Annotated in this window: 47 protein-coding genes (1 of these 47 running past the window's edge); 29 read left to right on the top strand and 18 right to left on the bottom strand. The window is 61.1% G+C overall.

All coding sequences use genetic code 11. The features are described 5' to 3' along the window. Both GX444_18355 and trxB read left to right on the top strand, forming a co-directional pair. Positions 1 to 364 (top strand): hypothetical protein (locus tag GX444_18355; GenBank protein NLH50541.1); only part of this gene is annotated, 364 nt, incomplete at its 5' end. Positions 365 to 374: 10 nt separating this feature from the next. Next, entirely contained in the window at positions 375 to 1,295 is a 921-nt protein-coding gene (gene trxB / locus GX444_18360; GenBank protein NLH50542.1) for a thioredoxin-disulfide reductase, read from the top strand. Between the two features lie 22 nt (positions 1,296 to 1,317). Here trxB and GX444_18365 read toward each other — a convergent pair whose 3' ends face one another. The 5 genes from GX444_18365 to GX444_18385 are packed head-to-tail and all read right to left on the bottom strand — an operon-like array spanning position 1,318 to position 5,994. Then, positions 1,318 to 3,183, bottom strand: a complete 1,866-nt coding sequence (locus GX444_18365) for a hypothetical protein (GenBank protein ID NLH50543.1) — start codon at positions 3,181 to 3,183, stop codon at positions 1,318 to 1,320. 18 nt (positions 3,184 to 3,201) lie between these two features. Further along, the gene (locus tag GX444_18370; protein NLH50544.1) at positions 3,202 to 3,771 is read right to left on the bottom strand and encodes a 2-oxoacid:ferredoxin oxidoreductase subunit gamma; all 570 of its coding nucleotides are present in this window, start codon (positions 3,769 to 3,771) and stop codon (positions 3,202 to 3,204) included. 3 nt (positions 3,772 to 3,774) lie between these two features. Beyond that, positions 3,775 to 4,590 carry a 2-oxoacid:ferredoxin oxidoreductase subunit beta gene (locus GX444_18375; protein NLH50545.1) on the bottom strand — a complete coding sequence of 272 codons (816 nt, stop codon included), beginning with the start codon at positions 4,588 to 4,590 and terminating at the stop codon, positions 3,775 to 3,777. Beyond that, positions 4,580 to 5,743: a 2-oxoacid:acceptor oxidoreductase subunit alpha gene (locus GX444_18380; GenBank protein NLH50546.1), complete on the bottom strand. Its 1,164-nt coding sequence runs from the start codon at positions 5,741 to 5,743 to the stop codon at positions 4,580 to 4,582. Before GX444_18380 ends, GX444_18375 begins: the two co-directional genes overlap by 11 nt. Before the next feature lie 2 nt (positions 5,744 to 5,745). Beyond that, positions 5,746 to 5,994: a 4Fe-4S dicluster domain-containing protein gene (locus GX444_18385; protein NLH50547.1), complete on the bottom strand. Its 249-nt coding sequence runs from the start codon at positions 5,992 to 5,994 to the stop codon at positions 5,746 to 5,748. 393 nt (positions 5,995 to 6,387) lie between these two features. On the opposite strand from GX444_18385, the gene GX444_18390 reads away from it, so the two are divergent. Both GX444_18390 and GX444_18395 read left to right on the top strand, forming a co-directional pair. Then, positions 6,388 to 6,861, top strand: coding sequence for a hypothetical protein (locus GX444_18390; protein NLH50548.1), 474 nt, complete (start codon positions 6,388 to 6,390; stop codon positions 6,859 to 6,861). A gap of 73 nt (positions 6,862 to 6,934) precedes the next feature. After that, a complete protein-coding gene (locus GX444_18395; GenBank protein ID NLH50549.1) occupies positions 6,935 to 8,602 on the top strand; it encodes a tetratricopeptide repeat protein in 1,668 nt (555 codons plus the stop codon). Between the two features lie 209 nt (positions 8,603 to 8,811). Here GX444_18395 and GX444_18400 read toward each other — a convergent pair whose 3' ends face one another. Beyond that, positions 8,812 to 9,345, bottom strand: a complete 534-nt coding sequence (locus GX444_18400) for a hypothetical protein (protein NLH50550.1) — start codon at positions 9,343 to 9,345, stop codon at positions 8,812 to 8,814. Positions 9,346 to 9,706: 361 nt separating this feature from the next. Further along, a complete protein-coding gene (locus tag GX444_18405) occupies positions 9,707 to 12,073 on the bottom strand; it encodes a tetratricopeptide repeat protein (GenBank protein ID NLH50551.1) in 2,367 nt (788 codons plus the stop codon). Between the two features lie 144 nt (positions 12,074 to 12,217). Here GX444_18405 and GX444_18410 point away from each other — a divergent pair, with 144 nt between their 5' ends. The 3 genes from GX444_18410 to GX444_18420 are packed head-to-tail and all read left to right on the top strand — an operon-like array spanning position 12,218 to position 16,066. Continuing rightward, positions 12,218 to 12,880 (top strand): hypothetical protein, encoded by a 663-nt coding sequence (locus tag GX444_18410; protein ID NLH50552.1) that lies wholly within the window; start codon positions 12,218 to 12,220, stop codon positions 12,878 to 12,880. A 21-nt stretch (positions 12,881 to 12,901) separates the two neighbouring features. Next, the gene (locus tag GX444_18415; protein NLH50553.1) at positions 12,902 to 13,657 is read left to right on the top strand and encodes a hypothetical protein; all 756 of its coding nucleotides are present in this window, start codon (positions 12,902 to 12,904) and stop codon (positions 13,655 to 13,657) included. 24 nt (positions 13,658 to 13,681) lie between these two features. Next, the gene (locus GX444_18420; protein ID NLH50554.1) at positions 13,682 to 16,066 is read left to right on the top strand and encodes an endonuclease MutS2; all 2,385 of its coding nucleotides are present in this window, start codon (positions 13,682 to 13,684) and stop codon (positions 16,064 to 16,066) included. Here the strand turns inward: GX444_18420 and GX444_18425 are convergent, their stop codons facing one another. Beyond that, on the bottom strand, positions 16,067 to 17,953 hold the full coding sequence (locus GX444_18425; GenBank protein ID NLH50555.1) for a motility associated factor glycosyltransferase family protein: 1,887 nt from the start codon (positions 17,951 to 17,953) through the stop codon (positions 16,067 to 16,069). It lies immediately after the preceding gene. Further along, positions 17,950 to 19,227 (bottom strand): methionyl-tRNA formyltransferase, encoded by a 1,278-nt coding sequence (locus GX444_18430; GenBank protein NLH50556.1) that lies wholly within the window; start codon positions 19,225 to 19,227, stop codon positions 17,950 to 17,952. Before GX444_18430 ends, GX444_18425 begins: the two co-directional genes overlap by 4 nt. Before the next feature lie 122 nt (positions 19,228 to 19,349). On the opposite strand from GX444_18430, the gene GX444_18435 reads away from it, so the two are divergent. After that, positions 19,350 to 20,483, top strand: coding sequence for an NTP transferase domain-containing protein (locus GX444_18435; GenBank protein ID NLH50557.1), 1,134 nt, complete (start codon positions 19,350 to 19,352; stop codon positions 20,481 to 20,483). Here the strand turns inward: GX444_18435 and GX444_18440 are convergent. The 4 genes from GX444_18440 to GX444_18455 form a co-directional block, all read right to left on the bottom strand. Further along, complete coding sequence (locus GX444_18440) at positions 20,474 to 21,232, bottom strand: hypothetical protein (GenBank protein NLH50558.1); 759 nt, start codon at positions 21,230 to 21,232, stop codon at positions 20,474 to 20,476. The two genes, GX444_18435 and GX444_18440, sit on opposite strands and share 10 nt — an antisense overlap. A 47-nt stretch (positions 21,233 to 21,279) precedes the next feature. Then, positions 21,280 to 22,329, bottom strand: a complete 1,050-nt coding sequence (locus tag GX444_18445) for a radical SAM protein (GenBank protein ID NLH50559.1) — start codon at positions 22,327 to 22,329, stop codon at positions 21,280 to 21,282. A 176-nt stretch (positions 22,330 to 22,505) separates the two neighbouring features. Then, positions 22,506 to 23,096 carry a hypothetical protein gene (locus tag GX444_18450; protein NLH50560.1) on the bottom strand — a complete coding sequence of 197 codons (591 nt, stop codon included), beginning with the start codon at positions 23,094 to 23,096 and terminating at the stop codon, positions 22,506 to 22,508. 40 nt (positions 23,097 to 23,136) lie between these two features. Then, complete coding sequence (locus GX444_18455; protein ID NLH50561.1) at positions 23,137 to 24,300, bottom strand: recombination-associated protein RdgC; 1,164 nt, start codon at positions 24,298 to 24,300, stop codon at positions 23,137 to 23,139. A 117-nt stretch (positions 24,301 to 24,417) separates the two neighbouring features. Between GX444_18455 and GX444_18460 the strand changes: the two genes are divergently transcribed. The 4 genes from GX444_18460 to GX444_18475 are packed head-to-tail and all read left to right on the top strand — an operon-like array spanning position 24,418 to position 25,637. Then, positions 24,418 to 24,723, top strand: coding sequence for a DUF134 domain-containing protein (locus GX444_18460; protein NLH50562.1), 306 nt, complete (start codon positions 24,418 to 24,420; stop codon positions 24,721 to 24,723). After that, complete coding sequence (locus GX444_18465) at positions 24,720 to 25,100, top strand: diguanylate cyclase (GenBank protein NLH50563.1); 381 nt, start codon at positions 24,720 to 24,722, stop codon at positions 25,098 to 25,100. Before GX444_18460 ends, GX444_18465 begins: the two co-directional genes overlap by 4 nt. Before the next feature lie 46 nt (positions 25,101 to 25,146). Beyond that, entirely contained in the window at positions 25,147 to 25,377 is a 231-nt protein-coding gene (locus GX444_18470) for a zinc ribbon domain-containing protein (protein NLH50564.1), read from the top strand. After that, positions 25,374 to 25,637 carry a 4Fe-4S binding protein gene (locus GX444_18475; GenBank protein ID NLH50565.1) on the top strand — a complete coding sequence of 88 codons (264 nt, stop codon included), beginning with the start codon at positions 25,374 to 25,376 and terminating at the stop codon, positions 25,635 to 25,637. Before GX444_18470 ends, GX444_18475 begins: the two co-directional genes overlap by 4 nt. 13 nt (positions 25,638 to 25,650) lie before the next feature. Here GX444_18475 and GX444_18480 read toward each other — a convergent pair whose 3' ends face one another. Beyond that, a complete protein-coding gene (locus GX444_18480; GenBank protein ID NLH50566.1) occupies positions 25,651 to 26,640 on the bottom strand; it encodes an MBL fold metallo-hydrolase in 990 nt (329 codons plus the stop codon). A gap of 446 nt (positions 26,641 to 27,086) precedes the next feature. On the opposite strand from GX444_18480, the gene GX444_18485 reads away from it, so the two are divergent. Further along, entirely contained in the window at positions 27,087 to 28,397 is a 1,311-nt protein-coding gene (locus GX444_18485; protein ID NLH50567.1) for a hypothetical protein, read from the top strand. Positions 28,398 to 28,738: 341 nt separating this feature from the next. Further along, a complete protein-coding gene (glnA, locus tag GX444_18490; protein NLH50568.1) occupies positions 28,739 to 30,172 on the top strand; it encodes a type I glutamate--ammonia ligase in 1,434 nt (477 codons plus the stop codon). A 6-nt stretch (positions 30,173 to 30,178) separates the two neighbouring features. Here the strand turns inward: glnA and GX444_18495 are convergent, their stop codons facing one another. After that, positions 30,179 to 31,744, bottom strand: coding sequence for a hypothetical protein (locus GX444_18495; GenBank protein ID NLH50569.1), 1,566 nt, complete (start codon positions 31,742 to 31,744; stop codon positions 30,179 to 30,181). A 31-nt stretch (positions 31,745 to 31,775) separates the two neighbouring features. Next, positions 31,776 to 33,602, bottom strand: a complete 1,827-nt coding sequence (locus GX444_18500) for a hypothetical protein (GenBank protein NLH50570.1) — start codon at positions 33,600 to 33,602, stop codon at positions 31,776 to 31,778. 176 nt (positions 33,603 to 33,778) lie between these two features. Here GX444_18500 and GX444_18505 point away from each other — a divergent pair, with 176 nt between their 5' ends. The 4 genes from GX444_18505 to GX444_18520 all read left to right on the top strand — a co-directional run bounded on the left by GX444_18505 (position 33,779) and on the right by GX444_18520 (position 39,527). Then, positions 33,779 to 34,276, top strand: a complete 498-nt coding sequence (locus GX444_18505; protein NLH50571.1) for a nucleoside deaminase — start codon at positions 33,779 to 33,781, stop codon at positions 34,274 to 34,276. Between the two features lie 420 nt (positions 34,277 to 34,696). Next, the gene (locus GX444_18510; GenBank protein NLH50572.1) at positions 34,697 to 36,295 is read left to right on the top strand and encodes a hypothetical protein; all 1,599 of its coding nucleotides are present in this window, start codon (positions 34,697 to 34,699) and stop codon (positions 36,293 to 36,295) included. A gap of 11 nt (positions 36,296 to 36,306) precedes the next feature. Then, complete coding sequence (locus tag GX444_18515; GenBank protein NLH50573.1) at positions 36,307 to 37,767, top strand: hypothetical protein; 1,461 nt, start codon at positions 36,307 to 36,309, stop codon at positions 37,765 to 37,767. A gap of 125 nt (positions 37,768 to 37,892) precedes the next feature. Further along, on the top strand, positions 37,893 to 39,527 hold the full coding sequence (locus tag GX444_18520) for a hypothetical protein (GenBank protein ID NLH50574.1): 1,635 nt from the start codon (positions 37,893 to 37,895) through the stop codon (positions 39,525 to 39,527). 155 nt (positions 39,528 to 39,682) lie between these two features. Here GX444_18520 and GX444_18525 read toward each other — a convergent pair whose 3' ends face one another. Further along, entirely contained in the window at positions 39,683 to 41,254 is a 1,572-nt protein-coding gene (locus GX444_18525; protein NLH50575.1) for a hypothetical protein, read from the bottom strand. A 556-nt stretch (positions 41,255 to 41,810) separates the two neighbouring features. Here GX444_18525 and GX444_18530 point away from each other — a divergent pair. The 8 genes from GX444_18530 to GX444_18565 all read left to right on the top strand — a co-directional run bounded on the left by GX444_18530 (position 41,811) and on the right by GX444_18565 (position 53,451). Continuing rightward, entirely contained in the window at positions 41,811 to 43,364 is a 1,554-nt protein-coding gene (locus GX444_18530; protein ID NLH50576.1) for a hypothetical protein, read from the top strand. Positions 43,365 to 43,412: 48 nt separating this feature from the next. Further along, positions 43,413 to 44,552, top strand: a complete 1,140-nt coding sequence (locus tag GX444_18535) for an isocitrate lyase/PEP mutase family protein (protein ID NLH50577.1) — start codon at positions 43,413 to 43,415, stop codon at positions 44,550 to 44,552. Between the two features lie 66 nt (positions 44,553 to 44,618). Then, on the top strand, positions 44,619 to 45,569 hold the full coding sequence (locus tag GX444_18540) for an aldo/keto reductase (GenBank protein NLH50578.1): 951 nt from the start codon (positions 44,619 to 44,621) through the stop codon (positions 45,567 to 45,569). 303 nt (positions 45,570 to 45,872) lie between these two features. Then, positions 45,873 to 47,246, top strand: a complete 1,374-nt coding sequence (locus tag GX444_18545) for a MotA/TolQ/ExbB proton channel family protein (protein ID NLH50579.1) — start codon at positions 45,873 to 45,875, stop codon at positions 47,244 to 47,246. Beyond that, on the top strand, positions 47,243 to 47,746 hold the full coding sequence (locus tag GX444_18550) for a hypothetical protein (GenBank protein ID NLH50580.1): 504 nt from the start codon (positions 47,243 to 47,245) through the stop codon (positions 47,744 to 47,746). Before GX444_18545 ends, GX444_18550 begins: the two co-directional genes overlap by 4 nt. 1,479 nt (positions 47,747 to 49,225) lie before the next feature. Beyond that, positions 49,226 to 51,205, top strand: coding sequence for a hypothetical protein (locus tag GX444_18555; protein ID NLH50581.1), 1,980 nt, complete (start codon positions 49,226 to 49,228; stop codon positions 51,203 to 51,205). Beyond that, positions 51,202 to 52,014 carry a hypothetical protein gene (locus tag GX444_18560; protein ID NLH50582.1) on the top strand — a complete coding sequence of 271 codons (813 nt, stop codon included), beginning with the start codon at positions 51,202 to 51,204 and terminating at the stop codon, positions 52,012 to 52,014. The genes GX444_18555 and GX444_18560 overlap by 4 nt, the downstream gene beginning before the upstream one ends. A 126-nt stretch (positions 52,015 to 52,140) precedes the next feature. After that, entirely contained in the window at positions 52,141 to 53,451 is a 1,311-nt protein-coding gene (locus GX444_18565; protein ID NLH50583.1) for a DUF4185 domain-containing protein, read from the top strand. A 147-nt stretch (positions 53,452 to 53,598) separates the two neighbouring features. On the opposite strand, the gene GX444_18570 is transcribed toward GX444_18565, so the two are convergent. Next, on the bottom strand, positions 53,599 to 54,579 hold the full coding sequence (locus tag GX444_18570) for a hypothetical protein (protein ID NLH50584.1): 981 nt from the start codon (positions 54,577 to 54,579) through the stop codon (positions 53,599 to 53,601). 143 nt (positions 54,580 to 54,722) lie between these two features. Between GX444_18570 and GX444_18575 the strand changes: the two genes are divergently transcribed. From GX444_18575 to GX444_18585, 3 genes are all read left to right on the top strand, one after another. Next, entirely contained in the window at positions 54,723 to 56,078 is a 1,356-nt protein-coding gene (locus GX444_18575) for a radical SAM protein (GenBank protein ID NLH50585.1), read from the top strand. 108 nt (positions 56,079 to 56,186) lie between these two features. Then, entirely contained in the window at positions 56,187 to 57,446 is a 1,260-nt protein-coding gene (locus tag GX444_18580; GenBank protein NLH50586.1) for an NAD(P)/FAD-dependent oxidoreductase, read from the top strand. Between the two features lie 169 nt (positions 57,447 to 57,615). Next, positions 57,616 to 57,671, top strand: the beginning of a protein-coding gene (locus GX444_18585; GenBank protein ID NLH50587.1) for a glycoside hydrolase family 5 protein. Its footprint extends 2,065 nt past the window's final position; only the first 56 of its 2,121 coding nucleotides appear in the window; the start codon lies at positions 57,616 to 57,618; its stop codon lies off the right edge, out of view.

A 57,671-nucleotide genomic window follows, 5' to 3' on the forward strand; every position in this document is an offset into this window, starting at 1 on the left:
GCTGTCGCGCATGGGTCGCGCCGTGCTGATTCTCGTTTCCGTGCTGGTCAGCCTGTCGCTGGAATACGTGTTGCGGACGCGGTTTCGCGCGCCGACGGAATTGACCTGGGAACTGCTGTCGAGCAAGGGCAGCAAGATCAAGGCCAGCGACGGGTCGTGGAAATTGACGCCGTTGGACGGCGGCAAACGTACGGCCGCGTTCTACTCGCTGTACACCGACCTGTCCGACGCGGTCTGGGGCCTCGATCGCTTGCTGAAAAACGATCCGAGCATGGAAGTCGCCATCAACGCCAGTACCTGCCTGCTGGTGCTCAAGGCGGTGAAGAACCGCGGCGAGCACCCGGGTTGGACGCGAACGAACTGAGGGGAGAAGGATGCGACAGGAAAAAATCGTCATCGTTGGTGCCGGTCCTTCCGGTTTGACCGCCGCCATTTACGCGGCCCGTTCCGGCCTGGATCCGCTGGTCATCGAAAAGCTGCAACCCGGCGGCATGATGGCTTCGACCGACCTCATCGAAAACTTTCCCGGTTTCGAGAACGGCATCAGCGGTCCGGATCTGTCGATGAAAATGCACCAACAGGCCGAACGCTTCGGGGCGCGGTTCGAATTCGGCGAGGTGCAGGCGCTCGAATTGACGGACGGGCGGAAGATTCTGCACACGGACTTGGGCGACATCGAGGCCGACGCCCTCATCGCCGCGACCGGCACCGATCACCGGATGCTCGGCATTCCGGGCGAACGGGAATTGTTCGGCCGGGGCGTCTCGATCTGCGGCACCTGCGACGGGCCGTTCTACAAGGGCCGGGAAGTGGGCGTGGTCGGCGGCGGCAACAGCGCCATCCAGGAGTCGCTGTTCGTCGCGCGCTTCGCCAAGATGGTGCACATCATCCACCGCCGCGACAAGCTGCGTGCCGACCAGGTGCTGGCCGAACGGGCTTTCGCGACGCCGAACATCCGGTTCGTCTGGGATTCGGTGGTGACGCGGGTGCTCGGCGAGCACAACGTCAAGGGCTTGCAGTTGCAGAACAAGAAAACCGGCGAGACGAGCGATTTGCCCGTGGACGGCTTCTTCGTTTTCATCGGCCTGATCCCCAACAACCATTGGCTCAAAGGTCTGGTGCCGCTGAACGAGGAAGGATTCGTGGTGGCCGACGAATACGGCCGCACACAGGTGCCCGGGCTGTTCGTGTCCGGCGATTTGCGCAACAAGGAAATGCGGCAGATCGCCACGGCGGTCGGCGACGGCGCCCTGGTGGCACGTTCGGTGGAAGCCTACTTCGAAAGCAAGCGCTAGGCGAAGCAGCGGCTCACGGCCGTCATTTCAATTCGTACAGCCGGTATTTCCGGTCCGCGCACACCAGCCGGGCTTGCGCCGGATCGGCCAGCATTTTCTCGAAATCGCGCGGGTACTTGAGCTTCCAGGCGCGGTTACCCTTCAGCAGGTGCGTGACTCGCATTTCCCGCAAGCGCTTTCTCATGTCCTTGAACGAGCCGGGCTGGGTGACGAACTCGTTGATCTGCGACGCCGCGTAAAAACTGTCGGCGGCGCACTTGCGGTCGATGAAGAAGCAGCGGTTGTGCTGCAAGATCAGAACCCGCGCCTTGGGCGGTAATTTTTCGTTCAGGCAGCGAATCGCCTTCTCGCGCGGATCGCGGCGCAGGGCTTCGCCGTATTTCCCGGCGGCCAGATCGGCGACGATGGGCGAGTCGGCGACGCCGTAGAGCAGCCAGAGGCCGGCGGCGATCGCCAGAATGACGGCCAGCGGCTGTTTCAGGGAAGCCCACGGCAGTCGGGCGATCGCCTCGTGCAAAGACAACGCCGCCGCCAGCGCCAGCAAGGGAAGCAGGGGAATCAGAAACCGGGTCTGCTGCGAGGCCAGGCTCCAGGAAACGAAATAAAACAACGCCGTCAGCAGGCTCCAGCGCACGACCGGCAAGCGCCGGCCGAACCAGCAAAGCGGCAGCAGCGCGAACCAGAGGAGGTTCAGGGTGCCGCCGAATTTGGAAAGGCTCGGCGCGCCGGCGACAAGCAGCCGATACGGCAGCAGGAGGTAATCCCACCCGGTCCGGCCCATCCCGATCGCGTTGTGGTGCCATTGGTAAAACAGGTCGCTCAGTTGTTGGTTCCATTCGCGGCCGCCCAGGGCGGAATAGAAAAACGGATACACCGGGTTGCCGGTCTCGATCGCGCTTTTGATCAGCCAGGGCAACAGCAGCAGAAATCCCGGCCCGGCCAGGTAAAGCGCCACTTCTTTTACCCGTTGGGCGGGCCGACCTTCGCGCCGCGAGGCGATCAGATAAAGCAGTCCCAGGCAGACGCCTCCGATGAAGCCGTTGAATTTCGACCCCGCCATCAAGCCGATGAACATTCCTGCGATCCACAGCGGGCGCGGCCCGTTTTCCGGGTGTTGCAAACGCTCGACGATGAACCAGAAAGCCAGGAAAAAGAAGAAGGCGCTGCCGATGTCGATGTAGGCGATCGGAAATTCCAACCGCACCACGCCGTTCATCAGGAAAAATATGACGGCCAGCGGGCCCGCCGCCGGGCGCTCCTGTCGCCGGCAGAAACCGTGCAGCGCCAGCAAGGTGAACACCCCCAGCGCGAAATGAACCGTGGTCGCCAGCCGGTAGTCCTTCCAGGCCATGGCCAGGGTGAAGAGCTGTTCGACGTTCATCGGCCAGTGCGAATAGACGTTGAACAACAGGTGGCGAAAACCGTGGGCTTGCAGCGTCGTCTTGGGAACCTGCAGGTGGTAAACCTGGGCATCGTGCGAAACGAAGGGCAGGATGGCGTGCAAAAACAGCACGGCAAGGACGGCCGTCACCGGCAGCCAGGGCAGCCATTCCGCGAGGGACGGCCATCGGAGCAGCGGTTGCCAGGGCCGCTCACCGTGCCGGATGTCGCGGGCGACGACGAGGGCCCAGCCGGCCAGCGCAACGACCGCCGTGGCCGTCAGCGGCGCGGGGTACAACAGACGCGTTCCGGCGAGGGCGAAAACGAGCGCGATCCAGAACAGCAGGCCCAGCGAAAGCGCCAGCAGGCGGCGGGCCGGCAGGCCGGGCGCGCGATAAACGAACGCGGCCGGCACCCGGCCGGCCGCGTAGATCGGCAACCAAAAAACGACCGCCCAGGCCGCGTATTCCATTACGGTCTTTAACGTGTCGAGCGATCCGCTGCCCATTTTCACCGCATTGGTTAATTACCCCGCGGTCGATGGTTGATGGACGCGCAATGCCGCCGCTTCTCGGAATCCGATCGCCAGGGCTTTCAGGTTGAGATCCTCGGTGCCCTTGGGAACGCGGGCCAGCACCGCCCGTTCGAGCGCGTTGCGGCTGACGCAATCGGTCAGGCCGGCGATCGCGCCGAGCGAAACGATGTTGGCGACGAACACCTTGCCCGCTTCCTCGCGCGCCAGCTTGGTGAACGCGATGCGGTTGATCTGGTATTCGCCGGCCGGCGGCTCCGGGCACAAATCCGTATCGATGATCATCACGCCGTTTTTTTTCAGATCGTCGCTGTACTGGCCCAGACTCTTCTGGTTCAGGCACAGCAAAATGTCGAGTTGCTCGCACTTGGGAAAGTCGATTTCCTCGTCGCTGATGATGACTTCGCTCTTCGAGGCGCCGCCGCGCGCTTCCGGCCCGTAGCTTTGCGTGTTCACGGCGTTCTTGTTGTCGAACAGAATGGCGGCTTCGGCCAGGATGATGCCCGCCAGTACGAGGCCCTGGCCGCCGCTGCCCGCCAGCCGGATTTCCAGTCGCTTGCTCATCGGTTAGTCCTCCATCGCCAGCCGCGCCGTGCGGTGCAGTTCCTCGACGAACTCGTGGCGCTGGGTGTTCAGGAAAATGCCGAGTGGAATCTTGTCCTTCACGTCGTCCAGGCTGAGGTTGTCGACGGCGTCGATCATCACGCAGTGGTCTTTCCAGAATTTCATCATTTCGACGGGACCGCGGAATTTGTTGCGCCGGCCGTACGCCGTCGGGCAGTCCTCGAGCACCTCGATGACCGAAAAGCCCTTGTGGCGGATGCCTTCGGTGATGGCCTTTTCCAGCAGCTTGACGTGGTAGGTCGTCGCCCGCGCGACGAACGTGGCGCCGGCCGCCTCGGCCAGCTTCACGAAGTCGAAGTTGTGGCTCAGGTTGCCGTAGGGCGCGGTGCTCGCGTTGGCGCCGAAGGGCGTCGTCGGGCTCACCTGGCCGCCGGTCATGCCGTAGATCGAGTTGTTGAAGATGATCAGCGTCATGTCGATGTTGCGGCGGCAGGTATGGATGAAGTGGTTGCCGCCGATCGCCACCGCGTCGCCGTCGCCGGCGGTGATGATGACGTTGAGCTGCGGTTTGACGACCTTCATGCCGATGGCGAAGGGCAGGGCGCGGCCGTGTGTCGTGTGCAGGGTGTTGAAGTCGGCATAACCGGGCAGCCGGCTCGCGCAACCGATGCCCGACACCAGAGCGACGTCGTCCTTGGGCAGTTTCAGGGTATCGATCGACCGCAACAAGGCTTTGAAAATAATGCCGTGGCCGCAGCCCGGGCACCAGATATGCGGCAGGTTTTCGACCCGCAGGTACTGTTCGTAATCAAACGCCATTTCCCGTCTCCCGCAGCGCGCGCATGATCTGGCGCGGATTGATGATTTCGGTATCGAGCCGCTGCAACCCTTCGACGGCGCAGTGTTTGCCGGCGATGCGCTCCACCTCGAGCACCAACTGGCCCGCGTTCATTTCCGGCACCAGAATCCGTTTCATGCCGGGCCGCCTGGCCAGCTTTTCGACCGCCTGGGCCGGAAACGGCCAGATCGTCTTCGGGCGGAACAAGCCGACCTTCCGGTCGCGCTTGCGCAACCGCTTGACCGCTTCCATCGCGCTACGCGCCACCGCGCCGCAGGCGATGATCACCTCCTCGGCGTCCTCCAGGAAGCGGCCTTCCCATTTGACGATGTCGTTGTAATTGCGGTCGATCTTGCGCAGCAGCCGCCGCGTCTCGCTTTCGATCACCGCCGGGTCGTTGGTCGGGAAACCCGTTCGATCGTGGAACAGGCCGGTGACGTGAAAACGGTAGCCTTCGCCGTAGGGCGCCATGGTCGGCACGTCGGAGCCGCCGCCCTGGTAGGGGTAGTAATCCTTCGGGGCGCGGCGCGGTTTGCGGCGGTTGTAGACGCTGACCGTGCCGGGATTGGGCAGGAACATGCGTTCGCGCATGTGGCCGACGATTTCGTCGGAAAGCAGAATCACCGGGGTGCGGTAACGTTCGGCCAGGTTGAAGGCGCGAATGGTTTCCCAGAAAGATTCCTCGACGCTGTAGGGGTACAACACGACGATCGGGTGGTCGCCGTGGGTGCCCCACCGCGCCTGCATGATATCGCCCTGCATCGGCCTGGTCGGCATGCCGGTGCTGGGTCCGGCGCGCTGGACGTTGACGACGACGCAGGGGATCTCGGCGATGCAGCCGTAACCGATGTTTTCCTGTTTCAGGCTGAAACCCGGGCCGGACGTGGCCGTCATCGCCTTGGCGCCGGTCAGGCTGGCGCCGAGCACCGCCGCCATCGAGGCGATTTCATCTTCCAGTTGCAGGAAAAAGCCGCCGACCTGCGGCAAGCGTTCGGACAGCACCTCCGCGACTTCCGTCGAGGGAGTGATCGGGTAACCGGCGAAGAAGCTGCAACCGGCGTACAGCGCCGCCTCGGCGATGGCCTCGTTGCCGCTCATCAGGCGCAGACCGCTTTTGAATTTGGGACCCGGCATGGCTAATCCTCCTCCGCCGGGAAGACGGCGATGGCGAAATCGGGGCAACGCAATTCGCAAAAGTAGCAGGTCGTGCATTTTTCCAGGTGGACCACGACGGCTTTGCCTTCCTTCATGGCCAGCACCTGGGTCGGGCAGAAAGCCACACAAATGCTGCAGCCTTTGCAAAAAGCGTTTTTAATCTCGATCCGTGGCGGTTTTCTTTTCTTTTTCGGCTTTTCGGTCTTGTTTTCCACCGGGGGTGTAGTCATCGGCATTGTCCTTTGTCCTCGATTTCTCGCTTTCCCGTGACCCCGGTTGGCGGTCAGCCGCTGCGCGCCCTCCGTGGGCCGGAACGGCATCGGCGTAATTCATCGGAGTCGGGAAAGGTTGATTTTGTAGCCAGCTCGCTTGGTGGCGATCCGGTGCTTATCGTTACGAACACGGGCACCCGCCGTGGCCGGGCCACGGAAGGAATACGGATAACCTTGACGACCTTCACTCTTCAAACACACCACAATCGCCGTTTTTTCGAGGCGTCATTCCGGGCGTCATTGTACCCGCCAATCCCCGGTTTGCAACCCCGCGCGGGGACCGGCGGGGTCGTTAAGTTGACAGCGACTCCGATAAGGTTGTAGTTTGCACGGCACACTCGAGGATGAGCCGTGAAACGCGAAACGACGATCTGGTTGCTGTTGACGGTGGCGGCGATGGCCGGCGGCATCGTGCTGGCCTGCGCCGGCGACACGGGAGGCAAGGAAGGGCCGGTCTATTGCCTGCTGCCCCTGCAAGCCTGGATGGACGAATGCGGCTTCTCGGTGAAAATGGACGGCGTCAACGAGATGACCCTCGATGAGGCCTACGATTCCTGCAAACACGGCTACGGCAAGGTCTGGCAATACTTCCTGCACTGCTACCACGAGGTCTTCCTGAAAGAGGGGCGGGATTGCGAAGCGTTCGCCGAATGCGCCCCCGATCACGGGTTGCCGACCGATGACGACACGGCCGACGACGATTCCTCGCCGGTCGACGACGACACCACACCGGTTGACGACGACACCACGCCGGCCGACGACGACACGACGCCGGCCGATGACGACACCACGCCGGCCGACGACGACACTTCTCCGACCGATTGAAGATCAGCCGCCCCGAGCGGTAGACTGCCGGTGATCGTCGAACTGACGGCAACCTCGGCAAGGAGCGGGATTGTTGTACGCGAGCGGGACGGAAACCGACGTTCCACGAAAAGCGATTTACCTCGCGGCGCTGGCGGTTTTCGCCGCCGCGTTCCTGATTTATCTCCCCAAACTGGCTAATCCGTTCACTTTTGACGATCGCTTGTTCATCCAGACCGATCCGAATCTGCGCGACTGGTCGGCCGCGCTGGGCGAGTTCGGGCGCGATCAGGCATCGCTGTACCGGCCCCTCCGATCGTTGGTTCTGGCCGGGCTGATTCGTCTGTCCGGCGTGGAAAACCCGGTTCCGTTCCATTTGACCGGCATGCTGTTGCACGCGGTCGTTTCGGCGTGCGTCGTGTTGATTGTCTGGTTGCTGACCGGGCGGCTCGCGGCCGCGCTGCTGGCCGGTTTGTTGTTCGCCTGGCATCCCGTTCATTCGGACCGCGTCGCCTTCATCACCGCCGGATTCGATCTGCTGGGCCCGGCCTTCGGCTACGCGGCCTGGGCGCTGGCGTTGGCGTACGACCGCGGCGGCCGCCGCATTCACCTGTGGGCGACCGGCCTGCTGCTGGCGATCGGCTGTTTCGGCGGCGAGGAAGCGGTGATGACCTGGCCGCTGGTCGGCGGCAGCCTGTTCTTGTTCCGGGGCGACCGCCGCCGGCGGATCGTCTTGCTCGCGGTGCTTGGCGCGGCCGTGGTTTTTTATCTGGCGGCGCGCACGATGGTGCTGGGCAGCATCGGCCGGACGCCTGATTATGCCGCAGGTAGTCTTGGCAACTCCGTTTTGTCGATGGCGGTGATTTTCTGGCGGTACATCGGGTTGACGTTCTGGCCGATCGGTCTCTCGCCGGCTTACGGGCCGACAGTTTATACGCACCTGAATTTGGCTTCGCTGGCGGGTCTGCTCGGCATCGCCGGTTTGCCGGTCCTGGCGATTGTCGGCCGCAAGCGGTCGCCGGGGCTGGCGCTGGGGATCGGTTGGTTTTTAATCGCGCTGTTTCCGTACAGCAATCTTTTGCCCGCCGATACTTTGATGGACGAGCGATACCTCTATTCGGCGCTGGGCGGTTTCGCCGCGGCTGCCGGTCTGGCGCTGGCCTGGATGGGCGGCCAAAGAAAAGGCGCGTGGCTGGTTGTCGCCTGCCTGCTGGCGGTTTACGGCGCGAATACGGTTGCTCGCTGCCGGGTCTGGGAGCGGCCGTTGACCTTATGGACCCAGGCGGTGACGCGCGAGCCGAACAGCTTTCTGGCGAACCTCAACGCGGCTTATCATCTGCTGGCGGCGGGGGAAACGGCGGCCGGCGAGCGCTACGCCAGGCGCGCCCATGAGTTGAACCCGCGCCGCACCGAGCCGCTGTTGCAATTGGCCGATCCGGCGTTTGCCCGCGGCGACGACGCGGCCGGCGTGAATTTGCTGGAACAAGCCGTCGCCGCCGAGCCGCAATCCGTCGCGGCGCTGAGCGCGCTGGCGCAAGCCTATGTTAAAACCGGACGATTGCCCGAGGCGGCGCGCCTGGCCGAGCAGGCGCTCGCCGGCGACCGCCGCGATACCCGGGCGCATTACGTGTTGGCCTACCTGGCGGTGACGGCCGGGCGGTGCGACCTGGCGGCCCCGCATTGGCAGGCGGTTCTTTCCGCCGTTCCGCAAGCGCGGGAATACGAGGCGGCTCGGCAATTGCAGGAGCATTGTTCGCCGTGAAGTGACCTGACAGTTCTTGGATCGCTCTCGAGTAAAACAGAAGGTGATCTCTCCGCACGAATGCGCTCAGCCGCGATAACGGGGTAAAAACCGGTTTGCCGGCGTTGAAGATTTGATCTTCGCGTTTTCAGAACGGGCTATTTACGCGGGCATTAAAAAGAAAACCCCGTGGTTGCCCACGGGGTTCTCAGCGTCTTTGCTACACGAAACTAGCAGCCGCAGCCGCCGGAATCGTTGTCATCATCATCATCATCGCCAACCGTGTCGTCGTCCGGCGGGGTGACGTCGTCGTCAGTACCACCGAAGTACCAGACACCAGACACAAACGTGGCGCCAGCGTCGTCGCCGGTCAGCAACCAGGCGAAGCCGTCGGTAGCCGCATCGTCAGTCGTCGCCATGAACGAGAAGGTCAGCATGTCGCCTTCCGCGATATCGCCGATTTCAGCCGACGACATGGCGCCCGTACCAGACGATTCCCAACTGATCGTGCCGGTGGTCTCGTCGAACTCGACGGTCCATTCCATATCACTATGAATGGCATCGGGAGCCGCGTAGGTACCCATCACGTAGTTGGTGTTCGGCAGAGTGATGTCCACCTTTTTAATGGCAACATCGCCACCAGAGGTGTTGAAAACGTCGAACGCGAATTCATAGTCGGTGCCCGCAACCAGCGCGACCGAAGATTCGCCGTTCGCCGTACCGGTCAGGCCGAAGACTTCCGTAGCGTCATCATCTTGGGCCATGACCATCCCCGACATAGCAAAGACAGCAGCCATCATCAAAGCGATCAACAGGAACTTCTTGAACACGTTATCCCTCCTTTCCTCCACTTTCCTCGGTTTTATTCTGACTCATTTCATTTCTGACCAAGGTAAGTGCTTGAACTCCGATGACTGTAGTAGTCATCACCTCCTTCTTGTTAAACTTTTCATAGCCTGCAAACGTTACCGCTCTCGCCGATACAATAATATCGACGTGATACCGCTTGATTTGTTATCTAACACGGTTTCCCCATTAAAATCAACTAAAAAAATGAGCCGGTAAGTGCTTGAAATGTGTTTTCAATAGTTAACCGTCTCAGTTGATATTATGACCCTACAGTAATTATTCGTCACCCGCCGCCGGTTGGCCCTTGTCTTCCTCGCTCAACAAACCGAGATTCTTCATCTCATGGAGGGCACCTTGATGGCGAGGGTTGATTTTCAAGGTTTTTTCAAACCATTCGGCCGCGGCGACGTTGTTCTTTTCAGACAAATAGGTGAGCCCCATGGCGAACGTCGCCTCGACATCTTCCGGCACATCTTGCAGTAAACCCTGCAAAATACGGCGGGCATTTTGAGGCTGAGTATCAATATTGACCGTGGCCAGAGTCAGGCGCGCCTGGATATGTTTTGGGTCGATGGCCAGGGCGCGGCGGATGTGTGGGCCCGCTTCGGGCAGCTTGCCGGTCTGGGCCAGGATCAACCCGAGATAAGCATGGGCGTCGGCGTTCTTTTCCTTTTCCGCCAGAATTTCGTTCAGGATGGCGATGGCTTCGTCGGTCTTGCCCTGCCGATAACGGATTTGCGACAGGTTGAGCCGGGCCTTGATGTAGCGCGGTTTTTCCCGCAACGCCTGCGTCAGATAGATTTCGGCTTTCGCCAGATTGCCGAGCCGCAGGTAGTTGTAGCCGAGGTGATTGAGCAGGCTGGCGGAATGCGGGGTCAGGTTGAGCGCCGCGAAATAGGCTTTGTTGGCCAGTTCCCAGGCTTGTTCCTGCTGATAGCACAAACCCATTTTCACGAACGCCGCCCGGTTGTCGCGGTAGATGACCAGGCTGCGTTGATAGTATTCGAGGGCGGATTTGCAATCGCCCATGGCGCGATAGATTTCGCCGTAATTGTACAGCACGGCGCTGTTGTGCAGGCGGGTCCGGCTGGCGAGCTTCATCAATTGCAGGGCTTCGTCGAATCGGCGCTGCTCGGCGTAGATGCCGGCCAGGTCGTTGTAGATCCAGGCCGGTTCCTCGCGGTCGCGCGGGGCGATGTATTCCAAGGCTTTGTTGAGGATCTTTTCCGCCTCGGCGTATTTCTTGTTCATGCGATAGATGTTGCCCAGCACCACGTAAAGCAAGGTAGCGTTGGGGGCGTCGGCGATCATCTGGGTGAAGAGCCGCTCGTTCGAGTACCAATCGACGTTGCGGTCGATCGTCAGCGCGGTGAAGGAGCCGAACATGGCGACGGTCACCACTCCGGCCGCTAGGCGGCGCGCCTTGGAAACGGGCCATTCGCAATCCGCCAGCAGTCCGCCCAACCGCCCGATCAACCGCCCCAACACGATCGCGCCGACCAGGATGAACGGGGCGCTCGGGATATAGAGGAACCGCTCGGCGGTCATGAATCCCATGTCTTTGGGACCGCTGATGCGGATGAAGTTCGAGATCGGCAGCAGGGACGCCAGGTAGAACAGCAGCGAGAAGCTGATCAGCTTGTCGCGGGTGAAGGTCACGATGATCGTGGCGATCAACAGCGCCAGGAAAACGAAGCCGGCCAGAAAAGCCGGGTCGAGTACCGATTCGACCAGCGGATTCTGCAGGTAGGCCGACAGGTGAACCGGCACCAGCATTTTCAGCGAGTAGTAGCCGATCGTTTTGATGAAGCTGAGAATCGCCGTGATCGTGTCGAACGGATCTTTGGCCTGCTTGCTGAACCCGACCTGGAAATAGCGGAACAGGAAATAGCCGACCACCATGCCGATCTGAATGGCGAGGATCGGCAGAAAGCGGACGAGCCGCTTCATTTTTTTAATACCGGTCACGTAAACGAACAGGTAGGCCGCGCTCACCACCGGCAGCGAAACGGCCATTTCTTTCGCCAGCAAGCTGAAGGCGAAAAGCACCAGCGAAACCGCCCCGGGAAGGTAGGGAGACCGCCGGGCGGCGTGCGGCGCCGCGCCGGGCAACGGATCGAGGTTCTGCCCGGCGGCGAGCCGTTCGGTGTAAACCTGAAACGCTAGGAAGCTGGCGAAATAGAAGAGGGCGCAGAGCGGATCGGTCCGGCCGGCGATCCAGGTGACCGATTCGGTATGGATCGGGTGCACCGCGAACAACAAGGCGGCGATGGTCGGCGCCAGCAGGCGGCGATTGGCCAGGCGATAAAAGATCAGAAAGAGGATCACCGTGCTCAGGTAATGGATCAGCAGGTTGGTCCAATGATACCCGGCGGGGTCGGTTTGCCAGAAACGCCAATCGAGGGCGTAGGTGATCGTGACCAACGGCCGGTAATAGCCGTATTTGCGGTTGTCGTCGGAAAAACCGAAGAAATCGCGCGCAAAGATGTCTTTTAAGAAATTCCAGCTTTTGATCTGGTAATCGAGCACGATCAGATTGATGTCGTCCCAGATGAAATCGCCCTTCGGCGCATTCCAATAGGCGGCATAAACGCAACCGGCCAGCACGATTGCGATCAGAAGCAAGGCAATTTTCGTTTTCATGGACTCCTTCCGTCCCGCCGCGACCACAAGTAAGGCATGAAAGTTACCCAAGCGCTCGGGCAGTGTCAAACACGGATTGAATCGCGCGAACCGGCTGTGGCGGAGCGGCTGGCCCGAGGCGCGCTTCTTGGCTAGACTGAAATCATGAAAAATCACCGCTACCCAAGGCTGTTTTATTCGGTTTTATTGTTGCTCCTCGCGCTGGCGAGCCCGCAATGCGGCGATCCGGAACAGACGACCGCGGCTGGCGGCACGACGCAAGCCAGTCTCGACGCCGACGGCGACGGCAAAATCGACGGCGTTCCCGACGGCGTCGCCGATTGGTTCACGGTGCAGGAATTGGTGACGCTCGCCAACGCCGGCCTGCCGATCTACACCGGCGAAAATCCGCCGGCGATCGACGGCGTCTATCTCGCCGACACCTTGCGGATCGTCTTCGACTCCCTCGGCGCGTCCGGCGATCTGGCGGTTTATCGGTTCACCTTCGCCGACCAGCAATCCGACGGGTCACTCGTGTTGTCTTACGAAAGCGAGGGCGTGGATTCCTCCGCCGGCAATCCCGCCTGGATCGCCGGCGAAGGCGACTGTTTTTCGGTGTTCACCAACATCGAAGGCTATCAGGAAGAGGACGATTGCACCTACCAGCGGCCGACGGTCTATTCCGCCTGTCTGAACGGCGAAGGCGACCTGACCGGCTTTTTCTTCGGCTTCATCATGAAAGGGCTGTCGGGCGATTGTTCCGCCACGATGCCGGAGGGCGGCTACCGGGTCATCGGCGAGAACGACGGTCTCGTCGCCCGGCAGTGATTTTTCCGGGCGGGCCGGCGAATGGATGCATCATTGACGGAATGCGGTTTCACCCTGGACGAGCGGTTGGCGGCCGCCTTGCGGGGCAATGACGCGGCGCGCTTCCTGGCGACGCGCGATCGCGACGGCCGGCCTTACCTGGTGCCGGCGCTTTCGGCGCAAAGCGCGGAAGGCGGCCTCATTCGGTTCGCGGCGATTTTTCCGGCGGCGGTGGAGCGCAATTTGGCGCTCGGCGGCTCGCTGGCCTTGCTGGTCGTCGATGAAAAGCTGCGCTGGTGGTCGCTGGCGGGGCGGCTGGAGGGATTCGCGGACGGCGCCGCCGGTGAGGCGGTACGGCGGTGGGGCCGGCTGCGGCCGACGGGGTTGCTGGCCCGCGGCGAGCCTTCGACCTGGGGTCTGGTCGCCGAGTATTCGCTGCTTCGGCTTTTCGGCATTCCCCGCGGCGACGGGTATGCCGACACCCTGCCGCGCGAGGTGGCGCTCCGCCTGCAGACGCTGCAAAACGTCAAGGGCATCGCCTTCGTCGACGCGGAGAACCGATTGATCGCGCTGCCCTGCCAGAGCCTGCGTCCGGCCGGACCCGGGGCGGTGGTCTGCGGTACCTGGCTGGTCCCGGAATTGCGCCGCGTTCCTCCCCTGGCGCGCGTGGCGATTTGTGTCTTGACGTTCGAACCGAATGCCTATCAAATTCACGGCTGTTTCGAGGGGATCGGCGGCGGGCTGTTGCGGACCGCCGCGACGATCCGCGTGAGCGGCTTGCAACCGGCGCTGGCCTGAGGCCCGCGCCGCACGGATCGGAAAATGCCGAGTTACGATATCCAAAAAGCGGCGCGCCTGCTCGAGTGGGATCGCGTCACCGATCGGCTGGCCGAGTTCGCCGACAGCGAGCCGGGCCGCCGCCGGTGCCGGGAACTGCCGTTCCTCGACGATCCCGACCGCATCGACGAGGCGCTGGCCGACGTCGGCGAGGCGCGCGGGCTGCTCGAACGGGGCATCGCGGTCAATTTCGGCGCGGTGGTCGACCTGGGCGCGATGGCCAAGCGGGCGCGCGTCGGCAGCGCGTTGACGGGCAGCGACCTGCTGGTGCTGGCCGAGCTGCTGCGCCTGAGCCGGCGCACCAAAAAGCTGTTCGAAACCGAGGCCATCCGCCTGCCGCGCCTGTCGCAGCGGGCCAACGTGCTGCTCGAACAGGTCGCGCTCGAGAAGGAAATATTCGCGCGGATCGAACGCGACGGCCGCGTCGCCGACAACGCCAGCCCCGAGCTGGCGCAACTGCGCGACCGTTACCGCGCGGTGCACACCCAGATTCACGCGGTGCTGGAAAAAATCATCGCCGCCCCCGAATACGAGGAGTTGCTGCAGGAAAAGCTGTTTTCGCTGCGCAACGGGCGCTTCGTCGTGCCGGTGCGCGTCGAGCGCCGCCACGCGGTGGACGGCATCGTCCACGACATCAGTCAGACCGGTCAGTCGCTGTTCATCGAACCGCGGCCGATCACCGAACTCAACAACCGCCTGCGAACCGCCGAACTGGAAATCGAACGCGAGATTTACCGCATTTTGCTAGAGCTGACCTACAAGGTCGGCGCGGTCATCGACGAGATCGAAACGGCGGTCGAAACGCTGACCGGCCTCGATCTGGTTTTCGCCAAGGCCCGCTATTCCCTGAAAATCGGCGCCCAACCGGTCGAGGTGTCGCGGAGCGGCGAAATCCACCTGCCGCGCCTGCGCCACCCGCTGCTCATCGAACAACTGGCCACCGTGATTCCCAACGACCTGCGCCTGGGCGTCGCCGGCACGCTGGTGCTGTCCGGGCCCAACACCGGCGGCAAAACGGTGCTGCTCAAGACCATCGGCCTGGCGGCGCTGATGCTGCGCGCCGGGCTCCATCTGCCCTGCGGTCCCGACGGCCGCCTGCCGGTTTTCAAGCGGTTGTTCGCGGTCATCGGCGACGAGCAATCGATAGAGCGCAACCTGTCGAGCTTTTCCAGCCACCTGCTCAACCTGAAAAACATCCTCGACGAGCTGGTGCCGCACAGCCTGGTGCTGATCGACGAGATCGGCGAGGGCACCGATCCGACGCAGGGCGTGGCGCTGGCGCGGGCGATTCTGGACGAGTTGCACCAGCACGGCGCGCGGACGATCGTCACCACGCACTTCGCCGAACTGATGGCCGAGGCGCAAGTCCGCGAGGGCTGGACCAACGCCGCCATGGCCTTCGACGAAGTCGCGATGACGCCGACCTACCACCTGCTCACCGGCATGCCCGGCCGCAGCAGCGCCTTCGCCATCGCCGAGCGCCTGGGCCTGCCGCGGGCGGTCGTCGCGCGCGCCCGGTCGCTCGCCGCCGGCACCGACACGCGGCTGGAGCAGGTCATCCGCCAGTTGGAGGAAGACCGGCAAAAATGGCGGACCCTGAGCGAACAGGCGGAAGAGGCCTGGAACAAGGCCGAGGCCGAGAAGAAGCGCCAGCAGGATTTGCTGGCGGAATTGCGGACCAAGAAAGACAAGCTGCTGGCGATCGAGCGCGAATCGCTCAAGGCGCAACTGGACGAGGCGCGCGAGGCGGTGCGGCAGGTCATCAAGGATTTGCAGGCCGGGCCGTCGTTCGCCGAGGCGGAAAGAACCCGCGAGCGGCTCAAGGAAATCGAACGGGAGCAGGAGCGGATTTTCCCCGCCCGGTCCGAGCCGGTGCCCGCCTTCCTGTTGCCGATCGCGGATTGGAGCGCGGTGCCCGCCGGGTCCGAGGTGGTGGTGCACAGCCTGGGCGAATCGGCGACCGTGTTGGAGCCGCCCGATGCCCACGGGCGCGTCCGCCTGCAGGTGCGCGACAAACGCCTGACGCTGCCTGCCGAGCAATGTTACATGAAGCGCGACCTCGTGCCCGAGCCGCCGGAACGCGAACCGGGCGGCGTGTCGGTCGTCGGCGCGGAGCCGGACGAATCGTTGATCCGCCTGGACCTGCGCGGCCAGACCGCCGACGACGCCCTGCTCGAAACCGAATGTTTCCTGGATCAGGCGATGCGGCTGCGGCTGCCGCAGGTCGCCATCATCCACGGCCACGGCACCGGCGTGCTCAAGCGAACCATCCGGGAGTATCTGCGTCGTTGTCCGTACGCCCGTTCCTGGCGCCCCGGCGAACGCGGCGAGGGCAGCGACGGCGTGACGATGGTCGAGTTGGATCTTTAACTACTCGATGTCCGTGGCGACGTAATCGCGGAACCGCCCCGTTTTTTCCAACAACATTTCAGTAATGCGCCGCAGGCCCTCGTACATCGAGGCCGTGTGTTGCATGTTCCGGCGCAGGGATTCCACCACCGAAAGGCCCTGGTAATCGAAGGCGGTATTCACGACGAGCAGTTCCTTGCCGCCGACCGCGGTCAGCAGATCGTCGTGGCGGGCCGCCAGCGTTTTCAGGCGCGCCTCGTCCTTTTCCAGCCGGGCGAGCAACTGGTCGATTTGCGCCGCCGGCCGGTTCGGGCGGTTGAGCAGGCGGAAGATTTCCGCGGTGCGGGCCAGGCCGTTTTTCGCGCAATGCTGCAATTCGCGCAGGTCGGCGGCGGTGCCGTCGAGCCGCTCCCGCAACGCCGCGCGATCGATCGGGGCGGGCCGATAGCAGACGTCCAGCCGCTCCTGGACCGGGAATTCCGCGCCCAGGAATTTTTCCGTGGCGACGGCGAAGGGCAGCGGTTCGGCGTCGCGGATGCGGGCGCCGCCCTCGGTGGCGTTGATGACCCGGACCCCGCGGGCGACGATCGCCGGCAGGTGTTTCTCGTACCACAGCAGGTAGTTGTACAGGTTGATTTTGGTGAGCACCCGGCCGCCGTAGTAGCCTTCGACCTGCAGGTATTCGTCGGCGTCGGGCCCCTGGCCGGCGGCGAGGTTTTGCATGGCGCCGGAATCCAGGCTGAAGTCGCCGATCCGCGAGACGCCGGCGGCGTGGCTCTGGCCCGCTTCGCCGAACGCCAGATCCTGGCCGACGATGACGATCGGGTTGCAGCCCAGGCGCACGGCGAGCGAAAACGCGGCGATCGACACCGAGCCGCTGAAATCGAGCACCGCGTCAGGCTGGCCGATGAGGCCGAGCAGCCAGTTCGCGTCGGGCATGTCGTTGCCGAAATAAAAAATCCCCTTGGCCGGAAGATCCCACAGGCGGCGGTGGCATTTGACGAGCAAAGCCAGATAGGCCCGGGCGGTCTCCGGCGCGTCCGCGAACTGCGGGGTGATGTCGTTGGACTCGACGGCCAGGGTGAGGTCGGGGATCGCGCCGGCCGCCGTGCATTTGCGCAGCGCCGTGCCGACGCTCAGGATGACGCCGCGGTTTTGCCAGCGCGCCAGGCAGGCGGAATTTTTATCGAGGCTCGGCCCGGCCGAGACGACGACCGCCGGCCGGCCCGCCAGGGCGCCGTCGAGCCGGGCGAGCGGCGCGTGCCGCGAATAGGCCGGGAAGTTGTCGATCAGGTTGTCGAACCACTCGATCTGCCGTTTCAGGTTTGTGGCGGTAATGATTTTTTGGTCCTGCTTCATCGTTTCGATGCGGCGCCGCAAGGGTTCCAATTGATCGGCGTAGAGTTGCCGGATGGGCGGCAGCAGGTACAGGCCCAGGTTGGGCTGCAGCTTCACGCCGTATTCGAATTGAAAAAACAGCTTGTCCACCGCGTCGACCACGGTCAGCCGGTGGTCGGCCAGCGCCGCGGCGCAGTCGACGGCGCCCAGGGCGGCGCGCAGCACCGCCGGTCGCGGTTCGATCACGAACACCTTGCCGTTGATTTTTCGCCACAGGCCGAGCGCCAGATAGCCCAGTTCAAAACCCAGCACCAGCACCACGCGGCGGGGCGAGCCGCCGGCCGGCTCCTGTTCCAGCAAAGCCGCGACGTCGCGCGCCGGCTCGTAACGCGAGAGGATCGAGCGGCCGTCGATCGAGAGCGTCGGTTCGCCGTTGCGGGCGAGGGTGACGCTGACCGCCGCGTCGGCGGCCGTCTCGCGCAGGATTTGGGTCAGGCGGCGATCCCGCGTCTCCAAAGCCGCCAGATTTTTTTCCAGCAAGGCCGGGTCGAACCGTTCGGCGGTCGTCACGAAAAGCGAACTCCGTTGCGCAGGACGCCCATGACCCACAGGTGATAGGCGCTGGTTTCTTCCTCGCCTTCCCATTGCACCTGGTGCAGGCCGAGCAGCACGCCGTCGCCGCCGCGCACCAGGACGGAGCTTTCCTCGAAATCGCCCAGCGCGGGCAACGTTTCGACGATCTCCCCCGGTTCGCCGGGCCGCGGCGGCAGGTCGTCGCGCAGGTCGGCTTTCCAGATGGTGAGGCGGCGGTCGCGCCAGAAGGTGTAGGCGCCGGAATAGGGCGCGGTCAAGCCGCGGATCGAATTGTAAATGACCTCGGCCGGCTGCCGCCAATCGAGGCGGTCGTCGGCGTCCTGGCGCAGCGGCCAGCAGGTGGCGCGCGATTCATCCTGCGGCCGGCGCGGCAGCGACCGGTTGATCATCCGGGGCAGGGCTTCCTCCATCTGCTCGATTTCCAATTTGAGGATGCGGTTGTAGAGCGAAGCGGCGTCGTCTTCCCGCGAGACGAAGAAGGACCGCTGGTCGGCCAGGTCGCCGGCATTGGCCTGTTCGGTCAGCCATTGCAGGCTGATGGCGCTTTCGGTCAATCCTTTGATCAGCGTCCAGCGCAACGGCGAATGGCCGCGCCCTTCCGGCAGGCGGGTCGGGTACAGGCCGAGCGCGCCGCTTTTCGGCACGGCCAGCAATTCCGGGCCGAATTCCTGGTTCCAACCCAGGACGCACAGGTAGTCGGGAGCGGCCGCCCGGATCGCTTCGACGACCTTGGCGTCGTTGATGTCGGCGGTGTGCAGGAAAGGGATGTCGTTGGCCAGGCAGAGCTTTTTCAGAGGGTCGGCCTCGCGCGATTTCATCCCGGCGGCTTTCCGGCCGATGACCAGCACCGGCGGCGCCTCGCGTTCGAGCAACTCCGCCAGGAGGCGGCGGGTGTGCTCGAAACCGCCGATGAACACGATGCGCAGGCCGCGCTTGGGCAGTTGCAGGGCGAAGGGCAGTTCGAGCCCGTCGGCGGCGGCGAAAAAGCCGGCCATTTGCAGGGCGGGCATGGTTTCGGGTCTCGGCCGGCGGGCGACGATCCGCTCGAGTTCCCAGTGATGCAGCGCCTGGCGGGCGCCGTGCGCGGCCAGCAAGGCGCCGAGTTCCGGGTTCTTGCCGCTGAGCCGGGCGACGCCGCGCTGGTCGACGACGAAGGCGCCTTCGTCCTCGTTCCACTTGCCGCGCACCGTCAGTCGGTCGTCTTGCCATTCGGTGCAGAGGGTAATATCTGTAAGCAATAAGGGTTTCATCGGATCGCCGTTCCGCGCCCCGCGGCGCTGAATAATAATGCCGTTGTGACCCTGCGTCGCCGGCTCACGGGCGCCGGCCGGAATGCCACGGATTTTAACGGAAATTTGCCTCGGGTGAAACCATGACCAAACCCAAAAAGAAACCGGTGGTGGGCGCGGTGATCCAGGCCCGCCTGGGTTCTTCGCGGCTGCCGGGAAAAGTGCTGCTGCCGCTGGCCGGCAAGCCGGTCCTGGCGCACGTGGTCGAGCGCTTGCGCCGGTGCCGCCGGCTGGATCGCATCGTCGTGGCGACCAGCACCGCGCCGGAAGACGCGCGCTTGTTGAAATTGGCCGACGAGCTGGGCGTCGATTCGTTCGCCGGCAGCGAAAACGACGTGCTGGCGCGCTTTCTCGGCGCCGCCGACCGCTTCGGCCTGGACATCGTCGTGCGCATCTGCAGCGATTCCCCGCTGCTCGACTGGGTGTTCATCGACGAGATGATCGAGCGCCTCGCGGCGGGCCGCGCGGATTACTCGATCTGCGACGAGAGTCTGCGCCACGGTTGCGAGGGCTTCGAGACGGTCACGGCGGCCGCCTTGCGCCGGGTCGCCGCGCTCACCGACGACGCCGTCAACCACGAGCACGTCACCTGGTACATCCGCCGACATCCGGACGAGTTCCGGATCTGGCATCACCCGGTGCCGCGGGAAATGCGGGGCCCGTACCGGATGAGCATGGACGTCGCCGCCGATTACGAATTCATGCGCCGCATCTACGAGGCGCTGTACCGCCCCGGCAACCCCATCGACCTGCGCGCCGCCCTGCGCTGGCTCAAGCGGCATCCGGAGGTGATGGCCCACAACGCCCACGTTCGGCAAAAACCGGCCGAGGACGCGACCCGGCGGATGTTGTTCATTCTCGGCGGCGGCATCGCGACCGGCCGGCGCAAAGCGCGCCTCGCCGCCGTGACCGCGCAGTTGGCCGAAAACCACCACGTCGTGCTGACCCTCGCCGCGCCGGCGCCGCTCGCCGCCCTGGCGGATTTCGGCGCGCGCGGCTACCGGCTGCTGGAACTGCCGGCGAAGTTCCGGCTGACGCGGGCCGTGGTGAGCGAACTGGCGGAGCGCTGCCGGGCGCGCCTGCTGGTGTACGACGAAGCCCTCCCGGTCGGCGAAAATCTGGTCGCCTGGCTGGCCGGCCAGGGGATCACCGCGCTGCCGCTCGCGACGCGGATCGACCGGTTGGCGAAACTGGCACGCGCGGCGGCTCAAAAGTGAAATCCGGCGCTGGAATAATAGTGAACGGTCAGCGCCGTCAGTAACGGCACCGCCCAGCGGTCGTAGGGTTGCGGCGTGTAGAGTTGGGTGACCGTGGCCACGGCGGTCGCCAGGAGGGCGCCGAAGAAGGACCAGGGCCCGAACCAGACGCCGGGTATTTGCGCGAAACCGTAAATCACGGCGAACAGCAGGAGCAGGCTGGCGACGGCCATCCCGGCGATGCCTTCGAAGGTCCGGTTCCGCAACTCGCGGTCGCGAAACCGCTGGTGGCCCCAATAGCGGCCGACGATCGCCGCCGTCCCCCGCGCCGTCGTCTGGACCAGAACCCCCGAAATCAGAATGAATTGGTAGCCCGGCCACCAGAACAGCAGTGCCAGGACCAGGGCGGGCCACAGGGTGCCCAGCGGCGGTTCCTCGTTTTCGCCGTCCGCGAGCAGCGGTTTCATCCAGGGGTGCCGGCGGGCGCGATAATTCACGTACATCAGCAAGAGCGGCGCGAACCACATCGCGGGCCAGAGGGCGATCCAGTAAAAGGCGATGATCACCCAGCCGCCCGCGACCACCTGCAGGATGCGCCGGGCCAGCCAGGGGGAAATTCGCGACGAACGGCGTAGGAGGCGCGCGCCGGCAAGGGCCGCCAGGCCGTAGAAAACGCAGAGCATCACGCCGACGGCGTTCCGGGCCGTTCCCGTGGTGGCGAAGAGAATCGCGGTTTTGAGCAAACCGAGCCAACCGGCGTCGGGCGACACGAGTCTATTACCTCCCGGCTGCGAATCGATTCTTGGTATACCAGAAATTAAAGAAAATTGCCGTGCGGTTTTTCCGGGTTGGCCAGGTAGGCGAACAGGTCGTTGTAATGGTCGTAGCGCATGTACGAAGTGTGCCCGACGCAAATCCGTTTGCAGTGGCCGGCCGTGATCTTGCGCAGGATTTGCCGTCGCTCCTTGCCGTGCCAGAGCTCCGGCAGGCTTTTTTCGTAGATGCTGCCGAAACAATACTGCTTGTTGCCGCGCGTCGAGCAGCAGGCGTACAAGCCGCCGTCCGCGCCGAGGATCCCCACCAGGTGGTGGCCCAAGCACAGCTCGTAGGGCTTGGCGTGGATGCCCTTCGAGAAATTGTAGATGCGGAAGCCCATCACGGTGAAATTCTCATCCTCGTATTGCCGCCGGGCGAACAGGTAGTTGGCGTCGATGCTCATGTAGAGTTCGGTGTCGAACATCTCCTCGGTGGCGACGACCCGTTTGAAGGCGATGTACCGGCAGCCGGCTTCCTTGGCCCGCTTGGCCGCGATGGCCATTTCGTGGAAGGTGGACGGGTGGATGATGTAGATGATGCCGGTGTACAGATCCTTGGCGACCGCGTTGATCCCTTCCTGGATTTTGGCGAAGGCGTTCGGATTGACCGGCCGGTGGGTCATGCGGTGCGTCTCGGCGCTGCCGGCGTCGAGCGAAATCCGCAACCACGAACAGGTTTCCAGGATCACGTCGCGAAAATCGATCACCCGCTCGCCGTTGGTGATGATGCCGACGTCCAGGCCGATTTTTTTCGCGTGGCGCAGCAAATCGGCGATGTACGGATAGACCAGCGGTTCGCCGCCGCCCTTGATCACCAGGCTCCGGACGCCCATCTCCTTGGCGTCGGAGATGATCTTTAACGCGACGTCCCGGGGCAGAAAAACGCCGCGATTTTCCTCGCGGTGGTGGTAGTCGATGCACCAGACGCAATTGTGGTTGCACGAATTGGTCGGGTCCATTTCCAGCGTGACCGGCGGCGGCAGTTCGCCGCGCAGCACCGCCTGGATGCGATCGATGTGATTGATGATCTTGAATTCGGAGAATTCCCGCACCGGTCACTCCTCTTGTTCCGATTGTTTCGGTCGAAAAGGTCCCGGAACATTAGCTCTTTCGATAAGATAGGGTAGAAAAGGCCGCCGATCAATGGGCGGGCGCCGGTTGTTGCGAACCGGTCGGGATAATTGGCTCAGGCAGCGGCCGGCGGATGGCCGCTGAATCGTCGCCGCGGCTACTTCAATTTGTTGAAAATCCGCTGATTTTCCTCGGCGTCGCGGCGCAGTTCCTCGTGCCAGTCGCGCTTGAAGCGGGGAGCGGCGCGAAAATCCTCGTAAAGTTGCCGGCCCAGTTCCGATTTGCTGACGCCCTCGGGCGCGACGCGGATGTCGATCTGCGCCATCGCCAGGTCGAAGTCGGTGGACATCACGGTTTCGGCGTCCAGTTCGTAGGCCTTGAGGGCTTCGTTGATCCGGTCCGGCGAACTGCGGAACCGCCGCGCCAAGTCGTGGATGTTTTGCGGCCGGAACTGGTTGTCGGCGGTGATGCCCAGGTGATAGGCCATGAACAATTGGCACGGGTCGATGCCGTCGATCAGCTTGTAATCGCGGCGCGGCGGATAGTACAGTTCGCGCGGTTTGGCCGGCGCGGCCGATCTGCCGTCCGAAAGGCTCATCGCTTCCTTGTCGTAATACTCGTCGGGCAGTTTGCGACCCGACGGCGTGGGGGCCTGCGGTTGCGGTTCCCGGCGATCGAACGGATCGGCGGCTTTGGGTTCCTGTTTCTTGCGGCGCAGGATGACGTCGGGCTGTTTGTAGGATTTCATCATCGGTTCTCTTTTTTTTCGGGCGATTGGCCGGCCGGGGTCATTCGCCGAGGGTGCGGCGGATCGCGCGCATCGTTTTCTCCCAATCCTCGCCCATTCGCGCAGTGATAAAAACGGCCAACAGACTGTCGAATAATTGAATGCCGGTTTCCAGCAGGTGCAGGCGCTCGAAAAAGACCGCGTCGCGCTCGGCGGCCGGATCGGTGGTTTCGTCCTTTTCGATCCGCACGCCGGGGCACTTGTACGAGGCGAAGGCGAACGACTCGGCCTTGAGGGTCAGTTTCCAGGCCAGCTCGCCCTTTTCGAAGTGCAGCGTGGCCTCGGTCGGCTGCTTGCCGACCTGCGCCGCCTTGCGCGCCTCGGCGAAGTCCTTCAGGTGGCCGGTGAAGGCGCTTTTACGCACGCCGTGCTCGTCCTCGTCCTGAAACACCAGCCGATCGTTCACGTAGGCGATGAACGCGTCGCCGGCCGCGGCCGGGCCGGGCTGGCCGACCTCGTACGCCGAGTCGGAATGGCGGGTGCGGTGCATCAGCCAGAGGAGCAGGTCGTTGCCGATCCAGCGATTGGCTTTGAGCTGGGTGGCCACGTCCTGATCGAACGCCGGATTGGCCTCGTCGAGGGCGCGGTGCAGTTTCTTGTCGGCGACCCGCTTGGCGCGGGCGGCCGGATGCAGCGCGGTCAGCGTCAGGCCGGGAAAGGTCTTGGCGAATTCGTCCTGAATCAGATCCATCGACTTGGCCGCGGTCGTCGTCGCCGTGACGAGGCCGCGCTCCAGATTCCACACCAGGTCGATCGTCGTCGGGGTGGGCAGGGTGCGCGCCCGCAGTTCGAAGGTCACCCGGTCGCGGATTTCCAGGCGCGCCTGTGTCGGCACGCGCTGCTGGCCGGGGTGCGCCTGCAGCCATTGTTCGCATTCGCGGGCGAACAGGCGGCGCAATAAAAAGGCCGGCGGCTTGCGGCGGTCGCGGCGGAGGGTCGCCACGAGGTAGTGGTCGCGCAGAAACGAGTAGTGATTGCCGAAGTCGGCGCTCAGGTTGTCGTCGAGGGTCACCCAGCCCTGCGATTCCTCGTCGGTGGTCTCGTCGATGGCGCGGAAGCAGAACCGCGACAGGCCGTGCTCGGCCCAGACGGCGAAATCCTTTTGCGGCGGTTTGCCGTTGACCGCGAATTGCGCGACGCTGACGGTGTTGGCTAGCAGACCCATGTTTTTCGGCTCCTTCGAACGGGCTTGTTTAGTACACCAATCGCTTTTCGGCGGCAACCAGGTTGACACGAATCCGCTTTTTGAATATTGTGCATATGCACATAATAAGGTGGCGCCATGACCGGCCGCCCGAAAAAACCGCGCTTCTGTCGCTGTCCCTACGGCGGGCGCGCGTTCAAACCGACGCGTATCCCCATGTTCGAACTGGAAAAAATCCGGTTGAGCCGGGACGAGCTGGAGGTTTTGCGGCTTTGCGACCTGCAAGGGATGACGCAGGAGCAGGCCGGGCGGGAGATGGGCGTTTCGCGCGGGACGGTACAGCGGCTGGCGGCCGCCGCCCGGTCCAAGGTGGCGCGGGCGCTGGTCGAGGGATGCGCGCTGCTGCTGGGGGACGAGATCCCCGCAACCGAGGAGCAACCATGAACATCTGCATTCCGATCGAAAACGATCAAGGTCTCGACAGTCACGTCTACGGTCACTTCGGCTCGGCGCCGTTGTTTCTGGTGATCGATACCGAAACGGGCGCTTGCCGGACCATCGCCAACGCCAACCGCGTTCACGGGCACGGCATGTGCCAGCCGGTCGCGGCCCTGGGCGGCGAAAAAGTAGACGGCATCGTCGTGGGCGGCATCGGCCTGGGCGCGCTGACCAAGCTCAACGCGGCCGGCTACCGGGTTTTTCAAGCCAACCATGCCACGGCCAAGGAAACCATTGAGGCGTTTCGCGGCGGCAAGTTGGCGGTCGTTTCCGCCGACCATGCCTGTCAGGGCGGGCATCACGGTCAGGGCGGTTGCCACTGAAACCACGCCGTTCGCCCGCGGGGCGGACAAGCGGAAAGATAAAAACATGCCGTTATACGAATATCATTGCGTAGCCTGCGGCCGGCGGTTCGAGCAGCTGCAACCGGCCGCCGCGAGTCCAGCGCCGGCTTGTCCCGACTGCGGCCGGCCGACCGAAAAACTCCTGTCGGCGCCCGGCGCTCTTCAAATCAAGGAAGGCGGGCATCCCGCCGGCGGGCAACCCTGTTGCGGCGCCGCCGGGCCGTGCGATCACCCGAAGCGCTGTTGCGAGCAATGAAGCAGCGAACCGACAAGCCGCGGCCGGTGATCGACGCGGGCCGTTGCGACAACTGCGGGATCTGTGTCGAGGGCTGCCCCAGCCGGGCGATCCAGGAAACCTTCAACACCACCTGCGCCAAGTGCGTGAAGTATTGCCTGACCTACCAGGTGCCCTGCACGCCGCGGGCGTTGATCGTCAGGCCGGAGTTATGCACCGGCTGCGGGCGGTGCGTCGAGATTTGCCCCCGCGGAGCCATCGCCTGGGAAGAAGAAGGTTGAAGCCGGCCGCGGCCTACAGCGTGTAGGTGACGCCGGCGGTCAGCACCTCGACTTGCGCCTTGACCTCGGCGGCGATGCGCTGCAGGGAATGGTCGCAGGTGTCGTGCGCCGACAGCAAAATCCGTTCAGCGCCGGATTCGTTCAGCGACCGGATCGTGCGGTCCAGGTCGCGGTCGTCGATCCGTTCCCACCACCCCTTGCCGGTGCCGATGATCTGCTGAAATTCGATGCCCAGTTTCGCGCCGCGCGACTGGGTGATCGGGAAATGCAGCCCGCCGATGATCGCGTGAATCGGCTCGGCCGACAAGCGGCGCACCATTTGGATGATGACTTCGATGGTCGGATGGCCGCACCCGGTGACGATGACCAGGCCTTTCCCGGCAAGCCGGGCGATCACCGCCTGTTCCTCGGTGATGCCGGTGAAGCACAGCATCCGGGCCAGCGGGCCGGTCGAGGCGAAGCCCGTGGGGAGCGCGCGCGGCGCGTCGATCACCTCGGCCGTCAGGCCCGGCGTCGCGCAGGGAGCGGGCAGATAGCAGGGGAGATCCTGGGGCGGCGCGAATCCCGGCGGAATGAGCACCGACTTGCGCCGCACGGCCGTCAGTCCGCCCATGTGGTCTGGGTGCAGGTGGGAAATGAAAAGCGCTTGCCAGGCGGCGGGGTCGATCCCCAGGTTGGCGGCATTGTGGGCGAACGCCGGGCGCTCGGGACCGAAACCGACGTCCATGAGCATCACGCCCCGCTCGTGGCGCAACTGGTAGACGACCGCGGCGTCGCCGATAAAGCCGTCGGCGTGGCGATGGTCCACGATGACGGTCAACTCGAAGCGTTGCCGGGCGGGCAGCTCGAGCGGCGCGGCCTTTTCGAGCCGCGCGGCGTTCCTCGCCTCGGCCTCTTTCACCCCGGCGGTGAACTTCCGCGCTTGAATCGCCAGATAAGGAACCAAGGCGGGAGAAGTCGCCGCCAACAACGGCCACCAATAGGGAGCGATGCGGTATTTCATGGCGGCGATCGTAGCGTCCGGCGAGGGCTTTGAACAGGCCGCGGCCTCGCCCTCCTTCAAGTGTAAGAGCGGCTTAGCAGCCGCGATACAAACCCATGCCGTCTTTTCGTGCGCAAGCCGGAATCCACACCGCCGCTCACCAACCCATCACTACCAATGAGCTTTGAAAATTCTCTGATTTACAAGCCTTGACTTTGACAACGCATTGTAGTGTTATTTATCCATGTGCTGAGGAATGATCGAATCCTCGGTTGTGAGAAATTCCGACGGTAGTCGAAGGATGGAGTTAAATAATGCTCCTGAAACTCCAATTTCTATATACTGTCCCCGAAAATCCGGAAATCCATCGGAAATCCGGAAAGCAAAAAGCGGAGGGAGATAAGTAATGTGTCCCCGGAATTCGGAATTCCCAATATTTTATTGCCGAAATTGTTATTAATGTTATCTTGCTATTTGTAATTCGCGAAGGTCAGGCAAAAGTATTTCTCACTAAACTTAACCAGACCGGTTCGGTTGCTTGGGAGTATTTTGAAGAGGCGGAATTCAGTTCCGAGGATTTGTTGTTATGTGGTGATGGCCTATATTTCGTTCGTGAACAAAGTCTATCGCGTCTGACGAAAAATGGCGAATTATCCTGGCAGGACGAATATCCCTATCAATATGGAAACATGCTTTGCGATGAAAATGATCAGGTTTTGTTGTTGGTCACTACAGCGGGCGCACCTGCGACCGCGATACTTTATCGTTATTCGATCGATGGTGAAAGAGAAACCATCGGCGAATATTATCTTGGAGAATTTGAGGCGAATCCGGCCATCCTTTATCCACTATCCGAGGCAAATTATTCAATCCATGTCGAAAGTGAATATGAGATGTATGAACAAATATTGATAATTAATAAAATAAATGGGGAAGAAACGGGACGAATTGAAATCGAAACATCGTTGGGCGAAATGCTACCTTTTAAAATTGTGCGCTCCATGAATGACGATTCGATTATTGTCCTATTACAAGCGGGCTGGGGAAATACCTACCTACAAAGATATAAAACGGACGGAACGCTTCTCTGGGAAGAAAAGCTGGAAAATATTGCATTTCCGACCTTGAACGTAAGTGAAAACAATGAAATCGTTTTAGTGGCGGCGGAATCAAACGACGAGGAATATTTACAAGGCCTTTATGTTATTAGAAAAATATTAGTAATTAAAAATGATGAAAACGGAAAAGATATGTCCCAGAATGTAATTATTCCACTTTTTGGTGGCGACCAGTCCGCAATCGGTGAAGCGGATTTTATTATATTAGCTGGTGATAAGGTTGCTTTTATTGCTTCTTATTGTGCTGAACCATATTACCAAATATATCGTTCTATTATCTCTCAACGATTCACCATGGACGGCAAACAAGAAATGTATGGGATAATGGACACAAAATATTCCTATTTAAGCATGGAAGAAACCTATGTCGACGCCGCGAATAATCAATATGTGTTGAGCCAAGGGGGACCAACCGGAGGGGAAATCGGTAACGAGGATATTGTCTGCGGTAAGATCAATGAAATCGGCCAGATTCAATGGATATATCATTACGACTGTGGCGGTGGTCTGTTGGATCGTCCTTGGGGAATGGAAGTGGACGCTGAAGGCAGCGTCTACCTAGTGGGCGATGTGTGCCATGAGCAACCGGATATTTTCGACGATGATACAACCGTCGAGACCGACGAAGATAATGGCGACGAACCAGGCTGCGGCTGCTGATTCGTCCGCCTGCCGCCGTTTTCACATTCCACTTCCGCTCGGCATGGCCATCGATCCTAGCGGATCGAAGACCATGGCACCCCGAAAAGGATCGCACCCTTCGAGACGGACAAGGACCTCCTCAGACGGCGGTGAAAACCGGACACTTGTCAAATTTACGAAAACCTTTTCTTTTCCATTGGAAAACAAATGTCATTCAGCCTGCGGCAAGATCCACCCGACCGACTGGCGATGATGCGTCTACCTATAGCCCCGACTGGCGAGAAGCGAAATTCGTGCTATTAAGGGGCAAACTTCGCGGTCGGCCGCGGCGCGGCCGGTCGCCGGACGAGGGAGCATCAATGTTCGCCACCTACGATGAACTGCTGAATTACTGCACCACGAACCGCCTGGAAATGATCGACCTGAAGTACATCGATTTGTTCGGCCGCTGGCAGCACCTCACCATTCCGATCAAGCGCCTGTCGCCGGCGCTGTTCACGGACGGCGAGCCGTTCGACGGGTCGTCGGCGCCCGGTTACAAGAAGGTCGAGTCGGGCGACATGGTTATCGTGCCGGATATCCGGACGGCCGAGATCGACCCCTTCTGGAACTATCCGACCCTGAGCCTGATCTGCAACATCTGCGAGGCCGACACCAAGCAGTTGTTCGGCCGCGATCCGCGCGGCGTGGCCGACCGGGCCGAGCAATACCTGCGCGCGACGGGCATCGCCGATTGCAGCCTGTGGGGGCCGGAATTCGAGTTTTACATTTTCGATTCGGTCAACGTTCGCGAGGACATCAACACCAGCTTTTACATGATCGATTCGGTCGAGGCCGACTGGAACAGCGGCATGGAAGGGCAGAACCTCGGCCACAAAATCCCGCGCAAGGGCGGCTACCACGCGGTGCCGCCGCTCGACGCCATGTTCCAACTGCGCGCCGAAATGTCGATGACCCTCGAAAAGATGGGCATCCCGGTGCGCTACCACCACCACGAGGTCGGCGGCCCGGGCCAGTCGGAAATCGAAACGCTGCTCGACACCCTGACCCGCATGGGCGACAACGCCATGCGCACCAAGTACATCATCAAGAACATCGCCCAGCGCCACGGCAAGACGGTCACCTTCATGCCCAAGCCGCTGTTCAACGAAGCCGGCAGCGGCATGCACTTTCACCAGTACCTGGTCGACGCGGCGGGCCGCAACCTGTTCTACGACGAAAAGGGCTACGCGGGACTTTCGGAACTGGCGCGGCATTACATCGCCGGCCTGCTGCTTCACGGCCGGGCCCTGGTGGCGCTGACCAACGCCAGCACCAACAGCTACAAGCGGCTGGTGCCGGGTTTCGAAGCCCCGACGAAGCTCTTCTTCGGCCAGGCGAACCGTTCGGCGGCGGTGCGGATTCCCAAGTATGCCGCGAAGCCGGAGGACAAGCGGATCGAGTTTCGGCCGCCCGACGCGACGGGCAACCTGTATTTCGCGATGGCGGCGCAGCTCATGGCCGGCATCGACGGCATCCGCCGGCGCCTCGATCCGACCGAATTGGGCATGGGGCCTTACGACGTCAACGTGCGCGACATCCCCGCGGCCGAGCTGGCGAAGATCCAATCGGTGCCCGCGTCCTTGCAGGAAGCCTGCCTGGCCCTCGCGGCCGATCACGAGTTTTTGCTGGAAGGCGGGGTGTTCAATCGCGGGATCATCGACACGTGGATCGACCATAAGATCAATCACGAATACTACGCCGTGCGGAACCGCCCGCACCCCTACGAAATCAAGTTGTACTTCGACCTGTAGCGGTTTTTAGCAGCCGCACCCGCCGTCGTCGTTGTCGTCGTCACCGCTCGTCGAGCCGGCGTCGTCGTCATTGTCGTCATTGTCGTCATTGTCGTCATTGTCATCGTTGTCGTCGTTGTCGTCGTCATCGTCGGCGGTATCGTCGTCCGGTGGGGTCGCGTCGTCGTTGTCGTCGTCATCGGCGGGCGTGGTGTCGTCGTCGGTCGGCTCGGTCAACTCGTCGTCGCCGTAGGGGCCGTCGCCGGGCAGGATGCCGTAGTAAACTCCCAGCCAGTACCCGATGAGGTAATCCACCCCGTGCGCCGTGTGCGCGGGATCCTCGGGCGTGCTGCAGGATACGTGATACGGGCTGCGTTCCCACAGCACCGAATCCCAGCAGCGGTCGTCCACCTCGTGGGCGTCGAGGGTCTGCGGATCGATGTCGAAGCCGGTCAGTTCCTCGATCCAGGGGTATTGCTCCAGCAGATCGCTGGCCCAGACCGAAAACGGGTCGAGCGGCATTTCGCTGCAGGTGACTTCGCGCTGGTAATTCGGCGCTTCCCACATCACTTCCAGGCTGTGGCGGATGTCTTCAACCATGGCTTCCAGCTCGCCCGCGTCGCAGGTGCCCAGGCGCAGGCAGGCGGCGTAATAAACCGAGTCGAAAAACGGGTTGTGCCCGTCGTTCGACCACGTGCGGACGTTGACCTTCCAGATCTGAAACAGGTGCTCCATCCGCTCGCGATCGGGCCACAGCCGGAACATGTTCGGCACGTTGGAGTAGTTGTTGATGAAGGCGTAGTAATCGCTGTACCGGTTGAAAAAGGCGATGCTCGTCACCCACAGGAGGGTCTTGTTCTTTTCGTATTCCGAGTCGAGCAGATCCCAGAAATAGGGTTCGTCGATGACGTGCGCCGCCTGGATGAGAATCGAGAGCCGGATGTCGGGCAGGATTTCGGCCGCCGAGTAGACGCCGCCCCAGGGGTCGACGATTTTCCAGTTGTTGCTTTCCAGGGTGAGGATGACGTCGCGGAAATCCTCGCGGATCGTGTCGCGCATCGTCGCGTCGTCGACGCTGTCGTAGGCCCAGGTCAGGCCCCAGAACCAGGTGATGTACTTGTCGCGGACGTTCTTGCCGAGCCAGAAATCGCCGGCGTAATCGCCCGTGCCGAGATAGCGGGCGTCGCTGTCGAGCGATTCGACGTTCCACGGCGCCTCGTCGGGCGCGGCGTAGCGGGCCAGGTAGCCCGGATCGCCGGTGATGTCCTTCAGAATATGCATGTAATGGGCGATGCGCAGCACCTCGTCGCGCGCCTCGGTCTCGCCGGTGACCTGGTAGCGGATCGCCTGCGTGACCAGGTAGGTGCCGGTCCAGTCGCCGCTGTCGCCGCTGCCCCAGGTGCGCAGGATTTCGGTGCGGGTTTCGTCGGTGAACAGCACGTCCGAAACGCCGCCCAGGCCGGTCGAATGCCATTCGCGCAGGAAGGCGGTGTAATCGGCGGCTTTCTGGTGCAGGTACGGGTCGAAATCGCGGGCCGCCGCCGGAACGGCGAGCAGGGCCAGCAAGAGCAGCAAACAAGTCGCGAGGCGCATGCGGGTTTCCTTGTTGGTGGTTGGCCGGGACTCAATGCACCCAGCGAGCATACCAGTAGGCGTAACGGAAATCGACGCCGGGCAACAACGCGTTGCCGCTGCCGCCGCCGTTCGGGCAATACGGATTCGAGCGCCAGTGGTAATTGCTCACCGGCCGCACCTCCTGCGGGATCGGCTCCTTGCAGATCAGGTCGTCGTTGCGGCCTTTGTAGCCCAGCACCGTGACGACGTCGCCGTTTTCCAGCGTGCAGGTGCCGGCGGCGATTTCGTCCTCGTCGCAGTTGATGATGCTGGTATCCCAGTAGGGCGGTTCGTGGAAGGCGTAGAGGGTTGCCACGCCACGGTCGACGGCGTCGAGGTCGGGCGCCTGGATCATGGAACCGTACGCCGAGGCGCCGGATTCGGCGGTCGCGTAAACGAAATCGAACAGCGAATAGGAATATTCCTCCGGCTGGCGTTGGAGCAGAAACGGCCCGTTGAAATACAGATGATTGCGCGTGGTATAGCGGATCTTGTCGCGCACGTGCGGATTGTCGAGGTACCGTTGCGCCAGCAAAGCGCCTTCCAGCGCCATGTTCACGGCGCTGAAATTGGTGATCAGGCCCAGGTTGACGCCGAGCTGCTGGTTCATCGCGATGCGGTCGAGTTCCCGTTCATCGATCAGCGTGTTGTAGAGGTAGTCCTCCAGCACGGGGTCTTCCGAGCAGTAGGTCAGCGCGGCGACGATGCCCAGGGACATCAGCGAATACATGCCGTCTTTGATCGGCAGCCAGGCGAAGTAATAGCGGTCGAAGGCGTTTTCATTGAGGTAGCCGTGGTAGGTGGTCCGGCCGTCGGCGTCGAAAATTTCCAGGTCGAAGGCGCCGCCGAGGCTGCCCGGGCCGCCGGTCCGCTCGACCATCAGTTGCCGGCCGATGTCGCTGGCGTGCTGCTGCAATCGGGTCTTGTCCGCCGCGGCGAAATTCTCGTCGTCGCGGATGACTTCCCAGAGCGCGCCGAACGCGGCGGCCCAGCCGATGAACTGGTCGCGGCTGCACGAATCCTCCCAGATGTAATTCGGGAAGGCGTGGTCGGCCGAGTTGTCCTCGCGCCAGGTGCCGTTGTTTTTCTCGGGCGGCAGCGGGTTGCCTTCCTCGTCGAACAGCGGCGTCGTTGCCTGGGTCTGATAAGGGCCGGGGATGTCGGTTCGGCAGAATCCGCGAGCGATGATGCCCGGCTCGCCGGTGATTTCCACCGCGACGAAAAGCTGCTCGAGGTCGCGCTGGAGAAACTCGCGCGCCCGTTCGATATCCTCGGGCGGATAATCCTGATCGCGCAGAACGCCGTACCGGAAGGCGTCGGCCGCGATGCCCACGCCGGCATACAGCCCGGCCACTTTTTGCGTGGCGGTGATGGCGTCCAGCGGATCCTTGCCGCTGAAGGCCGCGTAGTCCCAGGAATCGGAGTTCTGCAGGAAGTCGGCGATCTGCGCGCGGTCTTCTTCCTGGATCAGATCGACGTTGACGTCGGCGTTGACGCCGTTGCCGGCGCAGTTGAACAGCAAGTGCTGGCGGTCGAAGCGGTCGGCCTTGGCTTCGAGTTCGGCGTCGTAGCCTTCCTCGGCCGGTCCGGGCAATAGCGACGTGCCTTCATAGGGTGGCGTGTTGTCGTCGTTGTCGTTGTCGTCGTTATCATCGTCGTCGTTGTCATCATCATCGTCGTCATCATCATCGAGCGGCGAGGAGTCGTCGTCGTCATCGGCAATCCCGGCGTCGTCGTTGTCATCATCATCGCCGTTGTCGCAGGCAAGAAACGCGCTTACGCCGATGAGCAGAAGGATGAGTAAATAAAAGTAACCACGCCAGTCGGACCGGATCATGGCCTGCCTCCGGAGACAATTTTTAAGGAACGGCATCGAGCCGCGGTTTTGAACGCGCGTTCATTATGCGGGATCGATTCAGGGAGTCAACCGAAACGAGGCGACCCGATCGACTCGGTCGGATGAAAAAGTCGCGCGGATGGGTCGGATTCACTATCCGGAAAAGGGCGGCTAAGATGGATTCGGACCAGCGGGGGGAAATCGTGGATCCCACTCAACTGTTGCAGCGTTCGGTCGATCTGGCGCGCGAGAAGATGCTCGCCGGCGAGGGCGGCCCGTTTGGCGCGGTCATCGCCCGGCAGGGCGAAATCATCGCCGAGGGTTGGAACCGGGTCACTTCCGCGAACGACCCGACCGCGCACGCGGAAATCATGGCGATTCGGCTGGCCTGTGAAAAGCTGGGTTCCTTCTCCCTGGCCGGTTGCGAGATTTATGCTTCCTGCGAGCCGTGTCCGATGTGTCTGGCCGCCATTTACTGGGCGCGGCTCGAGCGGGTCACCTTCGCCGCGACTCGCGAACAAGCGGCCCGGGTGGGTTTCGACGACGCGCGGCTTTACCGCGAATTGCGTCTGCCGCTGGAATTGCGGGAGGTAGCCATGGCACACCTGTCATTGCCCGCGGCCGACGCCGTTTTCGAACTATGGGAAAACAAAACGGATAAAATTCCCTATTGATCGACCGCATCGCCGGAAAAGGCGGCCGGTTTCAACGGTTATTCGGGTAAAAGCGCCGGTCCCGCGATGTCATCCCTGATTTTTTGCGGCCGGCGGAAGGCTGGTTTGCTGGATAGATACCGGTGGCACGAGCCGTTGATCGGGTCGAATCCGCTAGGATTGTCTTCTGAGGCCGAAATGAAATAAACGGTTCGCGTCCCTCGCTTCTGGATTCGAAAAGAACGGAAATCTGACCCTCTTTCAAAAATTCCTCGACTTTTCGCCGTGGCGACGGTTTCCCTTCATTTGAGAATCAATTGTATTTACGACGTATTGTCGATGCAGATAACCATGGCACGAATCTTGCCATTAGAAAAACCATCCTTTGCTTCCTTGAGGTGTTTTCGGATCTGCCGCGGCTGAAGGGAGGTAACTATGGCCATGAAAGATCGTTTTTTCGGATTCCGTTTAATTTGGGTTCTGAGTGTCGCCGTCTTGCTGCTATTTCCGTTCGGCGGTTGCGAGGATAGCGCAGGCGGCTCCGGCAGTTCGGCCGGCGGCCGATACGATGACGATGACGCCGCGGACATGGATGACGACACCTGGGCCGGCGACGACACGGCCGACGACGATGCCGGCAGCGCGGATGACGACGGCGCCGCGGACGACGATACTCCCGTACCACCGGAAGAAGACATGGAACCCGGGACGTATCCGCAGGTCTGCCAGGGAGCGGTCTATGTGCTGGCCTCCGATTACGATTTCGTCAGCCGGATTGACGCCGAGACCTTGGAAATCAAGACCATCACCGTGGGGCGCGAGCCGAAAATTCTGACCGCCACGCCGGATTGTTCCCAGCTTTTAACCCTGAATGCCAAGGACGACTCGGTCAGCATCATTTCGTTGCCGGGCAACGAGGTGCAAACCCTGGACATTCGCCCCGGCTTGAATTCGCTCGCGGTATCCCCGTCCGGGAATTACGCCTTGGCCTATTATTCGTTCACCGATGACGGCCAGGATTATCAGGGATACGGCGAAATTTCGATCGTCGATTTGCGGGACCGGACGGTTCGGTCGCTGGCCGTGGGATTTCCGCCGGATAGCGTGCTTTACACCAACGACGAACGCGCCCTGCTGGTTTCGACCACCATTCTGGGCCTGGTTCGCCTGACCGACGGCCATTTCGAAACCCTGCCGACCGGCCTGGACATCGACGCCGGCCAGCGGATTCGCAAGGCGGCGGTGTCTGCCGATTCGAGCTACGCCTTCATCCTGGCCGAGGCCGCCACGGACTTGCTGAGCATCGATTTGTCCTCGCTGGAAATCGAGGAATTGGAACTCGGCTGTTATCCGACCGACATGGACGTGGCGGCGGAGGGCGACATCACCCTGTTGCTCTGCCGCGGCACGGGACAGATTCTGGTGCTCGACAACGGCGACCTGTCGCTGGACGCCTACGAAACCGACGAAGTCGTCGGCTCGGGGGAATTGACCGCCGACGGCCGACAGGCGGTGCTTTTCACCAATTCCGAGTCGATTGAACGGGTGCATTTGTTTTCGCCGGCGGACGGCAAGTTGACCACCTACTACACGGTCAAACCGTTGGTCGGCGCGGCGATCGCGCCGGACGACCGCACGGCGGTGCTCTTTCACGAGGGCGGTGACGGCCAGCCGCTCGACGATTTCGACCAGTATTTCGACGGCCAGGAAGCCATCTCGATCTTCAATCTGAAAAACGGCCTGATCAATCCGGTGGAAACGGCGGTCCGCGCGACGACGGTCTCGTTCGGCAGCGACGGCCATTACGCGGTAGTGCCGCAGCCGAATCGGCAAAAATTGCTGTTGCTCGATTTGCAACGGGGATTGGTTGACGTGCTGGCCACGCCGAGTCTGCCGCTCGACGCGGGCCTGATCGATGATCTGGCCCTGGTCTATGTGCTGCAGGATCACCCGCTGGGCCGGATCAGCTTTTTCGACACCCAAACCCTGGCGGTACGGACGGTGACCGGTTTTCTGCTCAACGGCCAGATCGGCGAATAAAGGAGGTTGCCATGAAAAGCGCTAGGATCTACGGCTGGCTGCTGGCCCTGGCAGCCCTGTTTTTCATCACCGGTTGCGATCAACTTGCCGATTGGTTCGGCGACGATGACGACGACAACGACGACGACAAGGCGCCGTTCCGCTATCTGTCGGATTTCGACCTCGGCGCGCGGTTGGGCGCGGTCGATCCCTATGATGGTTCGTTGGACCTCATCGATCCGCTGACGCTCGACCGATATTCCATACCGACCTCGCCGGGTTTCAGCGCGCTGGCGTTGACTCCCGCCGGCGACCTGGTGGCGATGCTCGACGGCGAGGCGAACCTGGTGCGGATCGTCGATCCCGTCGCCGGCCGGGTGGAGGGTGAAATCGCCATCGGCGAGGGCGTGAACGCGCTGCGCGTTTCGCCGGCCGGCGATTACCTGCTCGGTTTTTACGATCCGAGCGCGGGCGAGGTCGATTTCGGCGACAGCGGGGTGATCAACTACTACGAATTGGACGTGATCGATCTGGTGGCGTTGACCGCTCGGCCGATCCTCATCGATTTTTCCCCGTCGCAAGTCGTGTTCGCGCCGAGCGGCCGGCAGTGCCTGTTGGGTTCGGACCATCGCCTGGTCTGGCTCGATCTGGAATCCGGGGCGAAGGTCACGTATCCGCTTACCCTCGATCCGACCGAGTCGCGCGAACCGCGCGATATCGCCATCAGCCCCGACGGTTCCACGGCGCTGGTCCTGGTAAACGGCACCGACGATATTTTCGTCCTCGATCTCGTCAATCCGACCATCAACATTTTGAATCTGTCCGGGCAAGCCGAGTCCGTCACCTTCTTGCCCGATAGCCGCGTGGCGCTGTTGCCGGTGCCCGACACCGGCCGGCTCGGCATCATCGACCTGGACGCCGCGATGCCCGCCGAAATCAGTCTGGGCGAAACGGCCTCGCGGTTGCGGCTCAACCCGGATGGAACTCAGGTCGTCCTCTATCGCGAGGGCGGCGATCAACTGATTTTTTACGATCCCGCGATGGAAGAAGTGTCGGCTTTGCCCCTGAACGTGCTCATCGAATCCGAGGAAGGCCGCCCGTCGGTCGCTTATTCACCGGATGGCCGGCGGATTCTGGTCGTCGGTCAATACGGTTCGGGACCGTCGGGCAAGCTGGACATGGATCTGGTTGATCTGAAAAAGAGCATCGCTTTTCCGATCGGTTTGGATGCGAGCTGGATCGACTATGCCTTTACGCCCGACAGCGCCCGCGTTGGTGTGCTGCTCGGCGAACGAAATAAATTCATCCGCTTGGATCTGAACTCGCTTCAGCCCGTCTGGTGGGAAATCGCCGCCGCCGCTCGCGAATTGCACTACCTGTCCGAATTGGGGATTTTTGCCGTTCAGCACCACGATCGACACGGCAAAATCACCTTCATCGGCGACCAGGGAAGCGATTTGTATAAAATAAAACGGGGATTTTTCGACGACTGACCGGCAACGGACCGAATCGCGGGGGGATGATGAGAATCATTCCCCCGTTTTTCCCCTGTAACGGCCTTTCGCAAACGGATACAATCGGTTAAACATTCCTTCGATTTTGACCGGAGGAGCCGACCATGCGCCGTTTGTTGTTCATCCTGTTGCCGATTTTGTTGCTCGTCCTTTCGCTCGCCGCCTGCGACAACGATGATGATGATAATGACGATTCCACCGTCGTGGCAGATGACGATACCGGCGTCGACGATGATGACGACGATGACGATGATGACGACGATGATGACGACGATGACGACGATGACGACAACGACGATAATGACGACAACGACGACAACGACGATAACGATGACAACGATGACAACGACGACGTTTCGCCCGAGTGTCCCGACGCGGACGAGGACGGATATACCGACGAAAATTGCGGCGGGCTCGACTGCAACGACGCCGATCCGGCGATCAATCCTGACGCCTACGACATCTGCGGCGACAACATCGACAACAACTGCGACGACATCGTCGACAACCCGGACGATCCCGTCGTCGAATTGCCGGAGTTCATCCTCGGCATCAGTTCGGGCGGCAGCTTCACCACGTACCTGCCCGGCTTGGGAATGACCTGGGTGCGCATCACCATTTCCTGGAAGTGGGTCCAGGCGGAAGTCACCGATCCCGACCTGACCATGGCCGACATCGAGGCGAATCCCGGCCTCATCGACGATTTCATCGCCGCGATCGACTGGACCTCGATCGACAACTATGTGCGTGGCCTGCAAGCCGCCGGGCTCGACCCGATCCCGCTGGTCGGCCACGGCTACAGCAATACGCTGCCGGCTATCGAAGGCGAACTGGCGACGCCCGACCGCCTGGGCACCGAGCATTATCTGGCGCTGCAATACCGCTGGGTGCGCGCCCTGGTCGAGCGCTACGACGGCGACGGTTACCTCGACGCCGACAACATCGTCGTCAAGATCTGGCAGACCGAAAACGAGCTCAACCAGGCCATGCTGACCGCAGTCTGGGGCTGGCGCGATCCGCAGTGGCTCGACGCGCTGACCTCGGCCTGGGCCGATTGGGATTTCTGCACGACGCTCCTGTCCACGCTGTACGACGCGGTGCACGACGCCGACCCGGAGGCGATCACCGTCCAGAATCTGCACACCGACGTGCCGCCCGAAATTTCGCACTTGTTGTTCCAGCCGTCGTGGACCGAGGCGGCCACGCAATGGCGCGATTACATGGATCTCGTCGGCTTCGACGCTTATCCGAATTATTACCTGGCCGAGCCGGTGATGGGCGATCAGATCGGCGCGCGCGTCACGCAGCTCGACGAGGCCGCGTGCGGCAAGCCGGTCATCGCGATGGAAATCGGCTACCCATCCGGCCCGGAGGAACTGGGCTTCACCTGGGACAACCAGGCGCAGTTCATCGACGACGCGTTCCATTCGGCTTACGAAGCCGGGGCCGTGGGCTATCTGCATTTCGGGTTGAACAGCGACGACACCCACAGCGTGGAAATCACGCCCGAGGACATCGCCAACCTGGAACTGGTCAGCGGGCTTTATCTGAATGAATCGTGGCTGCAGCTCATGCTCTGGGCGGCCGGCAACCTCGATTACATCAACAATCACTTCATCGACGTGTTGCAGTCGGTCGAGGAATATTGGGGCGTGATCTACAACGTCGGCCCGGTCTACAAGCCGGGTTATACGACGCTGCAGAATATCGCGACCGAGGTTTACGGACCGAAGGAATGAATCATCCAGGGGCTCCCGCCCCCGGCTACGACCATCGCCTAAATGGGCGATGCTGTGCCACCCGCATCGCGGGTTCCGGAAAAGCCTGTCACTGACAGGCGGCCGATCGCCTTCGCGATCCTAGCCAAGGGCGGAAGCCCCTGGATCTCTTTCGACTACTTCGCGACCCCAAACCGCAAATACTGCACCCAGCCGGTAATCGTCACGTCCACCGCGCCGTCGGCGGTGTCGCCGCTCGCCAGCGGGTCGCCGTTCTGGTCGTACAGTCCCCAATCGCCGGTCGCGCCGGAAGGCAGGGGCACGCTGACCGGAAATTCGTGTTCGAGCATCGTCTGGTCGTGCCAGAGGCCGAGTGTCCACGTGCCGTCGTCGGCGGCGAAGGCAAGGGCGTGCAAATCGCCGTCCCACGCCAGCGCCGCGCCCAGGTCGCCGGCGAAGCGCGACTCGCCCAGCATCTGGTCTGCGCCGACCAGCGCGTTGTAGGCCGGTTTGGCGGCGATGGTGCCGCCCGGCCACGAATACAAACCGAAGGTGTCCTCGGTCGGCGGCGTCGCGCCGCCTTCGCCGTCCCAGAAGGTGTACCAGTAGAAATATTCGACCTCGGCCTGCAGGGCGAGCAGCAGGCCGCGCGCCGCGAAGGCGCCCTGCCGTTCCTCGCCGATGAAGTAATCCGGCCAGCCCATCTCGGTGAGGTAGATCGGTTTGTCGCCGCAGCCGATATCCGCCAGCCGTTCCCGCGCCGCCGCGATCATCCCCGGCATATTGGGGTAGACGAAAAAGCCGAGGTCGAAGGTGAATTCCGGCCCCGGCTGCTGGAAGAGCGTGTAGGGGTGGATCGCCATCGCGTCGATGAAGTCGCAAAGATCGGGATGCGCCTCGGCGACCTGCGACAGGAAATTCCAGACGCCGTTCTGAATCAGGTCCGGGATGTTGTCGAAATCCACGGTGGACAGGCCGCCGAAAAGGACGGTCGCGCTCGGATCGTTTTCATGGATCGCGGTATAGGCCGCCTTGAGCAAGGTGCCGTAGTGGTCCGGATTGGGCGCCGGCGACCAGAACCGCGTCGTGTTTTCCTCGTTCCAGATTTCGTACACGTCGATGCGATCGGCGAAGTGCGCCGCGACCGAGCCGTTGAAATCCGCGTAGATTTCCGGATCGATGTCGTCCGGCGATCCGTTGGGCATGGCCCAGCCGACTCCGTAGGCCATCATCGCGTCCACCTGGATGCCGGCATCCAGGTTCAGATCGACCATCGTGTCGTAGCCGTCGAAGTACCATTCGTCGTCGTTGGGTTCCAGCGTGCTCCAATGAAAATCGGTGCGCATCATGCCGACGCCGGCGTTGCCGAGTTGCCCGATTTCGAACTCGCGCAATTCATCGTAGCCGGCGCCGTTGCTCATGTGGCTGGAAATGGCGAGGATTTCGCCGAGTGTTTTGCCGGACGGAGCAAATCCCGCGTATGGATCGGTCGGCGTGGTGTCGTTGTCGTCGTTATCGTCATTGTCGTCGTTGTCGTCGTTGTCGTCATTGTCATCGTTGTCGTCATTGTCATCGTTATCGTCGTTGTCGTCGTCGTCGACTGGCGAAGAGTCATCATTATTGTCATCGTCGAGCGGCGAGGAATCGTTGTCATCGTCATCGCCGTTGTCGCAAGCGGAGAAACCGAAAAGCGCCGCCAGGCAGAGAAAAAGAAGAACCGCGTGAGGAATGGAAATCAACCGCTTCATGTCTGCTCCTGAAGATGTTACCTCCCGACTTTCGGAGGCGGGGCAGGGAGTGTCAAGTCCCGATACAATATAAAGAATTTGTCATTTCAAGATCGACATCTCTTATCTGGCGGGTTGAATTTAACAAATCGATTAATGGTCTTTTTGCGCCGCGCGATTCGAAGAAGTGGATCCTTTCGTTCCTCGTCCCGAAACGCGCAACGGAGCCTTATTGCAAAAAATTTGCAACAATCGCTGGCTTTTTACCGGGTGGGACTTATTTTCAGGGTGAAAAGTGAAAGAAAAGTAGCGCGAATTGCAAATGCAGGCTGGTGGGTTCGCTGGCTGCCGAAGAAAAACGGTTGATTGCCGAATGATTATGATAATTCGCGTCGCCCCGCTTGGTCGGACTAGCCGGGTGTTGAAAAACACCCGGCGTGCGATCCATGGATGGATCGCCATTTTCGGTAACTTCCGAAGTTGCCGAAAATGAAGCGAAAGAAAAACCACGCTTTTTGTTGAGCGCGGTTGAAAAAGGACAGGACGGCCTTTTTCAACAGACTGCTGGGAGCCATCCATGAAATACGATCCTCGCATGAACACCGCGCCGGATGGATTCGACCCGCGGCGCGATTTGCCGGCCGGTTTTTGGGATTTTTATCTGCCTTTGCATCGCAAATACACCGCCTGGCAACAGGAACTCGTCGCCAAACGGCAGGCGCAGCTCCGGGCCGCGCACGAGGGCAAGCTGCCCGATTACCTGCCCCCTTCCGAAATTTCACGCGGCGACTGGAAAGTCACCTTGCCGGAATGGGTGCTCGACCAGCGCAACCAGATGACCGGCCCCGTCGACGACGCCGAACTGTCGGTCAAGATGCTCAACTCCGGCGCGCCGGGCGTCATGCTCGACCTCGAGGACTCGATGGCCAACACGTGGGAAAACCTGATGACGGGCCACGACAACGCCATCCGGGCGCTTTACGGCGAGTTGGAATATTGCTGCAAAGGCGAGGAACCCGTCGCGGTCAAGCCGAGCAAAACCGTGGTTTACCTGCGCGCGCGCGGCCTGCACCTGTCGCAAGCCGGCCTGCTGCCGGAGCGGGAATTGACCTCGGCTTCGCTGTTCGACGTGGCGTTGATCGCCTATCGCGTCGACCGCGCGAAGCTGAAGCACAACCTGTCTTTTTACATCCCGAAGACCGAGGCGGCCGAGGAAGGCCGCTGGTGGGCCGGGGTATTCAAAGACCTCGCCGCGGCCAAGGGCTGGGAGCCCGATTACATTAAAGCGATGGCGCTGGTGGAGTCGTTTCCGATGGCCTACCAGTTCGAGGAATTCGCCTATTACCTGCGCGATCACCTGCTCGGTCTGAATCTCGGCCGGTGGGATTACATGGCGAGCCTGATCCACTTCAATCTGAACGATCCGAACTGGATTTTGCCCAACCGCAACACCATTCCGCACGACGTGCCGTTTTTCCAGAACGTTCGCGTGCGGATTCCGCAAATCTGCCACCGGCGCGGCCTGCTGGCGATCGGCGGCATGACGGCGCTGTACCCGAGTCGTGTCGACGCCGCGCTCAATAAACGCGCCCTCGAGGTGCTGGCCGTCGACAAAAAAAACGAGGCGAACTGCGGCATGGACGGCGCCTGGACCGGCCACCCCGACCAGAATCGGATCGCCCTGGAGCAGTTCCCCGTGCCCAATCAGTTGAGCCGCTGGGATCCCGTCTACGACAAGTACCCCGACCTTCGCGTGGCGCCGCTGGGCGTCGGCGCGACGACGCTGGAAGGCACGCGCATCGCGGCGCGGACCACGATCCTTTACCGGTTCGGCTACCTGTCGGGCAAGGGGGCGAGCCTGATCAACGGCTACATGGAAGATCTGGCCACCGATCGCATCTACCGCCTGATGATCGCCCAGCGGGTGCGGCACGGCCTCACGGCGCCCGACGAGAACGGCCGGCCGGTGAACCATACACCGGAATTGGCGACCCGGATTTACGACGAGGAACTCGACAAGCTGCTGGCCGCCCTGCCGCCGGATACCGACGAGGCCGTGAAGGCGCGCTATCGCGAGGCGCGGCGCCAGAGCGAGGAAATGATTGCGCAAGGCCGGTTCGATCCCGTTTGAGGCCGGCCTTTTTCCAATGGGTGCGGGAAAACCACAAGGAGTCGGATGATGAGCGAGAAAATGAATCTGGTCGATACCCCGCTGCTGCCGCCGGGTTTCCAAGTGCCGGCGTCGCGCTTCGTGCATCCCAGCAAGCGGTTGCGCGAGCTGTTGAAAACCGAGCCCTACGTCTTCGGGCCGGGCGTCTACGATCCGATGACCGCGCAACTGGTGATGTATTACGGCTTCAAGGCCGTTTACTTCAGCGGTTACAGCTTCGCCATGGGTCACGTCGGCACCACCGACATGGATCTGTACACCGGCACCGAAATCGCCGACGCCGCGCGCCGCACGGTCAGCGCGTTGCGTAAGTTTCAATTGACCATGGCGATCGGCGAGCCCGAAAAGAACATCGCCCCGAAGCACCTGGACATTCCGCCGGTGATCATCGACATGGACGGCGGCTACGGTAACCTGTTCAACGTCGCGCGCACCGCCGAAAACTACGTCACCGCCGGCGTCGCCGCGGCGCACCTCGAGGACCAGGTGCTGCCCAAGCGCTGCGGGCACATCGGCGGCAAGGCGCTGATCCCCGCCGGCGAGATGATCGGCAAGCTCAAGATCATGCGCGCCGTCGCCGACGACCTGGGCAACCGGGATTTCGTCATCATCGCCCGCACCGACGGCCTCTCGGCGGTCGACGCGCCGGAAAAAGCGCGGGGCATGGACCTGGCGGTGGGCCGGGCGTTGCAATACCTCGAAACCGGCATCCCCGATCTGATCTGGTGCGAGTTCCCGACCGCGGACCGCGGACCGCTCGAGGAGTTCACCGGTCGCGTTCATCAAGAATTCCCGGATGCGAAGTTCGCCTTCAACTACAGCTCGTCGTTCAAATGGTACAAGGACCAGAACCCCATCACCTTCGACCAACTGGGCGAATTGGGCGTCAAATTCCTGTTCATCACCCTCGGCGGTCAGCACGCGACGGCGCACGGCTTCAGCGTTCTGTTGCAGGATATGCTCCAGGCCAAGCAGCAAGGTTACATGGAGCTACAAAAGAAGGAATTCGCGCCCGGCACCGACTTCCCGTCCAAGAGCCATCACTTTTTCTCGGGCGTGCCGTACCACCACCTGATGGGCGATCTGTACGAGGCGGCCCGTCTGGGAACCCGGTTCGTCGAGGAGTTGCCGGAGGATAAGGTCGTCTGACATACTGACCGGCCGAAGCGGGGCGGCGATCCGGGCCGCCCCCCGAACCAGCAGACGGAAACGGCGATGAAAAAACGAAAACTCGGGACGACCGAGATTTACGTGACCGAAATCGGCTTGGGCACCAATGCCGTCGGCGGTCACAACCTCTACGACAATCTTTCGGAAGAGCGGGGCGTCGCCCTGGTGCGGCGCGCGGTCGAGCTGGGCGTCAATTTCATCGACACCGCCGATATCTACGGCCTGGGCCGCTCGGAGGAACTGGTCGGCCAGGCGCTGCAAGGGCGGCGAGGCGAGGTCGTGCTCGCCACCAAGGGCGCCAGCGAATGGGATGCGGCCGGCCGGCGCGTCGGCGTGAACAATCGGCCGGAGTATCTGCGCCGCGCGCTCGAAGCCAGCTTGCGCCGGCTCGGCACCGATTACGTCGATCTATATTACCTTCACCGCATCGACGGCGCCGTGCCGCTGTGCGACAGCTTCGGCGAACTGCAAAAGCTCAAGGCGGAGGGTAAAATCCGCGCCGTCGGCCTGTCGAACGTCACCGTGCCGCAGTTGCAGGCGGCGATGTGCGCCGGGACGATCGACGCGGTTCAGAACGAATACAGTCTGTTTCAACGCGAAGCCGAGGAAGACGTGCTGCCGTTCTGCGAGGACAATGACATTTCGTTCATTCCTTACGGCCCGCTGGCCTATGGACTGCTCGCCGGTCGCTACGACCGCGGTTTTCGGTTGACCCCGAACGACTGGCGCCATCGCGTGCCGTTCTTCGACGCGAAAAACTTCGGCAAGTTGCTGGACCGGGTCGACGATCTCAAGGAGATCGCCGCGACCCTGCATCATTCGCTGCCGCACCTCGCGATCCGCTGGGCCTTGCGCCACCGCATGGTCTCGTCGGTCATCGCCGGCGCGAAAAATCCCGACCAGGTCGACGACAACGCCGCCGCCGTCGACTGGGATCTCACCGACGCCGAAATCGACGCCGTCGACGAAGTGACGGCCGATCTGCATTATTCGTGACCGGTGTTGATTAACGAAAAAGTGATGAGTTTTAGAGTGGTGTATTACCCATCTAATCCAGCCATTCTGTAGATGATTTTGCAATTTGTGGAACCGCTCGCCTCACGAACAACCTACTGATTAACAGAAAAGTAAAAACGATTTTCGAAATTTTTTTTCCGAATTTCGGATGTTGTCTTCCGCTCCCAAAGCCTAAGTACTTGAAATCACAATATCGCGCATTTGGCATGTCCAATGCTTCATGTCTCATTATCGCGCATTAATTATTGTGATGACAATAATCGTCAGCGAAAAGGATGGTCAATGAAAATCAATAAGCACCTCCTGGCTAATATCAGGATATTCAAGTGGGCACGCACAAAGGGCTTTCTTCTGTCATTTCTTGGCATCGTGATCATTGCCGTTTTCTATACATTCGGGACGGCAAAATGGGCTTGGAAAAGTGTATTCATCGGTCGACCGGCCTTTATCCCGGTGCAAATTTCCAACCAGGTAAACAGGCTGGAATTGAATGCCACGATTGGCGGCATTCCGTTTTTTCTGGCTCGTTCGCCTGCCGCGGCAGCTTATTGGTGGAAATATCATTCAATCGGCAATGGCAAGGACATTGCGGACTGCGATGTGAACGGCGGTTCGGCACTTGAATTGATCGATACGGAATATCCCGATTCGGATAACGCGAATGGCGTTTGCCGGAGACATATTCAAGTTCGTTGTTCGACCGATAAAAACGGGGCTGACCAAACTTTAATTATCGAAAACAAAGACATCTCTTTTAGTTATATTCCCAAGGGAGTCAAACCGGAAGACATCTCATCGGCGTCGAATATCCCCGAGGAATGCCAAACGGTTGCGTGGCCTCAATACCGGAACCTGTTTTTATTGACCAATGTTGAAGCGAAGCCGGATAAACAGGGTTCGATCGTAGTAGTCCCACAAGCAATTTATTGGCGTAAAGTCGCATGGTCCAGTTATCAGGAAGAGCCGATTAAGCAGAGCGCCGCCGTCAGTCAGACGACAACAGTCGAAGCGAAACAGTGCGTTCCTCACTTCTTTTTCAATGCGACGAATTCTCCCGAGTGCCAATTTGTCCGCGAGATACTGGTCAAACCATCCGTAGTGAATGAAAGAGACCCACAGTATTCCCTAACAGAGAAAGTGAAAAAGGGTGCCACTTATCTGGTCCCCATCATTTTGTATTGTGTTCTCTGGTTGGATACATTTTTATTTTGCTTTGTTCTTGGCGCCGGATTGATGTATCTGATTGTCAATAAGAAACCCAACAATCCGACAGTGAACAATGGCGATGCTGAATTGGGGCATGTCAACGAAGAACGAAGGGAATTGCGTCAATTCCTGGAGTGGCTGGAAGTTATCGGCCCGGCAATCGGTTTTTGGTTGACCGTCGGCTCGTTATTGTTGGCTTTCGAACCGGGGACTTTCGCCGATCAAGACAAAATCGCTTTTGCCTCGGGAATTTCCATGGCCATGACGGCAACCTTTGCCGGTCTGCTCATGCGCATCCTGGCCTTCACTGGCGATCGTCTGGTGTTACAAATCCTTTATCTTTACCACGGCGCCGACAAGGAAGGTTTTTTCCCGAAACCGAAAAAATTGGTGATGGAACCCAGTGGTGACACGCCCAAGGCCGGAGAGGAAAAAGGAACCGGACAATGATGCAAAGGGTTAATTCGCGAGATGATTTGTTTTTATCGGCTCTGGATCTCTACACTCTTTTATCATTGATGTTCATCGGTGTGGCTTACCTGACGACGTATGGTGGCATGGCGGGAAGGGATCTCGAACTGCCTACCGCAGCCGGCGATTCCACGCAACCGTCGCCGATGGATATGCCGGTTGTGCGATGGGTGACTACCGGTTTGGAAAATGGCAAATGCACCGTGAAATTCAATCCGCTTGGCAAGTTGGCCGGATTGATCCCAGCCGCGACTATAGAAGTACCTTGTCGGCCTGCTGCTTTTCTGGGAGGGGAACGAGGCCCCGATCCGACGCTTGCTTTAGCGGCGCAAAGATGGCGCGAACTCAACGCGGGTAACGACCGCGTGCCGCGAGTGGCTATCGCTTGTGAACGGGTGGATATCGAATCCTGCGCGCGATTGCAATGGGTATTCGGCGAGGCTGGTTTCTTAACCTTTGCTGCGGTCGCCGGCAATTAGTGATGGAGTGTCGATAATGAATGTCCTGACCCAACCGAATCGTTTTCGCGCGCTCTTGCGCCTCTGGCGGCGCGATCCCGCAAACCCCGTTGCGCAAAAATTTTTTCGGGAATTCACGGCATTCTGGCAACCGCTAGCCATTAGAGTTCTTACCGGATTTTCGCAGTGTCTCACCGAGCCTATTCCTCCGCTAAAGCAACCATTGGTCAGCAATGGAGCGATGCATTGGCTGATCGGTTGTGTTTTACGAGAATTGGCGAACCGGACGATTCTGAATAGTGCCTTCGATCCGGCATCGGAGATGATCCGCGTTCAAAGCAAGATCGTTGAAGAACTGATTGCCAAACTTCACGATGATAATGTTTCGAATGTAAAAATAAAATTGCGGAATGAGTGTTTGAAACATTATCTTCGTGAAATCGTCAAATATTCGGCCGGGCAAGGGATCCCAGTTTTTAACTGGATATTGCGAGATCCCAAGTTTCTTAACGAAAAATGCCCCTGGGGTGATTGTCAACGACAAAAAGATTTACCCGGCGATCATTTGCGTCTTGGCCTTGACGATCTGGCAACTCATTTCCGGCAGGGTTGGCGATGGGCCAAAGAGATTCCCTATGATCCCATAGCCGAGGTGTATTTGCCCAAACGACCGAGCCTGACGATAGCCACGATTCCCATGTTGACCAATTTACCAGCCAGTAGCGGAGCTGTTGCGATGATTGTTGTGGTTGCAGCGAACCTCATGATTCCTTCTATTCAAGAAGAGATGTATTCCGGCGGGCAAAGCGGTGCGAACTATTTCGACGCCGAACGACATGAGCAAGTTATACCCTTACCGATCGATCCGGACGGATTGACCATGGCAATTCCGAAAGAATCAGAGAATGAGGATGTTTTTATTATGAAAGAAAATGCGGCGGAAAAGGTGGAGCAAGCCGCAAAAAGGTGGTCGGCGGAAAATGCCTCTGGTTCCCATCCTGATTCATTGCTCACGCAAGGGCCGAAAGACAACATGTCCAATTCATCTGGAGGGATGCATATGGATTCGCAAAGGCCTTCTTTTGGCAACCCCACCACCGTCGGTGCCGGTAGCGGAGGCGGCGGTTTGGATGGATCGCCGAACGGGGCGGCCCATGCGGTATCCACGATTGGCGTGGGTGGGGGCGGCGGTGGCAGCCTGAAAACCGGCGGCGGTGGTAGTGGAAAGACCACGACCACCATCGGCGCAATGGGCGGAACAGGTGGCGGTATGGGAGGGTCGATTTCTTCCGGCGCTGGGGGAAACGGCGGCGGGAAGAAACCGACAACGACGGTTGGCGCGGCGGGAACCGGAACGGGAACGGGTCAGGCCGGTTACTATACCCCGGTGACGACCAACAGGCGGGAGATCGAAGCGATACCGGGGGTGGCGCGATTGGCGCGAACGATCGCCCACTACCGAAATCAGATCCTCGCCCGGAGTTCCGAAGTGCCGGATAAATGCCAAGGCTTGGGAGTCAAAATCGAAAATGGCGTGCTGATCGCCAAGGGATACACGGTCAACGCCGGCGGAGATCACGCCACGCTCTCGTTTGGTATGCGGGCGGGGCAAGATCGTTCCGCGGTTGTCCGTCAGGCTTACAACAACGTTTCCGCCGTGCTCGAAGATTGTTTGAGCAAGTTGAAATGATTGCAACGAAAGGGGTGTCGTTCATGGGTGCGCGATTGCCAGCGGCGATTATCCTGATGGTCTCTGTTTTTTTGCTTACCGGCGGAGCGGCGCTTTTACAAGCGCAACCCGCCCCGGCGGAGCCGCCCTCGCTGGAAAGTCCGCCCCCCGAGGGTGGGGCGACTCCCGCCGATACCCCTACCGGCGGCGAGGAGCGCATCGCTTTTCCGAGCCTGTTGCCCTCGGACCCGAACGAAGCCATCCGCCGAATCGAGGAAAACTTGCTGACCGATCAGGTGGATCACGCTTTTATCTACCTGACGGCCATTCAGGATTTTTATCAAAACTCGCAACTCTATGCCGATGGCAAGGACAAGGACGCCTATCTCAGTTTTCTGGCGAGTAATGAGACGCGTTTCACCCTGTTGCTGGCTGACGCCTATTATCAGCTTCTCGACAACGGCGGGTTGGTCGGTAATGTAAATCGGTTGCAATTGGCCACCGCGGCGTTCGACGAGGCGATCAATTCCAATTCCGGAACGATCAAATATTATCTCGGTCGCGTGGACGCGCTGTTTCAGCTCAACGAAACCCGGGATGAAGGTGGGCTGAATGACGACAATCTGGCGCGGCTGGCCGACGCCTTGATGGCGGAGGCCGACGCCTCTCCCGGCTTTTGTAATTATCAAAACGTCAAGGATGAGAATCTCCAATATCACTTCATCGTTTATAAAATGTCGGTTACCGCCGGAGAAACGGCGGGCGCCAGCTGTCCCTGCGATGTTTATCAATATGAGTGGCGGCGGATTAGCAGCATCGTCAGCCGCACGGCGATCCTGGCTTTGCAAACGCGCTCGCCCGAACAATCAATGATTCTGGCGCCATCATTCATCCGCTTAGCCACCTGGGGTCGGACGTTCCATCCGGCAATTGGATTGATTTTCCCGTTCCCCGGAGCCGACGGCCAACCGGCGGGTTTCCGCTTTGACGAAATCATCGACAACGCCGGTTTCGACGGCGGTAATTTGAAGGCCGCCATCGAACTGGCCCTGGCTGGTTACTACCATGACGCTCGCTTGGCTGATCGCTGTCTGGCTTTCGGGCGCCTGGGGTTGCGGGACGTGCGTTCACCGATCCTACGGGCCAAAGCCGCGTTGAAGATGTCGATGGTGTTCTATGATCCCGTGTGGGGCGATTTTTTCATACCGGGCGAAGAATTGAAATTCCGGCGCGATTTGAAATCATCGGCATTTTTCGCCGCTTCCCAATGCATCACCTCGCTCGACGGCCAGGAAACCGAGGCCACCGGGACCAAGGATCTGCGGGCGGCCTGCGTCGACCAACTCGGCTTGATGGGCGCGGCCTTATTGGCCGATTACTCTGACGCGGAAATACCGTCGGCCGATCTGGCTTCGGTGCTGCGCAATCCTGCTTTGACAACGCTGAGCGATCAAGACCTTAGCAGTGATTTCCACCTCGAGTTGGCACGGTATTACCGCTTGCGCAAAGACAATGATCAAGCGGCTCTGCATTATCAACTGGGAATTCGCCGCATGGCCCAGGATATCGCCTTCGTGATGCGACAAAAATTTCAAACGATTCCGGCCGGAACATCGGCGACTGAAATTGATGTCGCGTTGGTCGAATGCTGTCAGGGTGAAATCCGCGATTTCAAACGGCAGATCGAACTGGCTAAGACAGTGGTCAAGGATTTTTCTCCCCATTCGACGCTCCGGCAGCAAATCGAAAATTATTCGCAATTCGCCATGAAACTGGATGCGCCTTTCACCAACGGGGGGCTCGGATTATGAACGCCGCGCTGAAATGCCTGCTCCGCCTGGTGTTATTGTTCTGGCTGACACCCCTGCTCATGGGAATGGGTAGCGATCCTCTTGGCGAACCAGAGGCGACTGCGGCGATAACCGAGCCGCGAGGAGTTGAAGGAGTCGCCAAGAAACCGGTCGAGGAATGGATCGAGATCAAATCGGCAGGCGAAACGCGATGGGTGAAATTCGTTCCGGGCAATGAAGCGACCCGTCCCAATCGGGCGACGCGCCGTTTGAATCTGTTATCGGCTCGGCGAATGAATTGGCCGGAAGCCGTGGCGACTCCGACGGTTTCCCCCGCGGCGAGAATGCGCTACTTCTTCGAGGAAGACTGCCGGGCTTGGCTCGCCTCACTGACCGTGACCGATCCTACGCGCCTGCACGGCTTGTATGTGTTGATCCTCTTCCAGACCCAGCGCATCAATGATATGTACGATTCCGTTTATGCCGATTATCGCCGAACCATGATGCCGGTCGGATTGCCGACTCCCGAGGCGGTCTATCCGGCCGAGACCTTGGCCACGCTGGTCGGCGCGTATCTGATGGCCGCGGATATTTCGGTGCGCGCCGGCTGGAAATTGGATCCGTTGCGCAAACTCGAAAAGAAGATTGCCGCTAGCGGGCTCAGCGATCCGATGGTATTGCGGCTGCCCTTTGGCGCTTACAATCCGCCTTATGCCGAATTGTTTCAGCCGTTTTCAATGACGATCGAAAAACGCTTGGATCCTCCGCCAGCGCCGGAAAACAGGACGGCAAAACAAGTTGTGGGAACGACAGACAAGGCGCCTGAATAATCCGGGATATTTCGGCCACAACCGGCATTGATCGCCACGGTTGCGCCTCCATCCGAATCCATTTGAATCCGCACATCCGGGCATGGTAACTTCAATCTCAAGCCGTGACGGGAAGGGGTTTGTCCGATGCAACCTGGCTACCTAATCGCTTGCGGTTTGTTGATCCTGCTGCTGATCTCCTTCAGCACAGGCTGCGGTACCGAAGGCTCTTCAACCGACTCCGGACAATCTCGACCGACTGCCGATGATGACAATGATGATGACAACGACAATGACGACAACGACAACGATAACAACAACGATAACGACAACGACGACAACGACAATGACGACAACGATGACAACGACGATACCACGCCCGCGGTTTCCATTCCCATCCTGGGCGTCGAGGTCGAGGACGCCACGAGCTATCGCCTGATGAACCGGCTGCTGCCGATGAACACGGGCGATCTGTGGCCCGCCGCCTGGGCCGAGGACGACCGGCTCTATACCGCTTGCGGCGACGGGCTTGGTTTCGGATTGATTCCCGGCGATTTGGTGGTGTGCGTGGTCGACGGCAAACCGCCGGCGATGGCTGGGCACAACATTCCCGGGGCGCGCAGCGCGGCCGTCGCCGGCCTCTGGGGCCCGGAAATCCTGAAGCTGAACCGCAAGCCCACGGGGATGACCTGCGTCGACGGCGATTTGTACCTGTTTTCGCAAAACCTGGCCAACCGCTGGTCGGACGATCCGTTCGGGTATGCCGAAAACGGATCGGTTTCCGTCAGTCACGACCACGGTGCGACCTGGGATTACGATCACACCGCGCCGCTGTTCACCGACCGCGTATTCACCACCGGCTTTTTTCTCGATTTCGGTCGCTGCGGCGAGCACGCGATCGACGACTTCGTCTACGTCTACGGCCTCGACGGCAACTGGCGGTGGTCCGAGACGGTTGCGCCCACCGAGCTCTTCCTCGCCCGCGTCCCGCGCGACCGAATCATGGAGCGATCGGCCTGGGAGTTCTACACCGGCGAGTCCCAGGGCGAACCGATCTGGTCGGCCGCGATCGCGGACAAGGCGCCGGTGCTGACCGACGAAACGCGCTACAGCGACGACTGGACCGGCGTGGCGCAAGGGAGCGTCGTCTTTTTACCGGCGTTGAACCGCTACCTGTACAGCACCCGGGCCAAAAACGAATGGATTTTTCACGAGGCGGAAAAGCCGTGGGGCCCCTGGACGAAAGTGACGGTGCGCGAATGGACCGGCGGCTGGACGGAAGAGTACCACGCCGGTTATCCGGTCACGATTCCCGCCAAGTTTCTGGACGCGGACAGCCGTGGCGGCTGGCTTTTAAGCAGCCTCTCCTCCAGCACCTTCGACGGCCTCTACTACAACATGAATTTCCGCCGGTTCGAGCTCGAGGTCGCCGCGGAAACGAAAACGACGAATCATTAGCCGGGTGTTGAAAAATACCCGGCGTGCGATCCATGGATGGATCGCCATTTTCGGTAACTTCCGAAGTTGCCGAAAATGAAGCGAAAAAAACCACGCTTTTTGTTGAGCGCGGTTGAAAAGGCCAGGACGGCCTTTTTCAACAGCTTGTTAGTGATACGGGTTGGGCGAACCCTCGGGCTGGCGTTTGTAGCGCCGGTGAATCCAGTGATAGAAGTGCGGTTGGTCGCGGATGATTTTTTCGTACTGAACCAGCAGGTTGCGGGTGTTGACGCGCAGTTCCTCTTCCGGATCGTCGGGTAGCGATTTCCAAACGATTTCCTCCAGGACTTCCGTTTTGAATTTTCCCGGGCCGGTGGGATAGCTCCAGGACGCGAACACCGGAGCGCCGGTCGTTTTCGCCACCCAGGCCACCGAGCGCACCGTGGAGGCTTGCTTTCCCAGCCACTCGACGAATACGCCCTGCTTCTTTTTCATGTTCTGGTCGACGGTCATGCCGACGGCCGCGCCACTGGCGAGGGTGTCGAGCACGGCTTGCATCGATTCCTTGTGGGCGATGGTGCCGAAATTCATACCGGACCGCGCATCGACGATCAGGCGATCCATGACCGGATTGGAGATCCGTTTGGCGATGATCGAAATCGGGTATCCCGAGGTTCCCAGGCGGCCCGCCGAAAAATCCCAGGCGCCGATGTGCGCGCCCAGAAAAATGACGCCCTTGCCGCGCGAATAAGCCTCGTGGATCCGCTCCTCGTCGACCAACTCGAAATTGTCGCGCCAGAAGGCCTCGTCCATCAGCGGCACGCGCAGGTAATTGAGCACCTGGCGGCACAGGTTGATCAGCGATTGCTTGTAGATCTCATCCTTCTCGGCGGCGGTTTTGGTGTCGCCGAAAGCGATGTCGAGATTCACGCGGGCGACGGGGCGCCGGATTTTCAGCCAATAGAGCAAGAGGCCGACCCGCCGGCCGAACGCATAAGAGCCTTCCCAGGAAAGCCGCAGGACGATCGCCGTGATCAACCAGACGAAAAACCGGCTGAGGTAGTTGCCTTTGACGGCCGTGGTCTCGCGATAAGGCGCCATGTATTCGCGCATCTTTTCGGCGGACCAGGGAAAGGTTTCGCGCCGCATGTTTTTTTCCGTTGCCATCGCCATGAAAAAAGCCCCCAAGGGAATTTTCGAATCAGTTCGCTCACCCCCGCGCAAAAGCGGTTGATAATAAGGCCATGCATGGGGAAACACCATCGCGGGAATTTGCGTTACAATCCCCGGCCATGAACGAGCGTTCCGCCGATCATCGCCCGCGCGTCCTGCTCGTGAATCCGTGGATTCACGACTTCGCGGCGTACGATTTCTGGGCCAAGCCCCTGGGCTTGCTGACGCTGGGCGGCTATTTGCGCGCGGCGGGAGCGGCGGTATCGCTGTTGGATCTGACCGATCCGTGTTCGCCCCATTTACCCGACCGGCAACGCCCGCGCCGCCGGGAAGGCGGCACCGGCAAATTCCCCGCGCAACGCCTGCGCCGGCCGGTCGTTTTGCCGTACATCAACCGTTTCTACCGGCGGTACGGGATTCCGCCCGAGGCGGCCGCGGCGGCGCTGCGTGAAATGCCGGCGCCCGACGCGGTGCTCGTCACCTCGATGATGACCTATTGGTACACCGGCGTGATCGAAACCGTCGCCCTGCTGCGCGCCCGCTGGCCGCGTACGCCGATCCGGCTCGGGGGCGTTTACGCGACGCTTTGTCCCGCTCACGCCCGCCGCGTTTCCGGGGCCGACGAGGTTTTCACCGGCGAGGCGACGCGGGTCGGGCCGCTTTTGGCCGAACGCCTGGGTCTGGCGTGGCCGGAATTCGATCCGCTGGCGCCGCCGCTGCCGGTTCACGATCTGTATCCGCGCGCCGATGCGGCCGCGCTGCTCACCTCGCGGGGTTGTCCGAACGCCTGCCCCTATTGCGGCATCCGCCTGCTGGCGCCGGAATTCGTGCGCTATTCACCGGCGCGGGTCGAGCGGGAACTGCGCTGGTTGACGCGCGACCTGGGTATTCGCGACCTGGCGATTTACGACGACGCGTTTTTGCTGGATCGGCCGCGCGCCCTGGGATTACTCGATATATTTGCCGGGCTCGGTGAGCCGGTGCGGTTGCATGCCGCCGCGGGTTTGTCGTGCCGCGGCGTCGATGCCGAGACGTCGCGGGCGATGAAGCGCGCGGGTTTCGCCACGATTCGCCTCGGGCTTGAAACCGCCGATCCCGACCGCCAGCGGGAGTTGGGTGGCAAGGTGACGACCGCCGAATTCGAACAGGCGGTCGCGCATCTTTTGACGGCTGGTTTCCGGCGCGAACAGATCGGTGTTTACGTTCTCGCCGGGTTGCCGGGGCAGCGGCGGGCCGAGGTCGAGGATGCGGTGGATCGCGTTTTGGCGCTGGGCCTGCAACCGCACCTGGCGGAATATTCGCCGGTGCCGGGCAGCGCGCTGTTCGCCGCGGCCCAGGCGGTTTCGAAATACGATCTGAGCGATCCCTTGTTTCACAACCCGACGCTGTTGCCCGCCGCGGCCGGCGACCTGACACCGGCGGCGCTGGCGGAAATCAAGGTCCGCATCGCGGCTCATCCCGGAATCGTCCGCTGATTGAGACCGGCCACCGCTTTTATCCCCGCGCCGCGAAAGATTTTTTTCGCCGAGTTGCCACTCGCGCCCGCTCATGATTAAATTTTGTCGAAATTCAAGGGGTTATCGATGACTCAGACGCCAGCCGGAAATCAGTTGCCGCGCGTGGTGATCATCGGCGGCGGTTTCGCCGGGATTCATGCGGCCAAAGCCTTGCGACGTGCGCCGGTCGAGGTGGTGGTGATCGACAAGAACAACCACCACGTCTTTCAGCCGCTGCTTTATCAGGTGGCGACGGCGGGCCTCGCGGCGGTCGATATCGCCACGCCGATCCGGGCGATTTTGCGCAAGCAGAAAAACGCGCGGGTGATCATGTCCGAAGTGCGGGACATCGACCGGTCCCGGCGTGCGGTGCTGCTCGAACACGAAGAAATCACTTACGATTATCTGATCCTGGCCGCCGGCATGGTGACCAATTTTTTCGGCCATGACGAATGGCGCGACGTCGCTCCCAGCCTCAAGGATTTGCACGATGCGCTGGCCATGCGGCGGCGGATTCTGTCGGCTTTCGAGGCGGCGGAGTTGGCGAGCGATCCGGAGGAGGTCAAGGCGCTGCTGACCTTCGTGATCGTCGGCGCGGGGCCGACCGGCGTCGAGTTGGCCGGGGCGATCCGTGAAATCGCCGGGCAGGTGATGGTGCACGATTTCCGGCGCATCGACCCGAAGCTCACGCGGGTCATCATGGTCGAGGCTGCGCCGCGCGTCTTGCCGCCGTTCCCTGAAATATTGTCGGCCAAGGCGCAACAGGCCTTGGAAAAACTGGGGGTGGAAATCCGGCTGCAGACGATCGTGAAGAACATCACCCCCGAAGGCGTGCAAGTGGGCGACGAATTCGTGCCGTCCCGCACGGTTTTATGGACGGCGGGCGTCGCCGCGTCGCCGCTCACCAAGAGCCTGGGGTTGCCGCTCGACCGGGCGGGCCGGGTGTTGGTCAACGAGGACCTGACGGCGCCGGACGATCCGCGCGTTTTCGTGGCCGGCGATCTGGCTCATTTCGAAATCGGCGGCCAACCGCCGTTGCCGGGTCTGGCGGCGGTGGCCATGCAGGAAGGCGACCACGCGGCGCTCAACATCCGGCTGGACGTGGCCGGCAAGGCGCGCCGGCCGTTTCACTATCTCGACCGCGGCAAGATGGCGACCATCGGCCGCTACCGGGCGGTCGCCGAGGTGTTCGGCGTGCGGTTCGCGGGCTGGCCGGCCTGGCTGGCGTGGCTGTTCGTCCACGTCCTGTTTTTGATCGGATTCCGCAACCGGTTTTCGGTGCTGGTGCAATGGGCCTATTCGTACCTGGCCGTCCGGCGCTGCGCGCGGCTGATTCTCAAGCCTTAATCGGCCTCGGAGCAGCCGAAAAACCCGTTTCGCGAACCAGTTGATCCAATAATTGGACTTTCTTCTCGACCTTGCATTCCGCCCGCGGCTTACCTTAATCTGCCGGCATGATCCACGATCGTTTGTCGTTCCGACGCCGTCCGTCCACCCACTCCCCGAGGAGCTATTCATGAGACTCATCCGTCTTCTTCTCTGCGTGTCGTTGTTGCTGGTCCTGGCGGCCTG

The organism is Myxococcales bacterium (genome assembly GCA_012517325.1).
Lineage (GTDB): Bacteria > Lernaellota > Lernaellaia > Lernaellales > Lernaellaceae > JAAYVF01.

Excerpts from the sequence above, each read along its gene's own strand:
- trxB (NLH50542.1), top strand. The coding sequence starts at position 375 with ATGCGACAGGAAAAAATCGTCATCGTTGGTGCCGGTCCTTCCGGTTTG.
- GX444_18365 (NLH50543.1), bottom strand. The coding sequence starts at position 3,183 with ATGGGCAGCGGATCGCTCGACACGTTAAAGACCGTAATGGAATACGCG.
- GX444_18370 (NLH50544.1), bottom strand. The coding sequence starts at position 3,771 with ATGAGCAAGCGACTGGAAATCCGGCTGGCGGGCAGCGGCGGCCAGGGC.
- GX444_18375 (NLH50545.1), bottom strand. The coding sequence starts at position 4,590 with ATGGCGTTTGATTACGAACAGTACCTGCGGGTCGAAAACCTGCCGCAT.
- GX444_18380 (NLH50546.1), bottom strand. The coding sequence starts at position 5,743 with ATGCCGGGTCCCAAATTCAAAAGCGGTCTGCGCCTGATGAGCGGCAAC.
- GX444_18385 (NLH50547.1), bottom strand. The coding sequence starts at position 5,994 with ATGACTACACCCCCGGTGGAAAACAAGACCGAAAAGCCGAAAAAGAAA.
- GX444_18400 (NLH50550.1), bottom strand. The coding sequence starts at position 9,345 with ATGGCCCAAGATGATGACGCTACGGAAGTCTTCGGCCTGACCGGTACG.
- GX444_18405 (NLH50551.1), bottom strand. The coding sequence starts at position 12,073 with ATGAAAACGAAAATTGCCTTGCTTCTGATCGCAATCGTGCTGGCCGGT.
- GX444_18410 (NLH50552.1), top strand. The coding sequence starts at position 12,218 with ATGAAAAATCACCGCTACCCAAGGCTGTTTTATTCGGTTTTATTGTTG.
- GX444_18415 (NLH50553.1), top strand. The coding sequence starts at position 12,902 with ATGGATGCATCATTGACGGAATGCGGTTTCACCCTGGACGAGCGGTTG.
- GX444_18420 (NLH50554.1), top strand. The coding sequence starts at position 13,682 with ATGCCGAGTTACGATATCCAAAAAGCGGCGCGCCTGCTCGAGTGGGAT.
- GX444_18430 (NLH50556.1), bottom strand. The coding sequence starts at position 19,227 with ATGAAACCCTTATTGCTTACAGATATTACCCTCTGCACCGAATGGCAA.
- GX444_18435 (NLH50557.1), top strand. The coding sequence starts at position 19,350 with ATGACCAAACCCAAAAAGAAACCGGTGGTGGGCGCGGTGATCCAGGCC.
- GX444_18450 (NLH50560.1), bottom strand. The coding sequence starts at position 23,096 with ATGAAATCCTACAAACAGCCCGACGTCATCCTGCGCCGCAAGAAACAG.
- GX444_18455 (NLH50561.1), bottom strand. The coding sequence starts at position 24,300 with ATGGGTCTGCTAGCCAACACCGTCAGCGTCGCGCAATTCGCGGTCAAC.
- GX444_18460 (NLH50562.1), top strand. The coding sequence starts at position 24,418 with ATGACCGGCCGCCCGAAAAAACCGCGCTTCTGTCGCTGTCCCTACGGC.
- GX444_18465 (NLH50563.1), top strand. The coding sequence starts at position 24,720 with ATGAACATCTGCATTCCGATCGAAAACGATCAAGGTCTCGACAGTCAC.
- GX444_18470 (NLH50564.1), top strand. The coding sequence starts at position 25,147 with ATGCCGTTATACGAATATCATTGCGTAGCCTGCGGCCGGCGGTTCGAG.
- GX444_18475 (NLH50565.1), top strand. The coding sequence starts at position 25,374 with ATGAAGCAGCGAACCGACAAGCCGCGGCCGGTGATCGACGCGGGCCGT.
- GX444_18480 (NLH50566.1), bottom strand. The coding sequence starts at position 26,640 with ATGAAATACCGCATCGCTCCCTATTGGTGGCCGTTGTTGGCGGCGACT.
- glnA (NLH50568.1), top strand. The coding sequence starts at position 28,739 with ATGTTCGCCACCTACGATGAACTGCTGAATTACTGCACCACGAACCGC.
- GX444_18495 (NLH50569.1), bottom strand. The coding sequence starts at position 31,744 with ATGCGCCTCGCGACTTGTTTGCTGCTCTTGCTGGCCCTGCTCGCCGTT.
- GX444_18500 (NLH50570.1), bottom strand. The coding sequence starts at position 33,602 with ATGATCCGGTCCGACTGGCGTGGTTACTTTTATTTACTCATCCTTCTG.
- GX444_18505 (NLH50571.1), top strand. The coding sequence starts at position 33,779 with ATGGATTCGGACCAGCGGGGGGAAATCGTGGATCCCACTCAACTGTTG.
- GX444_18510 (NLH50572.1), top strand. The coding sequence starts at position 34,697 with ATGAAAGATCGTTTTTTCGGATTCCGTTTAATTTGGGTTCTGAGTGTC.
- GX444_18515 (NLH50573.1), top strand. The coding sequence starts at position 36,307 with ATGAAAAGCGCTAGGATCTACGGCTGGCTGCTGGCCCTGGCAGCCCTG.
- GX444_18520 (NLH50574.1), top strand. The coding sequence starts at position 37,893 with ATGCGCCGTTTGTTGTTCATCCTGTTGCCGATTTTGTTGCTCGTCCTT.
- GX444_18525 (NLH50575.1), bottom strand. The coding sequence starts at position 41,254 with ATGAAGCGGTTGATTTCCATTCCTCACGCGGTTCTTCTTTTTCTCTGC.
- GX444_18530 (NLH50576.1), top strand. The coding sequence starts at position 41,811 with ATGAAATACGATCCTCGCATGAACACCGCGCCGGATGGATTCGACCCG.
- GX444_18535 (NLH50577.1), top strand. The coding sequence starts at position 43,413 with ATGAGCGAGAAAATGAATCTGGTCGATACCCCGCTGCTGCCGCCGGGT.
- GX444_18540 (NLH50578.1), top strand. The coding sequence starts at position 44,619 with ATGAAAAAACGAAAACTCGGGACGACCGAGATTTACGTGACCGAAATC.
- GX444_18545 (NLH50579.1), top strand. The coding sequence starts at position 45,873 with ATGAAAATCAATAAGCACCTCCTGGCTAATATCAGGATATTCAAGTGG.
- GX444_18550 (NLH50580.1), top strand. The coding sequence starts at position 47,243 with ATGATGCAAAGGGTTAATTCGCGAGATGATTTGTTTTTATCGGCTCTG.
- GX444_18555 (NLH50581.1), top strand. The coding sequence starts at position 49,226 with ATGCCAAGGCTTGGGAGTCAAAATCGAAAATGGCGTGCTGATCGCCAA.
- GX444_18560 (NLH50582.1), top strand. The coding sequence starts at position 51,202 with ATGAACGCCGCGCTGAAATGCCTGCTCCGCCTGGTGTTATTGTTCTGG.
- GX444_18565 (NLH50583.1), top strand. The coding sequence starts at position 52,141 with ATGCAACCTGGCTACCTAATCGCTTGCGGTTTGTTGATCCTGCTGCTG.
- GX444_18570 (NLH50584.1), bottom strand. The coding sequence starts at position 54,579 with ATGCGGCGCGAAACCTTTCCCTGGTCCGCCGAAAAGATGCGCGAATAC.
- GX444_18575 (NLH50585.1), top strand. The coding sequence starts at position 54,723 with ATGAACGAGCGTTCCGCCGATCATCGCCCGCGCGTCCTGCTCGTGAAT.
- GX444_18580 (NLH50586.1), top strand. The coding sequence starts at position 56,187 with ATGACTCAGACGCCAGCCGGAAATCAGTTGCCGCGCGTGGTGATCATC.